The organism is Bacillus salacetis (genome assembly GCF_049177075.1).
GTDB classification, from domain to species: Bacteria; Bacillota; Bacilli; order Bacillales; family Bacillaceae_B; genus Rossellomorea; species Rossellomorea salacetis_A.
In genome coordinates this window covers 2,222,388-2,280,058 of sequence record NZ_CP185377.1, presented here as the reverse complement: position 1 = coordinate 2,280,058, position 57,671 = coordinate 2,222,388, and the positions used below count along the sequence as shown (strand labels likewise).

The following is a 57,671-nucleotide window of genomic DNA, read 5'->3' as shown; positions in this document are numbered from 1 at the left end:
GGTAAAAGACTTAAAGGATGAAAATTGGAAGCAAGTGGCGTTTCCAAAAGTTCATAAGTTTCATGAAGATTATAAAAAGCTAAATAAAAAGAAAAAAGTTGAATTAGAATCAATCAAAGTCAGCGACAAACTGATCAATTGGAACAGACCATTTAAAGAGACAGCCGCCGGTAACAGAAAAAGACATATCATTGTTTTTAATCCCGAAAACAAAGAAAGCATTAACCTTCAGATCAGTTTTCAATTAAGCGGTAGTATTACAAGTTTATCGGAAGAATTTCTAACAGTTCCTAAAGAGTTTAAAGATTCATCAACTGTTGAAGTGAAAAAATCGAATATCTTTGCAAATATAATAACCAAACATGAAAAAGCGTCTTATCTTAAGCTGGCATATAAACATGACAGGAAGTCTACCCTTGGTGCAGAGCTATATATAGCTGTTTTGCCAATCGATCCGATTTATTTAGATAAATACAAATCAACATATTCTGTAGACCCTATATTAAGAACAATAGGATTACAATATGAGGAAGAAGTATTGACCTTTGGTCAAGGGATGGAAAAGAAAAAGCTTCAAATAGAATCAGAAATGCAAACAGTTGTGGTTACACAAGATCAGCAGCTTACAATTGAACCTCTTCCCGAATCCTTTAATGATGAAGATGAATTAATTATAAAAGCTCAATTTGATAATACTATTGTGTTACTTAAGTTAAAGAATGAGCTTCCGGAATCAATGCCAATTACCGGCCAGCGTTTGTGGAAGTTAATTCGTGAAACAGGTCAAGATGTAAAGTGGATTAGAGACAATAATAGACTTATTTTGGAAAACAGGGAGTTTTATTTTCACTCCGAATATAAACAGTATTTTGAATGGGAAGATGAATGGGTCGAACAAGGGATCAAGCATGCGATCTTTGAGTCCGATCAGTTAATTGAAAAAGATATTGTATTAAACGATGAACTGAGAGAAGCTTTCAGCCGTTTTATTAATTACTTTAAAAGGTTGGAAAGCATTCCAAGTTTAACTTCTGTTTCCGACGAATTAAGAGAGAGGTCTATCACATATATCAATGCATATCTAAAGGAAGTTAAAGGTTTTGTAACGGGAACACCTGCTGGAAAAAAAGGCATGGATTTGTTCAAATTAGGAACTATTCATTCTTCTAACATGGTTTACTTTACACCTTTTCATCCCTTGATGGTTGCATATAAGTTAAAAGTGTATAACCTGCTGGGAAATGAAGAAATAGAAAATAGTATCTTAAATCGTTTAAGTCCGGATGCGCTTGTTCCATTCATATATGATGAAGATGAGACGTTATATAAACCAGATTACCAGCAGGCCGCTTTGGATTGGTTGACATTTAAACCTGTTAATCAAGTATCCGTTTCTGATGCGAACCAATACCTTGCTAAAGTAGTAAGTGATAAAATATCACAATTCAAAGAACATTTCTCATACTTATTTATAGAGAGTTCCCTGGCTCCATTGCAGATTAATGTCATTAATATCGTCAATGACAGTGAAGTATTAAAAGGGATAATACATTGGATGCTGAAGGTAATCGACCGAGAAGGAATTGATTACTTAAAACCTGTGGAAGTTACTCTATATAATGATGAAGAGATCGAGAGTGCATTTGATTTATATGCACGTACAGAATCAGTTGAAAAAATGGAAGAGCTATTTGATATTAAATTAAAGTTGAAGGATTTAGATGAAGAGGATGTCCTAAGAAGAATAAGACAAAATTTATTTTTCTATAAACAAGCAATTGGCGATGAATATAAATATGCACATATCTCTTTTTATAAGATGAAAGCTCAAGAAAAATATGCAGTCCAGCCAATGAAAGATATGACATCCGGTATTTCGCTTGATGGGCTATACTCAAGTGTTCCTTCAATGAAAGATCAAGAGAATTACAAGAGTGGATTTGGGACAAAATCTTATTCCATTGGTCAGGAAAACTTACTGACATCCACTTCTTATTATGTCAATGAACTGGCAGCAAATTTACGAAATAGCGGGAATGATAGTTATCGTAAAGAAGAAGCCATATTCTCAAGAACGACAACAACCGATGAAGAAAACCTAGAAAAAATCTTTAAATCTTCTTATTGGGTTACTTTTGTAGATCCTTCTATTGATTTGGATTTCTTCAATCAATATGATGGCAACCTTGTGGTCATTCATTACAGTGATCAATATTCTTCATCAAGCCGCTTCGATGCAATAACAGTAACCGATAAGTCACAACAATATTATGCCGTAATTAAAGAATTTCTTGCTCAGAAGAATGTCGAAGGAACAGATGAAAATGTTCTCAACACTATCAAGGCTTTTAATACCTTTAATGGTGAATGGCTGCTGAGAATCATAGGAAGTAAAGGACATTATGACCGTGAAAAGCTAAGCATCATCTCCGCTATCAAATTCTCGGTGTCCTACTTCGACCACCCTGATATTACTTGGGTACCTATTTCATTAGAAGAAGTGCTGAGGGTAGCAGGTGCCGTCAGTCTAAGTAAATCGGATGGGATTTTTACAGCAAAGAATTTAGGAGTCAAGGGAAGCCATAGTGACGATCTATTATTAATCGGACTTGAACAAAAAGACAAAAGTATTTCTCTTCATTTTTATCCTGTAGAAGTGAAGATTGGTTTAAATAAAGGAACAGTGCTTGATAAAGCAAGAAAACAGGTAAAACAAACCAAACAGCTATTCGAAGATACACTAACAGGAGAGACTGGAGAAACTTTTACTGGTAAATTCTATCGTAACTTCTTTGCTCAACTTCTTATATCGAATGCACAAAAGCTGCAGCAAAGTGACTTCTGGACAGAAAAAGGCTATGACTTACCGGAGTCAGTTATTGAGAAGTTGTTAAAAGATGACTACACAGTATCAAATACATTATCCAGTTATATTGGAGATGGAGCAATCCTGTCATTTCAGAAAGATGCCCATCATCGGAGTGCAACGGTTGACTCAGAAGTTCTTCTGTTGAATCTTACAGAAAGTGATGGATATGAAGGGCTTGTAAGGCCTATCAAGGAATTACGTGATTGGATTCAGGAAGAGGAAAATGATTTCGTAAAAGAAGATATGTTATCTTACAGCTACAATTTGGAGGCTCTTCCAGGGGAGAAAGATACCCCAGACCAGCCGCAATCTACATCAGAGGTATCTGCCGATTATGAAGCGGTGGATGTAACTATTCCTGAAGAGACCAATACAGACAGTGAGCCTGCAGGTGAAATGTCACCATTAGAATCTGAACCTTCTCGAGGAGATCAAGAGGTGGATCAAGATCAAATAGATGAGAGTAAGCATGAAACAAGCACTACAGGCAGTGAGCTAGGCGAAAATAATATACCATCAGACTCAGAAAATACTCAAGCAGACCAAATGGCGGAAGAGTCACCAACAGGCAGTGACACAATTATCAATCTGGAAGATACCAGGATCCTTATTGGTAAGGCAGAGAACTCAAACCGCGATATCTATTGGGAGTTCGGAAATAAGGGACTTGCTAATAGACATTTACTGATATCAGGAAAATCAGGGCAAGGTAAAACCTACTTTATGCAATGTCTGCTACTCGAAAAGTCAAAGATGGGCATTCCAAGTATCATTATTGATTATACAGAAGGGTTTTTGCCAAACCAGCTGGAAGAGGAGTTTGTTACAACCTTAGGGCCAAAGCTAAAGCAAAAGATCGTATACAGTGAGAAGCTTCCTATTAATCCATTTGAAAAGAATGTCCGGGATATAGGAGGAATTCAACTTCCTGAATCTAATACAGACATTGCTGAGAGAGTGAAGAGTGTTTTTGCTTCCGTTTATAAATCACTCGGGATTCAGCAACAAAATGCTATTTATGAAGCTATACTGAATGGACTTGAGCGGTATGATGATCAAATGAGTCTATTGAAGTTAAAAGAAATGCTCGAGGAAGATGGAAGCAATTATTCCAAGACAGCACTATCGCAAATCAGGCCCTTAATTGACCGGGACCCTTTCAGTACAGAAAATACAGTAAACTGGAAGGACATAGTGAGTAGCAATGGAGAGGTTTATATTATTCAGTTAACCGGCTTCCCGCGTGATGTTCAGTTAATGATCACGGAGTTTATCTTATGGGATCTGTGGAATTATTCGGTGAAGCATGGATCTAAAAATCATCCAATGCCAGTAATAATGGATGAAGCGCAAAACTTGGATCATACTGAAAAATCTCCTTCTGCGAGAATACTTACGGAAGGAAGAAAGTTTGGCTGGTCAGGGTGGTACGCTACTCAGTTCTTGAAGTCTCAATTGGATTCAGACGAGTTAGCCAGGCTGCAGAATTCGTCTCAAAAAGTGTACTTTTCTCCACCAGAGCAGGAAATATCCAGTATAGCGGGCAGTTTATCTAAAGATAATAATGAGAAAAAACAATGGGAAAATAAATTAGCTTCATTGAAAAAAGGGCAGTGTATTGTACATGGACCGGTCCTAAAAGATAACGGAGAACTATCCAATCCAACTATTACGGTAGTTGATATTACTTCACTTTCAGAGAGAATATAAAAGAAACACCCTCGCCAAATCAGCGGGGGTGTTTTGTTATAGAATCATTAATCGAAAATCTTCCATGGATGTTTTGTTTTCATGTAGCTTATCAACTAAGCGCAGTCCATGCTCTATGAAGGTAAGCATAGCATTATGAAGTTCTTCATCAGTTAATGGTTTATTAAGCTCATTGATAATCAGATGTTTAAAAAGAACAAACTCTCTATCTTTAATAATGTTATCAGGAATTGTCCATTTATTTTTACCAGTAGAATAATCTGCATTAAATGCATCACTGGATTCTGCAATACCTTTGGCTAAAGCAATCTTTAACGCCTGAGGTCGGTCAACTTCCAATAAATCAACCATATTATCTAAGATACTTTTTCCTTTTTCAGAAAGGGACATTTTTCTGTTTGCCATCTTCTCACTCCCTCACAAAGTCAAAATATCCGTCTCTAATAACAGTATATTTTTCCTTTTCATTATAATCCAGCATGTATTGTTTATAAGAGGAGTTTTTCATTAAATCTACATATTCTTCCGTGATCTCTGTATCAGTCGATAAAATAATTACTTGTTCGCTTAATTCTTTATAATAGTGGTTGATCAAATGATTTCGGTGATAGCTGTCCAACCTTCCTAATGGAGTATCAATTACCATAGGAAGCGACAAGTCCGATGCTTTAGTAAGAGCCCAGATTAAAGCTGAGGAGATCATTTGCATCTCACCAGCTGACCTTTCTTGGATGCTAATTTCTTGCATGCGATCACTGTATAGTCGGATAGAATATGTCTCTATATCAAACTCGATTTTTCCGAACTCATCTTGTTTTCTGAAAAGAACTTTCAGCATCTTGGAGAATTCTTCTTTGATGAATTCTGCTTTCATTTTGGTCACTTCTGAAATGTACTCTTCCATAGCAGCAAGAGTTCTTTCAACATTCCTTAATTGCTCCTGCAGTTCCTCACTATTCCCATCTTTGTCACTTAAGCGGGTAAACTTATTTTTCAGGTTTGTTCTTTCATCAATATGTTTATTTAGTTTATTTACTACAACCCTGAATTTTGTATCAATTTCACCTAATGCTCTAACTAACATATCAATTTTTTCATTTTCATTATCTAAGTTAACTGCTTCTGGTGCATTACGTATTTCAGTTTCTAATGTTTCATACTCTTGTGAAAGTTTCTCAATTTTGTTTATATAGTGTGTTACTTGATGTTTGTCTTTAGTAGACAAGGAGATTAAATAGTTATAGTCTTTATTAGAAATATCATGGATCTCCTGAAAGTCTTTATCCACGTAATTTCTAATGTCATTTTCCTTGATCCATATTTCCTCTCCAAGTTCTTTAATTTGCATTAACTGTTCAGGTGAGAGGGGAGGATTGATTGATTTATTTAGTAATTGGTTAATGAAGTTCCTGTAAGGAGACAGAGAAGCATTTTGTAAAATTCTTTTATGACTAGCCTCGTTTTCTTTCTTGAGTCGAGTTTTTAATTTACTGATCTTATCTCCTAATATGATATTAAGGACATTATCTGAATAAAAAGAACTGTATTCCTTTTTAGCTAGATCCATTTCGGTTGCAACCCGGGTTTGTTTCTTAACAATCACTTCTCTGGACTTGGAATTTTGGGTCAGCTTTTCATTTCTTTCTTTTTTGGCCGCATCAATAAGCTTGAGTTGGTGTTGTCGTTTTGACTGTAATTTCTCTTTCTTTTCTTCATATTTAGCAATCACATCATTTAATTCAATAAGTTCTTTTTCTGCATTCTTCAAGCTTGAATGACTAACAGAGCGAGCCAGTTGCTTTTCCATCGACTGTTTTAACACAACCAGATCCTTTAAAAGCTGCTTATAAGATTCCATTCCAGTAATTTTATGAATTGCTTCTTTCATTTCCTGGCTATTTTGTCTGAGGATAATATCCTTAATTTCCTCGCCATCAAAAATGAAGAAAGGGGCAGCATGATAGGGGATAATCTTATCAATTAACCTATTAAAAACTTCAATATTTTCTATACGAGCATGCTTGGAACGAGTAGATCCAGGACGCTTAATTTCCAAAGCTCTCTCTTCAAGGGACAGTCTCTTTAATTGGTCAAAGTGCCATTTTACTTTTAAATGCCACTCTTCTCCAGAATCAAGCTCTATAACCAGTTTAACAGCACACTTACGTCCACCCTCATTGAAGTAAGTGTTATTAATGATATTGGCAAATAACCGTTTGTATTCAGTTTGAGACATTCCTCTTTCACCAAATAGAACGTACAAGATTGCTTTGAGAATAGTTGTTTTACCTGCTCCATTTAATCCTCCAAGGAGGATTATATTCTTACCCTCTTTTCTTTCGAATTCGGGAATATATAAATTCACTTCCTGAACTCCATAATAAGTTTTATAATTATCAAATTCCAATTTCTTTAATAACATAGTGACTCACCTCAGTTCTTTTCCTTAAAGTGAAATTCTATTAGGTTCTGGTACTCCTTAACTCTGGCAGCTTGTGAGTTATTTTCATAAGCCTCATCTTTTGCCATTTTCATTAGTGCTTTTCCAAGTTTAGTTGGAATACCATTTCGTGCACATACTTTTGACATCAATTCTATTTCTCTTATTTTCATTTTATTCAATGTAATTACACCTGCTTTATTTATCGATAAAAGTCATAAATTGTCTATTTTACTATTTTACTATATTTACAAGTGGAATAGTACCTATGAAAATAAGTAACATTAATTTACAATCAACTTGTATACAGTTTAATAAAATATTGAGTGATAAAAACTTCAATTGCAAAAGTGGATATAAAGGCAGGGATATAAATGAAAGCAATTTTAGATGAATTTTTAATACAGATTGACTTAATAAATGTAAATATAAATGGTGGTAAACCAGCGCTAAAAAAACCACTTTGTTTATTATTGTTAATATCAAAGTTTGAGCATCAGTTGATTAAAGAAAATAAGATCAGGTTTACCGATATAGAAAAGGAGTTAGGGGAGTTAATTATAACCTTTGGAGGAAGACCGAATAAAAGTGGTCCTAAAGCCAATCAGCCATTTCAATATATGAACAGTTCAAAATTTTGGAAACTTATTTTACCTTCTGGTGTTGAAATGACTCATAAAAGAGATTTATCAATAAAAATATTACGCGATCAAGAGACATTTGTTCAATTAGACGGTGAGATATTTGAAATGCTGAAGACATCTAAAGAATTTAGAGCAATAGCTGCAGATTTTATTGTGAAAAAATGGTGGCCAGAAACGATTCAAGAGGAAATCATTTCAACTCTATCATTGCCTATATATATGCCATTCTCATTTAAACCACAAAGAAACAAGGAATTTGCCGAAATTGTCTTATCAAATTTCCGCTACAGATGTGCAATTTGTGGTTTTAATGCAACCTTCAATAAACACCACTTCGGATTAGATGGAGCACATATTAAATGGTTTTCACAAAACGGACCAGATCACATTAAAAATGGATTGGCCTTATGTAAAATTCACCATTGGGCCTTTGATAAAGGAGCCATGTCAATTTCTCCTGACAAATTTACAATAGAAGTTTCGCCGCTTTTTATTGGAAGAGATAGTAAGAGCATAGAAATTATTGAATCATTTAACGGGAGAGAAATATTTCCTTTTAAAGAAGAAACACCTGATGAAAAATATTTAAAGTGGCATCAAGATTTTATTTTTCTCCAACAGAATTAAACTTAGTTAAAAGCGCATAGGGACAACCTCAGTTCCACAGAGACTTCATATTAAAAGGAAAAAACCTCCTATTGAGTTGAATTCCTAGAATAGGAGATTTTTTCTGTGCGTTGTAAAAAATTTATCTTTGAAGACAACCATTTTGAACAGGAACTCCAAAGCCAAGGATTGTGGCAATTCTTGCTTTGGAAACAAAAGAAAGTAAAAGACTTGACTCTAATTCTTTTATATCAATTTCATGAAGTAACAATTGCTGACATCCATCCAGGAAGTCAGCATTTTTTATGAAAATCTTTAAAAGGGGTGTCTTTATTACACAAAACCTCCTATATACAAACTAGAAACGTATATAGGGAGGAATAGAAATGACAGTAATGACAGGCTGGATTCCATTCAAGCGCAAGAACATCGAAAGTGAGATTTGGAGTGAACCATTTACGTTGAGGCTCTTTATTTTGCTGTGCTGCAGGGCTGTTGTGAAGGAATATGTATTGGTAAATGAAGTGAAGGTGCAGAAGGGGCAGTATTTGCGATCATTCTCATTGCTAGCCGAGGATATGATGTATGTCCAAAATGGCAATATGAAGATTCCTGCCAAGAGTACGATTAAGCGGAGTGTGGACCGCCTTGTGAAGTTTGGTTACATAACGACAGAGGAAACCCGTTTGGGAACATTGTTTACGATATTGGATGCTGATGATGAGCACCAGGACTTTTTTTGCGATGAAAACGGCGCTACGGGTGAAATACTTCCTGAAAACAGAGAAAAAACGGCTGAGCTACAACAAGAAGAACTTAAAAAAGAAAAGAAAGATAAAAAAGATCTTAAAGAGATTGTTAAAGAACCTAAAAAAGACTACTCAGGAAAAACAGTAGAAAAAGAGAGCAGCAAGAGTGAAGTGGTAACCAGGAAGTTTATTAGTCTTCGTAATTCAGGATTCCGTATTTCAGCTAAAGAGCAGTGTGCGATTGAGAGGGTATGCGAAGGGAACGTTGATTCTCAGCAGTTGGTGAAGTGGATGGAGGAGGTACATGCTGCTTATAAAAAGAGGAACAGGCATGGCAGCATAAAATCTTTTCTTTACTACGAAAAAGCTTTGATGCAAAAGATGAAAAATGTTAAGCAGTCCTCCAACATACCTGCTGCTGTCAGTGTCCTCCTGAATGAAACCAATGACCTTCTTTCACAAATGGAAGAGTGGAAAAGAGAGGGGGAGAAGCGCCTTGCTAAAGGATCAGACTGGAAACCTATATTTTCAAAGACCGTATGTGGATGAGGAACTTTCCCGTCAACAGGAGCTCTATGAAGCGGAAAGTATGTTGCTTGGGGCTGTTTTTCTGGAGCCGACTGCCATCAATGACATTATTCTGAAACCTGAATATTTTTCACAGGTGAGAAACAGAATTATTTTTAAAGCAATGAAGAGTTTGCAAAAGGATGGGGTGGAGATCAACCCAGTTACCATTGTGGACCGGCTCGGTGATCAGATAGAAAATGTCGGCAGTGTTTCGTATATCACCGATATTGCCTGCTGCTGCCCATCCATCAGCGGCCTCGATGATTATCAGAAGATCGTACTGGAACGGTATAGAATCCGAACTCTGCAGGAGTCGGCCTCCCACTTCCTGAATGATCCCTCCATCGTTAAGGCAGAAGCTTTTTATCAAATGTTTGTAGATACTCAGGAGATTGTATTGCAGCAGCATGAAGCCAAAGGAGACCCGCTGTTTGAGATTGTCGAGTCATTTTACTCCGAGCCGGAACATCACGGAGTTCCTTCCGGATTTCAGCGTCTTGACAACATGACTGGAGGGTTTAAACCGGGGGAATTGATCATAGCTGCTGGAAGGCCGTCTATGGGTAAAACAGCCTTGGTGCTCAACATGGCTTACAATGCGGCGCTAAATGGCGCGGTCGTTGACTTCTTTTCACTGGAAATGAGTGAGAAGCAGCTGTATCAACGATTGCTCAGCAGAATGGCTCAGATAAATGCACTGAAGTGGCAGAATCCAAAAAAGTTCTGTACCGAGGAGGAACAAAAACGAGCGAATGAAGCACTGGATATCTGCTTTAATCTCCCATTGCAAATCCATGATAAGGGAAGGCAAACCCTTGATTCCATTAGAGCAAGAATTCAAAAGACGCGGAGGGAAAACGAGAGTGCTCCCTATCTTGTCGTCATTGATTATCTTCAACTGATTCCCGTCGAAGGAAAATTCGAACGCCATGATCTAGCAATCGGCGCAATCACCAGGGAATTGAAACAAATGGCAAAGCAATACCAGGTTCCAATCATCCTGCTTTCCCAGCTTTCAAGAGCGGTGGAACAGCGAGGGGATAAGCGGCCGATGATGTCCGATCTGAGGGATTCAGGCAGCATCGAACAGGATGCGGATATTGTCATGCTTTTGTACCGTGACGAGTACTACAACCGAAAAACAGAGGAACGGACAACGGAGGTCAACCTGGCCAAGCATCGTAATGGTCCGGTAGGGTTGGTGAAGTTGAATTTTATTAAGGAATACAGTTGGTTTTGCTCGATTTAGGATTTTAGATAAGTTGAAGGAGTGAAGGGGGATTAAGTTCAAGGTGAGTGTATATATTGTTTGCTTGTCTCTGTTTCTGAGCCGGACCTGTGCTGAGAAAGGAAAAAGGGGGGCATTCCCCCCTGAATCCTTATGTTCGTGACTTTACATCTTCTTTATAAAGGGAAAAGATTTCTTCCTCAATCTCTTTTGTTAGGAGACTGGGACTCTTGTTAAGTCCTGCGGCAATTTTAAAGAAAATATGCTGACTCATCATAGACTTTCCTAACTCTATCTTATTTAGATGCGTATGATGAAAACCTGCACGGTGTGCAAGTTCCTCCGAAGTGATGCCCATGTGTTTACGGTGAGCTCTGATTATTCTTCCCATATTAATTTTAAATAGCTCTTCTATTTCCATCTCTCCAACCCTTTTTCCTCTATTATTAAAGTGAGAGAAAAAAGGTTACACAGACTATAGAGTGTGAAAAGGTAATAAAAGTAAAATAATGTTGTATATTAAAAGTTTTTTTATAAAAACAGCTTTTAAGCAGTTGAAAAACTATGATTCTCTTTGAATCTCACACACTGTCGGCAAAATACATCATGGAGAAATAAGCAGTCCTCTGCATCTGCTTCTTAAGGACAGCGGATGATTCACTCATATATATTGTTTTACCGTTCTTAAGTGTGACTAGAGATTGTATGGTCATATCTTCTGACTTTGCTGGTGAAATGGATTTTATGTGAGCGGGAAACAGCCAGCTGCATTCGAATGCATCAGGGGAAAGGGACGGGAAGGCGAAGATGTTTTGCTTCGGGTTGATGGGGATCGGCACTTTCCGTTGATAGCCTGTATAATATTTGACGGATTCCAGTCTGCCTTCATAGCTGGAATACCCTTGCAAACAGCCTTCTTTGATGAGAGTGAGCGGAGACTTGGTTACATAGAACATGGTGTCAATTTCAATGACTAGAGTAAGAGAGTCTGGATGTTTGACAGGAACAAGGGCGGCAGTACGTTTGGAAATGGTGTAGCTCGACAAAATTTCTTTCATGAAACACTCTCCTTGAATGGTTTGACAGGTGGTAGTACTTAAGTCCTGTATTTTTGTATTCCAATTAATTCCATTTAATTATTGTCGATAATTTTTGTAAAATACACAGACTATAGGCTGTGTTTCTGAAAAATCAGACAATTTTTTATTATAATCGACAAAAACCTCACTTATCAGAGGGAAAACCTGGTTGGTGAGAGGGAGAAAGCATAAAATGCAAGGTGATTCGCGGTCATTTCACATAGCTTTTTGTATCGCCTTTTTTTGGGAAGCATCAATAGGTTCCTGTAAGGAGTGTTCCATTAAAGGGAGAGGTTTATTGAATAGCCGAAACTTTCTTAATTGGGTATCCGTCTAATAACTAAATCGATATCGTAAGTAATTCGGTGAACTAAGAATATAAATTTCCAAAGCACAGTGATCAACCAAAGAAGGGGAGGACTCTATGACTTTTTGGACTTGGCTTGCAATAGCTATTGTTGTGATTGGTGGTGCAATTGCTGCTAATGCTGGAAAGAAAAAGACTGAAAGAAAGTATATTATTGCATTAGTGTGGTTTATAGTAGCAGTAATTTTCTTTTTTATTTGGTGGTTTGCACGATAATTTAGAACAAAAGGGGCAGTACCTGTAGAACTGCAAATCGGTCTAGTTATTGCCCTTCTTTGTTTGGGTTAATTGAATAAATAAGATGGCCTTTTTCAAAGCATTTAGTGAGGAGCCTTCGTCTAAAGGTGGGATATGAGAAAGGGGATAGTATTTTTAACACATTAACAGCCAGACTTGCTGCTGTGGTCCTGTTGGTTTTTGTCATTGAATTTATTGTGTTTTTGGTATCTTTATTTTCTAACAATGGCTTCGGAGCAATTGTGAATTTTATTCGGTTTGCTCCTATAACTGCGATTATAGGTTTGGGAGCTGGTTTGTTAGGGGCTAAAAGAGAAACAGGCTTAGGTAAAAGAGTGTCAATAATCACCTTGATTACAAGTATCATTTTTATAGTTTTTTCATTGTTCATTTTGTTCAGTTATTCATTTGGGGGATAAAAGGAAGGCTCATCCTCCAAAGGGTAAGTAAACTGAACGGGGTTACAAAGGGACTTTTGAAAAACAGTAACTTATGTCCAATGAGGAGGACTGCTGATGAATGTTGTGTTTCTATTATCAATTTTATTTGTATCAGGATGTGCTATTGTTGCAACCATCTTTTTAGCTAATAAAGCATTGAATAACTTTTTGAGAAATAACAAGGGTCTTCATCAAAACTCCAATATAGTTCTATGCCCACAATGCGGTAATAAGAATAAACGTCAAGTTAACGGACAGCAATGTAGAAAGTGTTATATATCATTTTAACCCAAGGGGCCTGATCCCCGACATGTTAATGCGTTAACGTACTGGGGGTCAGGCCATGTTTTCACATGCCAGGTGATTAGCTGTCATTTTCCAATAGCTTTTTGTATCGCCTTTTTTATTATGCACCAATAGTTCCATTAAAGGTTTAATGGAATAACCCCAATCTGTTTCAATAGGGTAGTTTAAATTCATTGAAACTATTTATTCGTCAAACCGTAAGTGAATTTTAAGGAGGTTAGATTATCAAAAATATTATCTTTATAATGATTGCAGCATCGTTTCTTCTGATAGGCTGCAACAGTAACGCCAATGAAGCTAGTTTAACTCCTTACAATAACAGCCAGCTTGCAAGTGATTTAGAAGAAGAGAGAGGTCTCCAACCTAAATTACCGACTGAATTTCCGATAGCTATCACCAAATATGAGATATTTGAACAGCCTCACGAGTCGTCTAGACACGAGGTGAGACTAATGGGTGAAAATGGAGAAATATTCACTCTGCTCATCCATACAGCTCCAGTGATTTACAACGACGGAGCGTTACAAAACCAAAAAGAAGTTACCATAAACGGAAACGAAGGCTTCTACGCTGAAAACGATGTAACTGGTCCATCTATCCATTGGACAGATGGGGATTATCATTACGTTGTTGATTACCAATCGATTGAATTAGAAACAGAAGTTAACAAAGATACAATGATGGCGATAGCGGAATCATTTGAATAGAGTGAATCTAAGAGGTCAACTAGGTTGTTGACCTTTTAATTCTTAGGGGGATATTTGTTAACACTCTTCCGTTAAAGGGAGGGGCAATAACTGAAGGTCAGCTATTTGATCCAGCTATTGCCTTTCTTTACTTGTTGGGCAGAATACTTCAAGAGCTAAAGGGGGAAAGCGATGATTTTTATACAAATCGGTACAACTCTAATTTTCATAATACTCATTACACTGATCGTTTGGAGAGCTTATAAGAAGCTAAATGCAAAGGATAAAGTAACTTTTAAAAGAGAGTTACTATTTGATGGAACAGGCATGCTATTTGTGGGTCCTACATTATTAGTTATATCAGTTATTTTTCAAAATCAAATTCTTATGAATTTAAGTATAATCCTGATACTTATAGGCTGGCTTTATCAAGGTCTTTTAAGATGGAAAGAAAACAGAACCAGAAGTATTCTTTTATTTATTTTAGTCCTGATAGCAGTTTATATATCTTTTATTCTATTGAACTAACAGGACCTTGACTGAACAAGCAGCCGTCTTCTGTTCAAGTGAAAATAAAGGCAGAAGGGGCGACAATGGTGATTAGGAAATTCGCAACAATAATGATAATGATATCGGTTTTAACAGCTTGTACCTCATCAACATTGAGTTTTAGTGAAATTGAAAATGTACCAAGTTCTGTGCAAGACAGAGTGTACTCAAATTTAAAACTTCAAATGATTGAAGATGGAGAGAAGGGTTTTTATATCATTTTTCAATCTGGTGGAGTTGTGGAAACCGATGTAAAAACAGAGGGAGATACAGTAACTGTCATACTCGATACACCTAGTTCTCAAAAGGATGTCAAAAAACAAAATACATATTATTTAACCACAGATCCAATACACAAGGAAATAAGTGTCCTGGTGAATGGGGAACCAGTGCCATTTGATAGCATCACAGGTTTGTAAGAAGAATTTTCTAGTGCAGAACAGGTCTAGCCCTTCTTTAATTATTCGGAGGTTACCGGAATTGTAAGAAACCTAATTATATGGAGTTTCGTCTAATTCTAAATGACTGCTAAATACGGGTTTAGAGGGGGATATGAATGAAAAAAACTTCTGTTCATTCGTTGCTTCTGGTTCTGGCTTTAGTTTTTATGACAGGTTGTGCTACCGAGAAATGGGAAGAAAGCGGTATCTTTGAATCAGGAAACTTCAAAATGATTGGAGTTGAAGATAAGCTGGGATTTATTTATGATGGTTCTGAAGTGACTCGATTCTATCCTGCTAAAGAAAACAAGTATATGTGGCATTTATGGGGGAATTCAGAACAGTTAAAGGGAGATTTGAAAGTTACTGCTACTCATAATAAATCTAATGAAGAGGTTACCGTTATAGAAGGATTACCATTAGCAGGAGCTCACAATGGGGCTGATGCCCATACTCCTTCAACGATGTCTTTACCTAAAAGCGGGATGTGGAAATTGGATGCTTACGTTAATGACCAACTACACGGTTCGATATTTGTAAGAGTTTATGAAGAGTAAAATTCTTCTTCCCACTATTGAAATTATAGGGGCCGATTTTTAACATGAAGCATTGTAAGCAGTTAGGGGATGTGTACTATTGAAAGGTAAAATCACAATTGTTATTTTTATAGCGATATTGTTGTACGGGTGTGCCAAAGAAACTTCTTTTAATTTCCCTCAAAATCTGGATGTTCCGGATAAAGGTAAATATACTGTTTTCTATATCGACGATAAAAAAAAATAGATGAGGAAATTTTTCCTGAATTTCTTAAACCAGAACTTGAACCCCCTCATAATATGCAAACTCTGTACCCTTATGAAATAGAAGAATTTAACCAACTATATGACAACATGAAAATACAGGATTCACCTTACTACATCTTTTTGGATTCTGAAGAAAAAATATTTAAAACGGTCCATATAGATGAAGCTACTAAATTCTTCAACGAGAAGATCTTAAAATAGTTTTCCCAATTGAGAATTTTGATGGTTAATGCAAAGCCCTAGTCTATCTCGAGTAATAGCCTGCATAATGTATATGGATATTTATGGTATAATTCTATAGAGAAATAGATAAGGAGGATTATAATGAACAACAATAAGTTAACTGGAGTCACCTTGGTTTTAACAGGTTTAATACTTTTAATGTTATCTATTACTTTGCAATCACAAACTTCTTTTTGGGGAGTTTTACTGGCAGCAAGTATTGTTTTAAATATTTCAGGTGCATCCCTTCTTTTCAAGTTCATAAGGGATTCTGCTAAGACAACGAACTAAGTACAAAGTGACCAACAAAAAGGTCACTTTGTTTTTTTAAAATGAGGAATTCAAGCAAAAACAGGAGAAAAAAGAGAAAAGGAGATTTGATCATCTTCTTTTAACGGAGCAGGTTAAATGGTATACGACGGTAAAAAAATGTAAAGGGTGTTTTTAATGAGCGAGCAAAAATTTTTCCCTGACTTAGAGACTAGCAGATTAAAATTAAGAAATGTCAACGAGGCTGATACTGAGTTTATCTTTAAGCTTTTCAGTAATGAAAAGGTATGTGAATTTCTATATGATGAAGAGATATTTACTGAAAAAGAGGATGCAAGTGAATTTATTGGGTGGAATACAAATCCAGAAGAGAAGGGATATAATAGGTGGGTTATTGAGAAAAAAGACAGCAATGAAAAGATTGGTACCTGTGGATTTGATTTATGGGACAGGACCAATAATATAGCTGAAATAGGATACGATTTATTGCATGAATTTTGGGGATACGGATATATGAAAGAAGCATTGATTGCAGCAATTGAGAGTGGGTTTAGTAATATGAAACTAAATAGGATAAATGCATATGTAGCTTTAGAAAACAAAAAGTCATTAAATACATTAGAAAGCCTAGGTTTCAAAAATGAAGGGATTTATCGAGACAAACATTTGTTTAGAGGGAAATACTATGATCATTATTCGTATTCATTACTAAATAATGAATGGAAATAAGCCTTCAATTATAGGGGGTGATAGCTGAAGAAGCAGCGGCCATTTGTTCAAGTAAAGTGGTGACTGCTAAACAAAGTGTCGTCGCTTGGCTGCTTCTGGAACATTAATATGAAGGAGTAGAATTATGAAAAAGATTTTTTTTGGAACTTTGATGTTATTAATTTTATCAATGCTATTAGCGTGCACAAATGAAAAAGACAATTTCGCTAGAGTTCACCCGAATCTTTTACCCAGCGAAGGTCACCAGTATTCTCTACATGCTGTTGGGAAAGAAATTTCCATTGACTTACTACAGGAGAACAACATAACCAATGTTGGACCTATTACAAATACATCCACAGTTGAGTCATTGAATGAGCAGTATCCAAAACTAGAATTAAAAAAAGAACCAGCATTTATTGTATTTGATGAAAATGGTTTGGTTTTAATAACTTATAATTATGAAGAAATGATTGAATATCTACAGAATCCAGATAAATGATTCTAATTTTCAACAATCGTAGTCGTTTGCTGAAGAGGCCAAAGGAGCAGTTTAGTGAAGAACTACTTATTTATATATAGTAGGAAGGCTGGAATAAACCATGGTGAAAAAAGAAGCACCGGAAATTCAAACAGAACGATTGATTTTACGTCCGAGAGCGGAAAAAGACATTCCCAATATGCTTAAAATGTTTAACAATGATGAAGTAAGAGAATTTCTTGGAAAGAATCCGCCTCGTGATGAACAGTCAATGTTAGAAATGGTTAGGAACCGTAATGAAACAAAATGGACGGTCGCATTAAAAGACACGGATGAATTCATCGGTGATGTAATGATTCCAGAAATAGCAGAAAGTTATCTTGGCGAAATTGGTTATCGCTTCATGAGGGAGCATTGGGGAGGCGGTTATGCGTATGAAGCGGTTTCCGCGGTCATTGAGCATTCTAAAAGCACATTAAATCTTAAACGCCTATCTGCTACCATAGATGATAAAAATATGAAGTCAAAAAAGTTAATTGAAAAACTCGGATTTACCTTGGTAGCGGTGTTGCCTGAATCGAATTTAAGAGGCAGAGTTGCCGATATAGCCTACTATTCTCGTATACTATAAGCATCCTTTATCAGTGGCGTTTGCTGAAAAGCATCCTCCCTCTATTCAAGTAAAGAAGCAGACTAGTTGAAGATGTAATGACATTACTACTATAAATTTGAATTTGTGAGGAGGACAAGCAGTGCCAATCAAGAAAGCAGTAGAAATTATAGAAGCTAATCTAGGGGAAGCTGATTTTGTGGCTCTGGAAGATTAATTGCTGCAATGATGGACATTTGCATATCAACGTAAAGGGCAATTCCATTAAAAAATCTCAGACTGAGAAATAGTCTGAGATTTTTAGTAATGGCATCTTGCAGCACTTCATAGATTGCTTCTAATTACTTTGCGGATCGTGAGTCAAGGAAACGGACTCCTTTGTTTTTCGCCTTCTATATACGCTTAGAATCAGTCCTGCAGATATCATCTCCAGCAATATATGGGAACCTCCATAACTCATGAACGGGACGGAAACCCCAGTAAGTGGAGATAAACCTAGATTCGTCAGTAGGCTTAGTATGAACTGAGCTGATAAGACTGCTGCCAATCCAGTAAGAAGCAATTTTCCATGAGGTGAATTCACACTTTTGGCGGTAATCGATATTCTATAGATAAAAAATACAACCAGTGATAAAGCCGTGATTGCCGCTAACCACCCAAACGAATAGATGATGAATGCCAAGATGAAATCTGTATGGACCTCGGAAATGATTCCTGGTGTCACCTTAAGGGCACTTCCTATAAAATAAGCCTCTCCTATTTTATGATCTGCATAGGAGCTAACCATGGAATATTTCTGAGAAAAAGCCACCAGATTCCAGAGCGGCCAGATAGAAGCAGCAAGGGTAAACGCTATAGTTTGCTTAAGGCTGGATCTTGACGTATGCATGATTGCTGCGCAGACAATGATGCTCATAATAGTAGCTGTGAAGGCTCCTGTAGTCGACAATAAGACGATAGGTGTTGCCATCAGCCCTGCTCCAAACCAAGACTTTCGATTATCATTCCAATCCCAGGAATGAAAGATTCCTGCAAGAGCAATGACCAGTAGGAATGGAGTGATCTCAGTGAAATTAATAGTGGCAAAACCTACATTTAAAAATGGTACATCATCTACTCTAACTCCAATCAGAACGGTCAATAAGAGTATGAGGATTGTTGCCGCATAGAAGTGCTTGGAGTATTTCATCAATCTTCTGTAATCAAGCATAAATAGGCTCAGCATGAGCACGACACCCAACACGTAGAAGCCAAGACTTTTATTGAAAACTTTCAGTTCTTGGAGCTCTGTAAAAGCTGAATGGAATTGCAAATAATACATAACCAACAGCCCGAATAGAGAAGCTGTCAGCACGGGCAGCAAGGTTTTCACATCCAATGGGGCTTTGTGTGTTTTGTTAAGCTGCTTTCCCAAAACTCCTGCATCTCCCATACGTGCTAATGCTTGATCTATAGCCTCTTCTTCTGAAAGACCTGAATTCATGGCCTCCTCTTTGAGTGTATGAAGGTGATCGTTAATTTCCAGTTCAATATGGGAATGGACATCCTTATTTTTTATCCGTTTACACAACTCTCTAATATACATTTCGAACTTATGATCTATTCCCATACGATTTTCTCCCCGCTTAAAACTTCGTCAACAGCATTCTTGAAGACGGACCACTCTTCTTTTTTTTCTTGAATAAATTCTTTGCCCTGGTTATTAATCTTGTAATATTTCCTCTTTCTCTTTCCGATGCCTTCACCCCAGTAAGATACAATTAATTCTTTTTCCTCAAGGCTGTGAAGGATGGGATAGATTGTGCCTTCTTTAAAACTAAAAATTCCATTAGACCTCGATTCCAGTTCTTTGATAATTTCATAGCCGTACATTGGTTGAGAATCAAGCAAACTTAAAATAAGAGTAGTGGTGCTCCCCTTTAGCAATTCTTTGCTGATCTTCATAAACAGTCCACCTTTCGCATGCATAGTAAATCTATGCATATTTAATATATGTATAATTTATGATATAAATTAATTCCTGTCAATATTTCTAGCAAAAAAAAGGCATGTTTTAAATTAGGTTGTGGACGGACAAGTGAGATTTAAAGAATCAGGTAACACTAGAGCCGATAAAAAAAACAAAATGAAACCATAATCCCCACTCAACCGTATATATCCTATGCAAGATTAATTTGTGGATGGTGAAGCATATGGGAAGCATTATATTATTTTCAATTATCGTCGGCTTGGTGATGGCGGTACTGCTGGTGCCGCTTCAGAGCGGAAAGACCGGAAAAAAGGAGAAACGCTTTAACGCAGGCGGTATGGCAGCGGTGCTGGTCATCACGATTGCAGCAGCGTTCGGTTTATATTATCTAACCAATCTGGACCGCAACTTTTCATCGATGTGGCTGGTGTTGATTTTGGCTTCCGGTGGGGGAGCGTTATTGGCGGTGGGGAAGGAGCGGCTGATCAAGGGGGCTGTGTTTTTAATAGCCCTGCTGGTTGGCGCATACCTGCTGACTGCTTTCCTTTTTAATGCAGATGAGAAGTTCCAGTCTGCTAAAATGGATGTCAAAACCGAGCTTGAGGCATTTGATGAAGGGCAGACACCGGCCAGCGTGCCGCCGAAATTTGCCCGGAATAAAATGAAGAAGGCCTTTGGGCAGGTGCCGGACACAAGTTATTATGAGCTCGGCAACCTGCAGATCCAAAAAGTGAACGGCGACTATGTGTACATTGCGCCAGTGGAATTCTCTGGTTTTTTCAAGTGGGTGAAGGGAGACCAGACACCGGGTTATTTCACCATCAGTGCGACGGATTCATCCGCCAATCCTAAATTTGTGAAGGAAGAAATGACCTACACCCCTTCGTCCTTTTTCAATAAGAATATCGAGCGCCATATCCGAATGAACTTTCCGAAGATGATTTTCAATGGAGATGTACAGCTTGAAGTAGATGAAAACGGTAAGCCGTATTATGTTCGTACCTATGGTGAATTCATCTCGGCGAGGAACGGCTTTGAAGCAAAGGGCATCGTGGTCGTTGATCCGCAAAACGGTAACGTGAAATCCTATAAACTGGCAGATGCCCCGGATTTCATCGATGGGGCTGTATCTCCGGAAACCGTCAGCCTGCAGAACAGCTACTACGGAAACTATGTGCAAGGCTTCTGGAACAGCGTGTTCGGGAAGTCTGAAGTAAAGCTTCCTTCAGATGAAGGGACAGAAGCAAATGTGAGCCCGATCTTCGATGAGAATGGAGATATGTATTACTTTACGGATTTCACTTCGCCAAAAGAAGGAGTGGACAGCATGCTCGGCTACTCCTTGACCAATTCGAGAACGGGTGAGGCAACCTTCTACACTGGCAATCTGGAAAAATCATATATGGACTCACAAGGAAACCTCCAGATCATCGAGAAGAAATTCATTGAGAAAAAATGGAGCGGGGAAATGCCGATCCTGTATAACTTCTACGGTGAAGCGAGCTGGCTGACACCGGTGCTTGATCCAAACGGCTTCCTGCAGAATTATTTCATCGTATCAGCTGCCAACCCGGAAATCTCCGTCTATGCGAACACGCCAAACCAGGCGCTCAAATTGTATAAAACAGCCCTGCAGCGTGGAGTCGGAAGTGTCGACGGCAGCGGCAAGGCAGAAGAAAAGCAGGTAACCGGCAACGTCTTAAGGGTCTATAAAGAAAAAACCGGCGACTACACAACTGTTTACTTCCTGCTGGAAGGCGGAAAAAGCTACACCGTTTCCTCGGAAAACAACCCGATGAGCATCTATCTTAAAGAGAATGACAAGGTAACCGTCACTTATCTCGATACAGGGGAAAGTTCCCTGCCTGTTCGAGAAATAGAGATAGAAGGGCTGCAGTAATAGTAAAGCTGATATCCAGGTTCTTTTAAATATAATCTTATTTACAAACCCTCATTTTTTGCCTTGTTTCCGGAAGGCAGTTTTGAGGGTTTTTCTTTTGCTCAGGGATCCACTGTGCTATCGTTAGCATACAATCTAAACCCAATCCTGTTAGTTCTTTTTAGAAGAGTTAGCTGATATGATTAAGCTTGACCGAACAATATCATCACGCGCTGTTTCTTTTACAAAAAAATAGAGGTGAAACTTAATGAGCTGGAATTTAAAGAAATTCGATGAGCTGACAAATACGGAATTATATAATCTTTTAAAAGAAAGAACCCAGGTTTTTGTGGTTGAACAAAATTGCCCTTACCTCGAAGTGGATGGAAAAGATCCGTTTTCCTATCATCTTTATAAAGAAGACAATGAAGAAATCATTGCTTATTTAAGGATCTTACCAGCAGGTGTTTCGTATCAAGAAGTTTCTATTGGAAGAGTTTTTGTAAAGAAAGAATACAGAGGGCAGGGACTTGCAGAGGAACTTATGAGTAAAGGGCTGGAGTTTATTCAGAAAGAGTTAAATGAAACAACGGTCAAAATTCAAGCACAAGATTATCTGAGGAGATTCTATAATTCTTTTGGCTTTCAGGCCATCTCTGAAACCTATCTAGAAGATAATATCCCTCACGTCGATATGCTGCTGCAAAAATAACATAACTCTGCCCAGTACAAGAATTTTTGGTTTTACCCGCGATCACTTTATTAGTGGTCGTTTTGTATTGGACTCACACATACATACAAGAAAGTAGTTTCCCCGGCCACCCCTTCAATAAAGTTAGTTGGAGGGTGATAGTTTTAAGGCATATTTTTTTTCCGGAACCAAGTACACAGAAAGCTTGAAGGGTTTTCCCAGCTCTAAAGTTTTTTCATTAATATAAGGTGTGTTATTCAATTAAAGGGCCATTTAATGGAACAAGAGTATTGCTCAATAACACAAAATTTGAAATAATTGGTATTAAGTGATGGATAGCGAAAGGATTAAGAGTTATTAATCAACTTATCAGCATCAATGACATCATAATCTAAGGTTATAAACATAGTTATCCACCTGAAAATTGTAAGGGGGATTTGTATGATAGAAGAAATAAAATTAACTAATTTTAAAAGGTTTAAGGATACTACTATTTCTTTTAATAGTGGTAGGAATATGTTAATTGGAGAAAATGGTGTAGGGAAGTCGTCAATATTAATGGCCATATCTTGCGTGTTAAGTGGGAGCTATTCATTTATAGAGAAATTGGGTGTACATACTCTTTTTAACGTAGAAGTTATTCAAGAGTTTATGAGCGGTGAAAAAAAGTATGGTGATTTGCCAATAGTTGAGGTTGAATTATTCATAACCAACGATGAGGTTAATCATGAAATAAACGGAAAGAAAAACTCTACAGGTACTGAGAAGAATGGTTTGAAAATGAGGATTTGTCCCAATGAGGACCTTTCAGAGCTAATTGCAGATTCACTTGAAAAAACAAATATATTTCCATTTGAATATTATAATGTAGAATTTAATACTTTTTCTGATCGATCGTATAGTAGTTTCCGCAAATATCCAAATTTCATTAGATATTCATATATGGATAACACTAAAATAAATTCAAAACATGCCATGAAAGAATTTGTAAATCGGATATATGAAAGTAAAACAGACCGATCCTTGAGATATAGAATCAACAATGAATACAGAAATTTAACTCATCAATTTTCAGATAATCTTTACACGGAATTTGCTTTAGAGAGCTCAGATGACTTAAAAATCAAACTAAATACACAATCAGAAAACAGTTTTCAAGACAATATTTCAGTAGAAAAATCAGGGATATTTATAGAAAATTTAGGCCAAGGTGAAAAGACTTTTATTAATACCGATTTTATGCTTGCTAATTCTAACGAAGATACAAATGTCATAATAATTGAGGAACCAGAAAACCATTTAAGTTATCTGAATATGCATAAATTAATAGATAGGATAATAGCTGCAGAGGATGAAAAACAAACTTTTATTGCAACTCATAGCAATATGATTGCTTCTAGGTTGGATCTGAAAAATGCTGTGTTTTTTAGTGAATCGGGTATTACAAAGCTAGACAATTTGACATTAGAAACAGCGAAGTTTTTTGAAAAAGCTCCGGACAATAATGTCCTTAATTTTATCCTTTCAGATCGGGCGCTCTTAGTAGAGGGTGATGCCGAATATATTCTTCTTAATGAATTTTATAAATGGATTCATGGGAACGAACCTTATAACGATTCAGTGACAATATTATCATGCGGAGGAAAGACATTTAAAAGATATTTAGAATTAGCTAAAATATTGAACAAAAAAGTAGCTGTTATTACAGATAATGACCATGATTATAATACAAATATTCATAAAAGTTATTCTAGTTATGAAACAGAAAAAATAAAAATCTTTGCAGAGGAAGATAATAAATTAAATACTTTTGAAGTCAGTTTATATGAAAGCAATCTCTCCTTTATTGATGAGCATATGGCAAATGGGAATATGACTAATGGTGTTCAAAGCTATATGTTAAATAATAAAGCGGAGTCAGCATTTCGACTATTAAGCCTTTTTACAAATGATAACCCTGACACCGGTATTGATAAATTTTCAATCCCTACGTATATTGAGGATGCGATAAAATGGATAGCGCATTAAAAAACATAAAAGTACTTAATGCAGTAGCTGGCTCAGGCAAAACAACCTTTATTATTAATCAATTATCAAATGACAATAAGCGGATCCTGATCATCACATATACGACAGCAAACCAAGAGAATTTGAAGGAAAAAGTAATTGGGAAATTCGGACATATACCAAACAATTTATTTATCTATGGATATTTTGAGTTCTTATTAAAATTTATTGTTAAACCCCTATGCCCATACACAGTAAAAGAGATATGTTTCGAGGTTCCTCACTTTAGAAACCGAAATCCATTTACCCAGGATAAAAAAATGATTTACGCAAATAAAGTGGCCAGATATATCCTTGAAAATATCCCTGATTTTAAACAAAGAATTAATACTTATTTTGATGAAGTTTTTATTGACGAAATGCAAGATTTGGCTTCGGATGACTTCTTGTGGATGTTGTCTTTAGCAAATTTACAAATTCCAGTCACATTGGTTGGTGATTTTTTTCAAGCTACATTTTCTTCTAGTAGACGTGGCAATCATTTAAGTAACTTATATAACAACTTAAATTTATATCAGCGCAAAATTGAAGAGTCGGGCTTTCATTTCGATAGTACTACATTGGTTTATAGTCATAGATGTACACCAACCGTTTGTGAGTTCGTCAAGGATAAAATAGGGATAAGTATTGAGTCAGCAATCGCCAGCCCTTCTGAAATAGGCTTAATTTCGAATCAGGAAGAGATGAGGAATATTCTGGAGGATAAAAGAATAAAAAAACTTTTCTATCAAAATTCAAAACGATATACAGTAAATAGTGAAAATTGGGGAAACTCAAAAGGAATTTCTTATGAACATGTATGTGTGGTGTTGAATGAAACTACCTATAAGTTATTCGAGAAGAATAAGTTAATGGATTTGGCAGCAATAACAAAAAGTAAACTTTATGTAGCCTGCACAAGAACGAAAGGAGACCTACGCTTCATAAGGGAGAAGGACATACCAGCTGATTATAAGTTATAACCCCTTTGGTTATCACAATCCAACTGTTTCACAAAACCGCGGCAATAACAGAAGGTCAGCTATCGGTACCGCCATTACCTTTGTTCAATTATTGGGGCAGGATTGTTTAATAAATAAAAGTTTCTTCGGTATGGATTTTTTTACCATAGTTAAATTTTTTTCTTAAGTATCAATTCATCTAAATTTTCTAAATTTATTACTTCCACTGCTAGTAAAATAGTCATAAAATTAAAAGGGGGTGACAAAACTGTTTGATTTGGAAGAATATGAAATACTCATGTCAGGGTTTATGGAGTTTGCTACTGAAAAGGCACAGTATCAACCAAGTACACTTTCACGTTATAAAGTGATTCTCGACGATTATTTTAACAGTAACGTAATTGATAAAGTCGAAAGAAATAACTATGGTGAAATTTTTAGTCAGAAAAGACTTTCCTTATTAAGAAGGAAATCTAATAACGTGCGTCCCAGTTTGCTTCGATTTTTGTATTTTTTGTATGAGGAAAAATTCATTGAAGAACTTGACTATTTTCAGCTACAGAACAATGTAAAATCGGTTTTTGTTTCTGAAGAACAAGAGAGAGAAGATAGTGTTGAGTTTTTGACACCTAACGAGATACGTACTTTGTTTAGTGATCAATTACATTTTAGATATGAATATGAAGAAAAAATGTTACCTTTGGTTTGTTCTCTCTCTTTTTTTTATATGTTTAAACAAGAAGATGTAATTAAACTTAGACTATCGGATATAGACTTAGAAAAACAGCGACTAAGAAATGTTAGGCGAACAGAAGAAAACTCCGATTTAGTTGAATGGCTCTCATTAAACGATGTAACGGTTAAGCATTTAAAAACATATTTGACTTATCGTCAAACTCTTCATTATCCAAATGATTCCTTATTGGTATTGGAAAATGCACCGTTGGATAATACCAAGATAAATAAATTGTTTAATTGCTTTGAGCGACGAGATAACAAAGTGCTTTTTGGGAACAAGAAGTTACATCAAAGTTTACTTACTCGCAGTATGATGCTTTACATACTTATCTCTACTAATGGAAAGGGTCTTTATAAAATCTTATTAGAACAAGATATGAATACTGCCTTAGATTATGCGCTTAACGAATATTTAACAATTATTCGTACTGAAAACAAGAACCAATTGTACGAGCGTTATAACATTCAGGAAATCTTACCTCAGAAAAAAAGAGCAATAGATGTTGGCTCCTATTTAGAATTGAATGACGTTAACCAAAGTGATATAGGAGATTACGACATGAATAACAATAGAAACCTTGAAAATAATAAAGTAACAATTCAACGAATGGTTCGAGATAGTAAGATTAGTCGGAATTTACGGAAACAGTATGACAATGAATGTCAATTGTGTGGTTATAGATTACGGAAATCTAACGGTGAGTATTATTCTGAGGCTCATCATATTCAACCATACAACAAGGTTCATCGAGGAGATGATAATAGCCATAATTTAATTGTGTTGTGTCCAAATTGCCATACTCAATTCGATGATTTATATTATGCGATTCACCCTATAACTCTAAAGATACATTGTATATTTGGAGAAGACGATCAGTACCATTTAGAGATGTTGGCAATGAAAGAAGAGCATACTTTAAATAGTAAATACTTAGAATATACATGGAAGTTGTTTAAAGAAAAGCAAAAGACCTTAGTAAGTAAGGTTGTTCTATAATGGGAATAAATTAACTTCACTTTTTTACTTTGGGAATATTTGTGCTAGAACATGCGGTGCGTTGATCTAAGAAGGATTAACGCTTTTTTTGTTGAAGTTATTGGATTAACGGGCAGCATTCCTGTTATGAAGAAAAATGGGGTTTGAACAAAAAAAGAACCTCTTGGTATGATATGAGTGTCCTGAGCTGGCCGGCAAAAAGGACAAAATCATATCACCAGGAGGCCTTCAATATGAATTATAACCAAAATGAAAAGATTGCTCAAATTACTTCTCAAACACTAATTATAGGGGTAGACATTGCGAAATTCAAGCATGTCGCGCGTGCTCAAGACTTCAGGGGATTGGAGTTTGGAGCCCCTTGTCACTTTAAAAACTCACACGCTCACTTCGATCTATTCTTAACCTGGATCAAGGAGCTGATGGACCAAAACAAGATGGACAAGTTGATTATAGGCATGGAACCAACAGGACATTATTGGCTAAACTTAGCTCACTACCTTAAGGAGAAAGAGATTAAGTTTGTGGCGGTGAATCCCATGCATGTAAAGAAGTCCAAAGAGTTGGATGACAATTCACCAACTAAAAATGACGTTAAAGATGCGAAAGTGATAGCTCAGTTAGTCAAAGACGGAAGGTATGCTGAACCACAAATTCCGCAAGGAGTTTATGCAGAACTTCGTGTGGCCAGAAAAATTCGCGACCTTTTGTCTGTTGATCTACAAATGCTTCAAGGGCAGATTCATAACTGGTTGGATCGCTATTTTCCTGAATTTCTAACCGTTTTTAAGGATTGGGAAGGGAAAGCAGCACTACAGTTATTGAAGTTGAATGTACTACCACATGAGTTGGGATTTTTATCGGATCAAGACATTCTGACTCACCTTAGAAAGGCTGTAAAACGTGCGGTTGGACTCCGTAAAATTCAAGAGCTGAAACGAGCTGCCAAAGACTCAATTGGAATTCGGGAAGGCTCAAAAATGGCTAAATTAGAGCTCCGCACTTTACTGGAAAAGTATGAGTTGGTAATCGAGAGGTTCGAAGAGTTAGATTCTGAAATAGAAGAAATTCTTGAAAAGATTCCTGGTGTTCCACAGATGTTAGCGATCACGGGAATTGGTAAGGATACAGTGGCAGGGTTCTTTGCGGAAGTAGGCGACATAAGGAACTACTCCCATCCCCGCCAGATCATCAAATTGGCTGGACTTAGCCTGAAGGAGAACACTTCAGGAAAGCATAAGGGACTAACGAAAATCACGAAACGAGGAAGGAAGGCACTCAGGGCTCTCCTCTTCCGAGTAGCTATGCCGTTGGTTGCCAAGAATGCCGCCTTTAAAGCTTTACATCACTATTATACTACTCGTCAGAGTAACCCTTTGAAGAAGATGCAGTCCATGATTGCCATATGTAACAAGCGCATACGCATCTTATTTGCGATTGGCACAAAGCAATGTGATTTTAGTGAAGAAAGAATGTTAAAAGACATTCCTCATCTGGCTTCATTACAGGCCGCAGCTTAAATTTCATCGTTGTTTTTCGGTATTTCTCTAAGGATGATAGTCATAGACATTTGAAGCACGGATTAGTCAGTAAAACAATTAAAGTGCGGGCATAGACCCTGTCGGGCAGCATCACTGACATCCACCTCATGGAAAGGTTGGACGAAGGAATTTTAGAGCATAGACTCTGTGAGAATTGGGAGGGTTGACCTCCATGAGAAATGTGGAGATCCATCAGTGCGACCATACTTTTACTAGTTATCCACTTTTTGGATTGAAGTGGCTAGGTAGACTAGCTTTCTTTTTCTCTTTATGCCCAAATTTACCCTTACTTTCAACATCTATCCATACTTCAAATGTCTTAGCTATATAAATCTCTTAGGAATATTGAGAATACGCGAGAAAACAAGAGTTATCTCTTTCTATATAGAGGGAGGTTAATGGAATAACCATACAAAATTCTATATGGATGTTATTATAAAATGAGTAAGGGGACCTTTAAAGACAGAGGTTCCCATTTTTTAATTCGTAAACAAATTAAAAAAGTTTTTTGTGTGAAAGTAACCAACAAAAATCACGTCTAATATATATAAAGGTTTTTCGGGGGAGAAGGAATGGCAGAAGACTATGAAGTAAAAGGTTGGTTCAGTGAATATTATAATGACATATTCAATTTCCTTATCTATTATACGGGCACTAAAGATGTAGAAGATTTAGTTCAGGAAACATTTGTGAAAGCTGTAAGAAACATTGATAAATTCAAGAGGGATTCCAATCCAAAGACTTGGTTGATAAGCATTGCTAGAAATGTCGCAATAGATGAAAGTAGAAAAAGAAGGAAAGAAGAGACAAAACGAAATCGTCTTAAAAGTTTTAATGGGTTAAAAGTGACTCCCCGTTCACCAGAAATCATCGTTGAATTAAACGAGATGAAATTTGAGCTGTATACTGCAATAAGGCTGCTAAAGCAATCCTATTATGATGTAGTGATGCTTCGAGGGATTAACGAGTTGTCCGTCCAAGAGACTGCTCAAACTCTTAAATGGAGTGAAGCAAAGGTAAATCTCACTTACCACAGGGCTTTAAAAGCACTTGCGAAAAAAATAGGGGGCAAAGCTTATGAATAAATCTGAACTTCACAATAAATTGAGTTCTTTTCCCAAAAACCATCGCCTTAGTGATAAACGTATCGAGAATATCTCCAAGAGAATAGATAGGGAAATAGAGGTTAGGCGGAGGAAATCCAACAATAATTTCTTATTAAATAGGAAAGCGATAGCAGCAGGATTGCTAAGTATGACCTTATCAATCATTTTATTTTGGGGTTTAGACGGACAGGAACCTGAAATGATACAGGAGCACGCAGGGCATCAAATATATACAGGATTTAAAAATGCAGAAGAGAGTAAAATGTTCCAACAAAAAAAGGATATCTATGGGACAATTGAAAGTGAAAATAGCTGGGTTTCTGACCCCAGAGAGCCTGAAAACCTCTTTAGAGCATCTGGATCTGTTGTGCAAATAAAGGTTCTTTCTATTGGCGAGGCAAAAATATTGCCCAAGACAGAAAATTCCTATACCGATAGACCCTATACGCCTATAGAGGTTACGATGCAGAAAACCATTGATGGTAGCCCTTTGTCTGGAAAGAAGACAATTTATGTTCAGGGAGGAGACCTAAGGATCTCCAATTTAATTGAAGCTTGGGATGAAAATAGAGTGTCTTTATTGGGCTTAAATAAATTAACTAAAGAAGAACAAGAGTCCAAGTTTATGTCCTTTACATCCGAATATGATTATGTAATGGAACCTGGGAAGGAATATGCAGTAATCCTAGCTAAGCAACAAACTGAGGGAGAAATCTATACTGTAATGGCTTGTGGATATGGAATTTTTAAAATAGAAGAAAATAAAAATGGTGAAAAATTATATAGAAATGTTATAACTGGTAGATATTATCATAGTTTGGTCTTTTCTGATGAGGAATGAGGAATTGGTCGATATTGGTTCTACTTCCATAACGGGGGCGTTGCTGAATAAGCAGCCGCACTATTTTCAAGTAAGGGGAAGGATTAATGAATAACTAAAACTTTGCAATATGTATAATTGAAAAGCTGGATTATTATCGTATTTGCATCTCTTTCTCTTATCTTAGGTGGATGTAATCCAACATCAAATAGTGTAGATGAGTCGCTGGATGATATAAAAGAAGTTAAGGAACTTAATTATAATTTTGTGGGAGAAAGTGAAAACTGGGAAGCTGAACTGGTTTTCAAGGGTGAAGAAATTTTCATCAAAGACCCCGGAGGAGATATAAACGATTACAACACAAGGACTCAAAGCGATTTTAAATTAGAATATAAGGGCGAATTAAGTGAAATTGCTGGAAGCTCTTTATCCTATTCTTATGATACGGGGTCTGAAGGTAGTGAAGGGACAAGAGAGGACTTAGATAAAAAAGTAATTGAGTCTCACGGGGGTTCTAAGAACGGCAGCATTATCCCGCAGGATAGCATTATTGAAGTAACCGTTGAATGGAATGGCGAAAAGGAAAGTTTTATACTGGAAAATACAGACTCTCAGTAAGGTACTTGTATTGAAAAATAGAATTATTACTCGTGCTATTATTGTGCAAAGTGGTCGCCCTTTGCTTGTTCAGCTAAAGGGGGCGTTTGCTGAACAAGCAGCCGTCCTCTGTTCAAGTAAAGTGCAGGTTAACGGAATATTTGAAACTTAATCAATTTGAAACTCGTCCAATTCTTAACCTGTTTTCTAAAAAATTTTGGATTTAAATATAAACAAAAGGGTTATGGGATGTTATGTTATTATCTGGATAAAGGAATTGTTCAATTAACGGGCAGAGGTAATGAAATAAGATGATATGTTAAAAATAATTAAAATAAGGGGGGAGTTTGTATGAACCTATCTGAACATAATATATAACAACTTTTTAATTACTGTCGGGGTCCTCCCTAATTGTTTGAAATTCAAAATAAAAACACGGGAGGAAATTATGATTAAAGATAGCCAATTTTTAAATTTAATTAAAGATGTTGATAGAAGTTTTAAAGGGTGGGATTTCTCATTTATTGCAGGCACTGGACGTATGAGTAGTGACCTACTTTCTTGGTCATATGGTAGCCAAGCAATTCCGTTAATCCAAGGCACAAATATTATGCTGGATATGGGCACTGGTGGCGGAGAGTTTTTATCGATGCTTAGACCCTTTCCTCAAAATGTTTTTGCAACTGAAGGATACAAACCGAATATAGCCATTGCAAAGGAACGACTTGAACCTTTGGGTGTAACGGTAGTTCCTATTGATGAAGATACCAAACTTCCCTTCAAAGATGAACAATTTGACTTAATCTTAAACCAACACGAGTCCTATTCTCCTAAAGAATTAAGAAGAATAATTAAAGAAAATGGTTCATTTTTAACACAGCAGGTAGGTGGCTTAGATTGTGTTGGAATTAATGAAGCCCTTGGTGTTTCTGTGAATAATGAATTTTTATATTGGAACCTAAAGTCTGCTAAAAATGAACTTGAAAAAAATTCATTTCAGGTTTTGTATAGCCAAGAGGAATTCCCTTTTCAACGTTTTTATGATGTGGGAGCATTAGTTTATTATCTAAAAGCCATACCTTGGCAAGTACCCGGTTTTAGTGTGAAAAGATTTGAAAATAAATTGTATGATATTCATAACATTATTCAAGAAAAAGGATTTTTTGAAGTGAAACAGCATCGCTTTATGATTAAGGCTAAAGCGCTATAGTTTAACTTAGGTCTTTTATTAGAGATTTCAGTAACTGTTAACGGGGCAATAACCGAAGATCAGCTAGATGATCCGGCTATTGCCCTTAATCAGTTATTGGGCAGCATTCCTGTTATGAAGAAAAATGGGGTTTGAACAAAAAAAGAACCTCTTGGTATGATATGAGTGTCCTGAGCCGGCAAGCAAAACGGACAAAATCATATCTACCAGGAGGCTTTCAACATGAATTATAACCAAAATGAAAAGATTGCTCAAATTACTTCTCAAACACTAATTATAGGAGTAGACATTGCGAAATTCAAGCATGTCGCGCGTGCTCAAGATTACAGGGGATTGGAGTTTGGAACCCCGTGTCATTTTGATAACTCACATGCTCACTTCGATCTGTTCTTAAGCTGGATCAAGCAGCTGATGGACCAAAACAAGATGGACAAGTTAATTATAGGCATGGAAACAACAGGACATTACTGGCTAAACTTAGCTCACTACCTTAAGGAAAAAGAGATTAAGTTTGTGGTGGTGAATCCCATGCATGTAAAGAAGTCCAAAGAATTGGATGATAATTCACCAACTAAAAATGATGTCAAAGATGCCAAAGTGATTGCCCAGTTAGTCAAAGACGGAAGGTACGCTGAGCCACAAATTCCGCAAGGAGTTTATGCAGAACTTCGTGTGGCTAGAAAAATTCGCGACCTTTTGTCTGTTGATTTACAAATGCTTCAAGGGCAAATTCACAACTGGTTAGATCGTTATTTCCCTGAATTTCTCACCGTTTTTAAGGACTGGGAAGGGAAAGCAGCACTACAATTATTGAGGTTGAATGTATTACCACATGAGTTGGAACTCTTATCGGACCAAGACATCCTTACTCACCTTAGAAAGACTGTAAAACGTGCGGTTGGACTCCGTAAAATTCAAGAGCTGAAACGAGCTGCCAAGGACTCAATTGGCATTCGGGAAGGCTCAAAGATGTCTAAATTAGAGCTTCGCACTTTACTGGAAAAGTATGAATTGGTAGTCGAAAGGTTCGAAGAATTGGATTCTGATATAGAAGAACTCCTCGAACAGATCCCTGGTGTTCCTCAGATGTTAGCAATCACGGGAATTGGCAAGGATACAGTGGCAGGGTTCTTTGCGGAAGTAGGCGACATAAGGAACTATTCCCATCCCCGCCAGATCATCAAATTGGCTGGACTTAGCCTGAAGGAGAATACTTCAGGAAAGCATAAGGGACTAACGAAAATCACGAAACGAGGAAGGAAGGCACTCAGGGCTCTCCTCTTCCGAGTAGCTATGCCGTTGGTTGCCAAGAATGCCGCCTTTAAAGCCTTACATCACTATTATATTACTCGTCAGAGTAACCCTTTGAAGAAGATGCAGTCCATGATTGCCATCTGTAACAAGGTATCTTATTTGCGATTGGCACAAAGCAATGTGAATTTAGTGAAGAAAGAATGTTGAAAGACATTCCTCATCTGGCTTCATTACAGGCCGCGGCTTAAGTTTCATCGTTGTTTTTCGGTATTTCTCTAAGGATTATAGTCATAGACATTTGAAGCACGGATTAGTCAGTAAAACAATTAAAGTGCGGGCATAGACCCTGTTGGGCAGCATCACTGACATCCACCTCATGGAAAGGTTGGACGAAGGAATTTTAGAGCATAGACTCTGTGAGAAATGGGAGGGTTAACCTCCGTGAGAAATGTGGAGATCCACCAGTGCGACCATACTTTTACTAGTTAACCACTTTTTGGATTAAAGTGGCTTGGTAGTCTAGCTTTCTTTTTCTCTTTATGCCCAAAATTACCCTTACTTTCAACATCTATCCATACTTCAAATGTCTCAGCTATATAAAACTCTTAGGAATATTGAGGATAAACGAGAAAACAAGAGTTATCTCTTTCTTTATAGAGGGAGTTTAGTGGAATAAGGAAATTAATAAAAAAAGTCACTGATTAACCTCCAGTGACTTAACTTTAAGAGTATTGCTATCCGGTTTAAGATGTAATAGGTTTGTCCTGTTGCTTAACTAATTGATCATTTATAAGAAAATTGTGGCACTTTAGGAGGGCTTCCCCAAATTCTTTACTAATCCTTTCTGAATCGTAGGCACAAACAGAAAGAAGTTTTGTTTCGGTGACAATTTTATCCGCTTCATTTTCAGAATCCAATAATTTTTTATTTATTGTCCGCTCATCCCGCCATTCTACATGAGCCCAGCTTCGGACAACACAATTTAGTTCTGAAAATCCTGTTATTAATTTGGGGAGATAATCCCATATAGAATTAATATTAAAGTCTCCCTTGGCATAATAGAAGTCATAATTATTGACAAACGCCACTTTTTCTAAGCTACTTTTATTCGATAACATTGTAAGTTTTTTTTTAATCAACGGAGTAATCCGGTCATTTTCTATAATGATAGAATATTCATTGTGTTCTAAACCTGAAATAATAAAGTCGACTACATTTGAAATATACTGATTCTGTTTCTCTGAAAAATATAATACATGTCCCTTGGTAAGGTTTTTAATTTCATCAACTTCTATTAAATGCGTATTTTCCAAATGTGCACCCCTTTTACTGACATATAATGCCTGTCATTAAAGTGTAACATACATTGATGTTGAAATGGGTCTCGCCAGAAAAAATACCAGCAGCATTCCACTGTAAATATTAAAATTGAAATTGTATTAAAAGCTAAAATTCTGAAGAAATGTACTTAAATTAACGAGGGCTTTAATTGGATAACAAATGAAAAGTTTTTTATGTGCTAAAACAACTGCAAATATGCTATTTCTGTGTCTCAATTGAAAGGGTTATCATCATTGGTTAGTGGGAGTTTCATATCTAACTAGAATTATGACTTCATACAGATTTCTTTTTGAAAATTCTATAATTTGCTATGATGTACTTTGAAAGCAGAATAATTTGAGTATAAAGAGGGAGTGCTTAAAAATATGGAATACATAACACTTAATAATGGGTTGAAAATGCCAATTCTCGGTACTGGTACAAATACGTATGGTAAAGAAAATAATGACTATAACGCGGCGGTAACAAATGAAATTCCTGAACTCTTATCAGCACTTGAGTTGGGGTATCGTTCAATAGACGCAGCGATCATGTATCGAAACGAAGAACTTGTCGGAAGGGTTTTAGCAGAAAGCCCAGTGCCTCGAGAAGAGTTATTTATAACGACAAAAGTTCCTGCCGATGAAGAATATATTTCTTCAAAGGATGCTACTCGGGCGGCTATCGATAACAGTCTGAAAAACTTTCAAACAGATTACCTCGATCTGCTTCTTATTCACTTTCCTATCGAAGACAAAGGACAACTTAAAAACACTTGGGAAGTCTTTGAAGAATATTACGAAGCGGGGAAGCTGAAAGCAATCGGCGTTTCAAACTTTGGAAAAGATCATCTGGAAGAATTGAAAGAATTCGCTAAAGTGAAGCCAGCGGTTAATCAAATACAAATCAATCTAAAAGAACCGAACAAAGATCTCCTTGCTGTAGTAAAAGAAGAGGGCATTACACCAGTTGCATGGGGACCTATGAAAGCCGAAGCCCATCAAAAAGAAGTGTTGGATGAAATCGGTGAAGCCTACAAAAAATCTGGGGCACAGGTCTTACTAAAATACCAAATCCAACGTGGTGTGGTCGTTATTCCTAAATCTCACAATCGTGAAAACCAAGCATCCAATCTGGATCTTTTCGATTTTGAATTATCGGCAGAAGATATGAAAAGAATTGAAAACCTATAATAGTTCTCCCTTCATCCCAGTGGTATAGATAGTACCGCTGGGATTTTATTTTTTTCAAAACCTTAAGCGGAGGGACAAAGGGATGTGTTTGTACTATCTACAAGGTCCTTTAAATGGTAAACTAATGAATCAGTGTTATTACATTTAGAGCAGGACACGTGCAAAATAACAGGAGGTTTACCAATGAATATAAATAATAACGATATATTAATTCGCTTACGTTATGCACTGGATCTTAAAAATACAGAGATGGTGGAGATTTTCAAGCTTGGCGGCATCGATTTGTCTAAAGAAGAAGTGATGAAGGTACTTACAAAATCAGAGGAAGATCTTGCTATAACCGAAAATCATATAGCATGTGATGATGAAATGTTCGAGTCTTTCTTAAATGGTTTCATAACTTTTAAAAGAGGTAAGCAGGAACCAAAGCCGGGGCAGCCTGAACGACCGGAAATCACCTATGAACATGTGAATAATCTTCTGTTAAAGAAAGTGAAAATCGCTCTCTCTTTGACAAGTGAAGATATGATTGAGATCTTGCATGATGCAGGTGTGAAGATCACCAAAGGGGAATTGGGTGCTATTTTACGGAGGGAAGGCCATAAGAATTACCAGATATGCGGTGATCGATATGCCAGGAATTTCTTAAAAGGATTAACGATCAGATACAGGGGATAAATCATGAATCATACTTTCTCAGGTGAGACGATACGCTTTGATATCAAGTATAAGAACCGGAAATCCATCGGCATCTATCTGGACAGCTATGGCCATGTTGAGGTGCATGCACCTAAGGGCACCCCAGATGAATCTATCCTTCGAGTAGTAGAGGACAAATGGGATGTGCTTCTTGAGAACATGAAAGAAAGACAGGACCGGCTGAGAGGACAGCAGGAAAAGGTCTATGCTCAGGGGGAACGCTTCCTGTATTTAGGAAAGGCTTATCCTATAAAAGTCCATCATGATCCTTCCATCAATCAAGATTATGTCAAGGTAGATGAAGAGGCCATTCATATTTTTGTTAAAGAGCTGGAGGATGAACGGAGCAGACAGGCTTTGAAACGTTTTTATTACCAGCAGTGCAAGGCATTAGTAGAGAAGAGTATCTCCATTCACCAACATCATTTTAAATCTAAACCAAATTCCATCAAGATTTCTGACAGCAAAACCACATGGGGAACCTGTGATGCAAAAAGGAAGCTGACCTTCAATTGGAAGCTTGCCATGGCTCCCCGGGAAGTGATCGATTATGTGGTCGTGCACGAAATGTGCCACATGGTCCACCTCAATCATGACCGGTCCTTCTGGCGTCTCGTAGGGAAGATTGTGCCGGACTATAAAGAGAAAGAAGCGTGGCTGGCAGCATCGAGTTGGAAGATGACGGTGTAGTGAAACTAGGAGTGAAGTGTAATCCCGGTTGGGGAGGCCATGAAAGCATAACATAAGGGAAAAATTTTCCTTTATATGAGAAATATTGAAATAAATAAGTCAAATAGGGGAAAAATTTTCTGCTATTCACTTAAAAAACTTGAAAAATGGGTTGCTTAGCATGCTTAACGGAAAATCCTTCCCTTATTTACCTCTCCCCAGCTAAATTCTGCAGTTTAACGGAAAAATTTTCCCTTATTTTAAGTCCCCTTGCTTATTACGATTCCATAGTAAAAAAGCAGTCCGTTTTGAACTGCTTTTTTTAGTTTTGCACTCCAATACTGAACTACATACATCAGTCGGATTGCGTCATTGCGGAAAAGGGACAGTGCTCATCACTGTCCCTTTTCTGCTTATTGATAATTAACAAAAGCCGGCGCCGGATCCAATTCCAGCACATCTTTCGGCATCATCAAAGGCTCATCCTTCTTATAAAACACCTTAAATCCGCCATATTGAATGGGCTCCTTCTGCACATGTTCGTTGTATCCTGCTCTTTTTATTGCATCCAATCCATGGCCGTCAAAGTTCAGCGCCACTTCCACGTTTTCCGTAGGTTGGATGGCATCTTTATTGATAAGGACATGTTTTGAGAATTGATGGACGATGACAAGTTTGTCAGGAAGGTTGTTTTCCTTCACTATATTTGATACATATTCAATCGCTTCTTGAATTTTTTTACCATCAACTGTACCTAGATCCACTCCGGGAATTTCTCCTTCCTGGACATGGAATTCCGTATCGATGGCTAAATGGACGTAAGGTCGTTTCAGGTATTTTTCAATGGATTTCACTTGATTCATGACGGTATCACGGGACAGTTGGATATCCAGGATCAGCAGTGCATTGTTTTCTTCTGCCAGCTTTGCATATTTTTCAATAGCTTCATCTGATGTAGGGTGTATATAAAGACCTTTTTCTCCCGGACTTCTTTGAGCTACGGTTGCGATCAATTCAATCGCAGGGATAGCAGGCCTTTCAGGATCCAGTTCAGAATACTCCTTTGTCTGAGCAATCAATTTATCCATGTAGACTTCAGGCTCGTACTCTCCCAAAATCCCCATGTTGACCGAATTGGGGTGCCCATAATAGGAAACGATCCTATGTTCCTTAAGCGGTCCGTCCGTTAGATCTTCTGCACCTTTAAGGGTTTGACCTAAAGGAACGCTTCTTGCTGTGTCGCCTCCATGCGCCTGTGTTCTTGGCATTTCCGCCAACTGTTTTTCTGTATAGTTGGTTTGCAGCGGCTGCGCACTTTCAGAAGGCTCGATTGCCTGATAGGACGCCGGGAGGTCGAATCTTGGTGATTTGGCTGCCACCTCATTAGCTTGAAGCTTCTCATTAAGAGACAGCATTGATTTTTCATGCAGCATAGCCTCTTGGTTCTGGCTTGCTCCGGTTACTGTTTGCGAACATCCTGTTAACATTAAATACGGGAGTGCTGCCAGGCACGCCCCCGTTCTGAATAACTTTTTCATTTTATCCCACCTGTTTTTTAATATATGAAAATATGTCCACGTTGAAGGTGGCTTTCACCAACCAATGAAACATTCATTCTATAAATCTAGTATAAAGGAAAAATCTCTTCTATTAAAATCAAAAGCTATCATTACACTTCCCCAGTGAATGCCTGTATAAACCTTTGATTCCGTCTTTTCAAAGCTTAGGGGGATTCTTCACTTTCATTATAAAATTTGCATAAGGATGTTTATTTTCAGTTTTGGAGGGAACAATACATTGATTAATCGTTTTTATGTAATATGGACAATTCTACAGAGTTAACATTCATCCGCGGCGATCGCTTTAGAAATTTCGATGAGGCTGCTGAAAGCATTCTCCGTATGATCAGTAAGTTGATGGATATTAACACTTTATTTATAGCGAAAAATGATAAGAACACGAATGAAATTGTAAAAGTGGTCAACAAGGAGCAGGAATTATTGAAGGAAGGGGGTACCCTGCCTTTTGACGAAACGTACTGCAAGGTAAGTGTGGATCATGGGGGAAGAGTATTAATCATTCCCGATATTACGACCGATGAAAAAACTAAGTCACTCAGTGTAACCGGAAACTTAGGGAGCGGGAGTTTTGTCGGCATTCCGATTAACTATGAGGATGGACGGAATTATGGCACCATTTGCGGACTTGATACCAATCCGTTTAAAATCTCGGAGGAACATATCGAATTATTCGAGACGATGAGTTCATTGCTTTCCTATGTCCTGGAACTGGATAACGCCAATAAACAAATCGAGACACTGTCAGCACCATTAGTGCCCATTACCAATGGGGTCGCGGTCCTGCCGATTGTCGGAGTCATCAATAACGAAAGAGCTGAAATCATCATCGAACTGACTTTGGCGAAAAGCCAGGAGATGGAGCTTCAATACTTAGTAGTGGACCTATCAGGGATCACGCACATTGATGATGAAGTGGTCTCATCCTTGCTGCGCATCGTCAATTTGATGAAGCTGGTTGGCGTGGAACCGATCTTGACCGGGATACGCCCTGAAATTGCCATGCAGGCTGTAAGGTCGCATGTGGATTTGGCCTCTATCACTATCGAGTCAAACCTGGCTAACGCCTTAAGCTATATTGGATTTTCTCTTCAGAAAAACACATAATATTTGGCCGGATTGATGCTCTTATTTTTCACAATAAAGAGGGGGAAATGCACTCCGTTCCTCCGGCATGTAAAATGAAGGGCGAAATAAGGGAAGAAATTTCCCTTATGGAAGAAATATTTAGGATTAGAGGTCAATTAGGGGAAAAATCTTCCGCTATTCACTTAAAAAACATCAAAGTCGTATGAATAAGCATGATTAACGGAAAATCCTTCCTTTATTTACTTCTCCCGAGCTGAATTCTGCAGGATAACGGAAAAATTTTCTCTTATTTTAGTACCCATCTTTTTCACAGGTGATTACCAAATCATAGTAAAAAAGCAGTCCGCATTGGACTGCTTTTTCTAATTTTGCACTACACAACTGAACTACTTACCAGCTTGATTTTCCATGTGTTTTTACCTTGATATCAATTATTGACCAAAAGGAGATTTCATTTCTACAGCTGATTCTGTAACTTCAGCAGGAACCTCGATGGATTCGATTTCATTGAATTTCGAGAAGACACTCGTCATCGTTTGATCGAGTTTTACCACTTCGCCATTTTGCTTCATTTCAATCGTTTGCTGTACTTCCATCTTGACGGTATGAAAGCTTTCTTTGTCGATCCACATTTTCAAATCCATACTTGAAATCGACATATCCTCCATCGCTCCTTCAAAAGTGGATTGAAGCTCGTCGTTCATCATCCCCATTCCTTCTTTAAGGATTTTGTCCGCTTGATCTCCATCGAGTGTAAGTTGGAGGATGAACGTCTCATCATCCTGTTTGAAGGTGAATTGATCAAGGTAAGGCTCGAATTGTTTTAGTTGATTTTCAGGAAGAGAGGATTCCTGTAGGGCTGATTGCTTCATTAAGTCAGCCATCTCATTTGGAAGTGTGGTCCATTGATTCTGCATGTTGTCTTTGAGATAAATTTCTTCCTCTGTTACATACATTTCAACTTGTGCGACCGGTAATTCATTCCCTTCCATTTCATCCATTTTCATGTTCACGGATGAAGTCTGGTGCATGGCCATCGGGTCCATGACAAGGTCGGTAGAAGAGGTCGTGCTCATATCCATGGAACCTTCTCCGCTTTCCTCATTATGGGTGGTTTGCTTCAACTCCATATCCATATGTACGCTGGATAATTCAGAGTCCGCTTGCTGAGTATTCTTGAAGACCTGTTCCAGTGTCAGGTCACTTTTATTTTTTACATCAGCTTCTGGCGAGGCGGTCGTTGAACAGGCACCAAGTGATAGAGCAAGGGCGGCGGCTGTCAGTACTTTTGTGATTCTTTTCATTATTCCACTCCTTTTTTCCTTATAGTATCTATACGATTGCCATTGCCAGAAAGTTTCAATTTTTAGGAAATAGAGTATATTTTGTCTGGCGGATTTTCATAAATAAATAGTGAGCAGCTTGGAGGTATAAAAATCCAAGATGGAAAAAATACTAGAAATTGGACATTTAACTTCTATATCACTACATATAAAGGGGAAAAGCGAATGATATCTGTGCAAGTTACTGGTTACGGCGGTGTTGATAAGTTAGAAGTTGTAAATACGCCTGTACCGGAACCACAAGAACATGAAGTGCTGATCAAAGTAAAAGCTTGTGCGATTAATAATACGGAAATTTGGATGAGGGAAGGTGCTTACGGCAAAGGTACAAAGTCCGGATGGCGGCCGGAAGGAGTGCAATTTCCCCGTACGCCGGGCTCTGATATAACAGGTACCATTGTAAAGGTCGGGAAAGCGGTGGATGAAAGCATGAAGGGAAAAGATGTGGTCCTTTTCCCGTTCACCTCAAGTGGAGAGCCAGGATCCGAACATATCTCAGAAGATATGTCTTTCATCGGTTCGGAATATGACGGCGGATATGCGGAATATGTGGTATGGCCGGCAGAACTCTGTTATGACATGCCCCTTTCCAACTATATTGAAAGTGCAGTATTCTCCGTTAGTGGTTTAACAGCATGGCATATGGTGGAACAGATCAACATTCACCCAGGAGAGACGATTATGGTAACGGGAGCAAATGGCGGCGTGGGGTCATTGAATGTCCAGATTGCTGCAAGAGTCTTTGGAGCGAAAGTCATTGCGATTGTAGGAGATCTTGAGTTGGAAGAAAAGATGAAAGACCTTGGGGCAGCTCATGTGTTGTCCTATAAATCCTCTGTCCTTGCCCAAGAGATACTCCATGTGAATGGAGGACCCATCGATTCGGTGTTGGATGTCGTAGGTGATGCTCTATTTTCGACTTCCCTTGAAGTGTTGAAAAAAGGAGGCAAGTTCTGTATATCCGGTTCTGCCGGGGGCCAGAAGGCAGAACTCGATTTTAGGACATTATATTTAAAACATATAACGTTTTACGGCTCTGTATTGGGGACAAGAGAAGAATTTCATCGAATGTTATCCTCTATTTCAGAAGGGAAAATCAAACCGGTGATTGATAGAACGTTTCCTTTAAAAGAGGCAAGAGAAGCTCAAGAGTATTTTAAGAAATCGGGGAAATTAGGAAAAGTGGTTCTGCTGCCGGAACAATGAAAGGAAGCCTCTCTAATGCAGAGAGGCTTCCTTTCATTAGTTCGCTTTCCGTATTACCAGTTTTGCTTTGGCTCCCTGACGCCACTTTTTCACAGCAGACACTGAAACCTGTTCCCGTTCGGCTATTTCTGTGATTTTCATCATCCCGATGAAGGTGTAAAGTACCCATTTCTTCTGCGTGTCTGTCAACGGTTCGAAATGAGCCAGCAGGTTTTCTGCTTCAAACATGCTTTCTTTAGACTTGTCAGGAATCAAGGCTAAAAACTCTTCATTATCGGGGTAAGTGAAGCGTTCCGTTAACTTTACTTCTCGTTTCAACACATCCAGCATCCTTCCACGAATCGTAGAGTAGGCAAAACCGGTAAAGCTGCCTTTCTCTTCCTCATACTTTTCCCATGCTTCCCAAAGGGCTGTCATGCCGATCTGGAAGTAATCGTCCTTATCTTTATATATATGAAGGGTCTTGATGATTTTATGGATCATTGGCTCATACTGTTCATGCACCTCATTAAAATCTTTCAAACTGCTATCCTTCCAAAAGGCGCGCACTTTTCTTTTATTCCCGGGTGAGTACAGCATAATGTAGGAGCTGAGGTATGGACAAAGTGAGTTGGAGAGACTTTGGGGAGTGATAGAGTGAGTTTTGCTAGGGGAAACTGCTGGTTATTGGCGGGAAAGGGAAAGTTTTATCGTTTTTTACCGAAATATCAACAATTTTGTCGATTTGATCTATTAGAAGGGGAACGCCATTATCCGGGCGTTCCTATTTTATGCAGAAAAAACCCTGGAATAAGAATATCCAAGGTTGAGAGTAATGCTGTTTTTACTTCATTACTGAAGGGTATTTAATGCCAACGAGATTAATAGTCCAGATATAGAAGCTAAACCGATCAATGGATTGGCTTTCTCATATGCTTCAGGAAGCATTGTAACTGAAACCATGGCAATTATCGCACCAGCAGAAAAAGAACTGATAAAAGACTCTATTTGTTCAGGAACCATGGGCAGAAAATAATTACCGGCCGCTCCGCTTAATGTTGTAATGAAAACGACAGCTGTCCAAGTGAGAAGGATTTTTTTCTTGGAATATCCAGCTTGTCTAAATCCATCTGTACTTGAAAGGCCTTCGGGAAAGTTACTGATCACGACGGCAACTAAAAGGGTCCAGCTTACTCCGCCCATTGCTGTACTGTAACCGACCATCATAGCTTCAGGAATGGCGTCGAGCATTGAACCTACAAATAAAGCAAGCCCGGCTGTCCCGGCACTTGAACTACTATTGCTGCTCGTATCACTGTTTTTCAATTTCCTGGATCTGTGGCCTTTTCTCCATAGAAACCAATCATAAGCAGTAAAAACGAGTCCCCCTAGTATAAAACCTATACTGACTGATAACAGGCTGCTTTTTTGGACTCCTTCTTCCAGTAACAAATCAAACGTAGTTGCTGCAATCAAGGCTCCGGCACCAAATGCCATAATAAAGCCGAGGATTTTCTTAGAAACTGGTTTATAGGTACTTATCAGGCCGCCGATCAACATCGGAAGTCCGGAAACAAAGCCCCACGTTACAGCCATCCACATAATAAACACTCTCCTATCTAATTATTCCTGTATAATATTTTCCCTTCTCATTTGTTGTTAAACGAAGGGAGGGATAGGGAGGTGAGGCGTTTGGCCCGTATTTGTTACATTATGCCAGGTTCCAGCCGGGATGAAAATGGCTGAATCATCAAACACATTTCTTTGAAAGTTTAAATTATTTTTGGTTTTACCCATTTGAACAATCCCTTGTCCTTGTTCAATCCGTAGGAATTGATCCACATCAGGATGTATTTCCAAACCGATATCATCGCCCACATCGATACTCATTAGTGTGGTTTGCAAATGTTCCCCAGTCCAAATGGCCGTACGATAAGTATTGTTTTGCTTCGTTGCCTCATTGATGTTGATGACAAATGGTTCTCTGCCATAATCTCGTAACGAATTATTTCTGTGGCCGCTATAATAATGGGAAGGATAATAACTGCTTTCATTCTGACAAGTGCAGTAACCAGGCTGTCTGCTGTAGGTATACCCTGGTGGATTAGCGTAATAAGGATTTTGATACGGATACATATATGGATGATTGTACATTTTACCTCAATCCTTTCCTCATTGATGAGATTATCGTATGCACGTTTTTAGAAAGTGTACTTTATGAAGGTGACGGGACAAAAGTGGGCGAGTGGATGGGGATCATAAGCGGAGAAATTTCTCTTATTAAGAAAATAGCATTGCAAATAGCTCAAATAGACGGAACAATTCCGTCTATCGACTCGACAAATGGGGGAAAGGGTCATTTTTACATGTTTAAAGTGGAAATACTCCGCTTAATTCGTCTAAACCGAGCACTTTTCTGCAAAATAACCGGAAGATATCCACTTATTTTTAAGGGTATTGGATGGAGAACGAGAGGGGAGTAGTTGACCCGCTTCCCAACATGAATTTTACTTTTCTTTTGCAAGTTTCTTTCTATTTGGAGCAAGCGGCGGTTGTTCCAACCAATTATATTTAACCATGATATTAAACCATTTTTTTGTAACGGATAAATTTTTTAATATGATCTTTTCGTACTCGAATGCAAGATCTGTTCGCATTGCAGTTGCTAAACCAGCACCTTGGAAAGTTTGGGCAGTCTGATATAAAAAGCCCATATGATACATCATCAACTTATCTGAAAAGGGAGCTTCTGTTGAATTCGTTACTTCTGTTTCCCAAGACATAGGTACAGGTAAGTTATCTTTACGTAATATAGCAGCCAGCGATTGGATTTGCTTATCTGCAACTTTGGCTGAGTATTCTAAGAATTCTCTAGTATCTTGTGTCTGTGTAACTTGACTGAATGAAATGGATAAAGCTTTTGACATTATCGCTTTTTTTAAATTTAAAGACAGACTAATGATCTCAGTAGCAGCTAAGCGTCTGTCCTTCCCCAAGATCCCTTCAGAAAAACTCTTAGAGGTAATGAATTCTGGATTTTCTTCTGGATAGAAATAGGGATCTCTTTGGAAATGTCCCATTTCTAACAGTAATTCAGTACACTTATGATAAATATTTTTTGCTTCATTATCACATGAATCGTAAAAATGGCGCAATTCCTTATTGACTGAAGAGGATAAAGCGGTAACATGACCGATTAACCCATGCATAGTCATGATATGTAAGTAGTGTAAGCAAAATATATCAGTAAACAGCCTTTTTGCTCCTTTTTTTAAATCATAATCTGTAAAGCCTTTTGGCAAAGGAAATCCATCTTTTTGAATGAACGAAACAACCTGTTCTTTTTGTTTTGCATATATTTGGATAGCTTCCTCTAATATGGCTTTTATTTTTTCATTTTCTACTATCGATGCCATATATTTATTAACAGTATCTATCGCAGTCCCATTCACATAAGCTCCCCAAAGAGTCCCGATTTCCGCTGAAGTAAGCTTAATGTTTTCTTTTTCCAAAGCAATGCACCCCTTATTTTTCACTTCTGTTATTATGTGATTTTATTTATGCAATATTCTTTTTGCCTATATAGAAAAGGGGAAAGGTCTTCTCTTCCACGGATATCCGCGCCTTATAAACTATACAAGTTGTATATATATTCTTTTATAAAAAAGAATAAGCACATAAAGAATCAATTGGAGGAACAGAATGAATTCTAATCTTCTGCTTTGGCTCTCATTTTCAACAATCATCATTGGGATTCTTTCTTGGTTGATTGCTATTCCGAATGCCTATAATTCCCTTGGAACCCTTTGGATGCTTACATGGGTAGTCAATCCAATAGGAGTCGTTCTAGGATTGTTATCCATTAAAAATAACATCCTGCTTTCCTGGATAGCCGTTATTCTGAATTTCCTACTAACCATCAGTGTAGGTCCTATGTGGTTTTTGGGAGACCTGTTTGGTTTTTAATCGAGTTCATTTTGTGAAAGCTGAATCATATTCCATTTCCACTTGTGGAATACTCTTCTTATGTAAATAGTCGTTTGCTTAGGAGGAGATTGTGATGAAGGATCCGAAGAAAGAAAGTCAGGAACTGGAGAAAATCAGCCCGTTTGAATTAAAAGACAAACTAATAGACCTGGCCACAGGTAAAAAGCGAATGACCCGGTCCATGCTGGATGCCGGCCGGGGAAATCCCAATTGGATTGCAGCTACACCTCGCGAAGCATTCTTTGCTCTTGGACAATTTGCCGTTACCGAATCCAGGAGGGTATGGGATGAAGGTGATTTGGCGGGGATGCCGAGCCGGACGGGAATGGCTGACAGGTTCAATCAGTACGTAGAGGAAAACCAGCAGATTCCCGGCATTCAATTGTTAAAAGAAATCATTGATTACGGAATCCATAAAAAAGAGTTTGACCCGGATGCCTGGCTCTATGAATTAGTCGATGGAATCATCGGGGATAACTATCCGAACCCTGACCGGATGCTTGTCCGCACAGAAAAAGTTGTGCATGATTTTTTATCAAAAGAAATGTGTGGAAGCGATTCGACCTGCGGCACGTTTGATCTGTTTGCGGTTGAAGGCGCAACGGCAGCAATGTGCTACATATTTGAAACTCTATATAAAAATTACCTGCTCCCTGCAGGGTCGAAGATTGCTTTAATGGTTCCGATCTTTCCGCCATACATAGAGATTCCGGAACTCCCGAGCAACAGGTATGACATTGTCAAAATCAGGGCGACCGAAATCGATGAGGAAGGTCATCATACCTGGCAGTATCCCGCTGAGGAGCTGGATAAAATAAGGGATAAGGACATTAAGGCACTCTTCGTCGTGAATCCGAGCAATCCGCCGTCTGTTGCTTTAAACAAAGAATCCGTGGAGAAAATCATTAACATTGTGAAACAGGATAATCCAGACTTGATGATCATTTCCGATGACGTGTACGGTACGTTTGTTGAAGGTTTCCGCTCACTCATGGTTGATCTACCGTACAATACCATCGGTGTGTATTCTTTTTCAAAGTACTTTGGCGTAACTGGCTGGCGGTTAGGAACGATCGCGATCAATCAAAACAGTGTATTTGATAAGCTGATTAAAGAGCTGCCTGAAGACAAGAGAAATGAATTGAATACGAGGTACTCGTCCCTGTCCCCAAATCCTGAAGAACTGAAGTTCATTGACCGAATGGTTGCCGACAGCCGGGACGTGGCGCTGAATCATACTGCTGGATTATCGACACCGCAGCAAATCCAAATGGCCATCTTTTCAATTTTTGCGATGCTTGATACCGAAAATAAGTACAAGCAAAAAACGAACGATATTCTAACTCGGAGAATGGTTTTGTTATACGAGGGACTGGAACTGCCGAAGAAACATCTACCAAATGATGCGGACTATTATACAGAAATCGATCTGGAAATCTGGTGCAAACACCATTATGAAGAAGGGTTCCTGGATCATCTGAAAAGTCAATACAAACCGGTCGATATTTTATATCGTCTGGCCGAGAAGTCATCGATTGTATTGATGAGCGGGGAAGGATTCATGGCGCCGGAATGGTCGATTCGCGTGTCCCTTGCCAACCTGGAGGATGAAGCGTATTCACAGATAGGGCAGGAGTTGAAGAAAGTGTTGGATGATTATTTGGCGGAGTGGAAGAAGGCATAGCGAAGCATAAGGGTTGTAGGTTATTGTAATATTATTATGTAAACTAAATAACTTTTATACAAGAGTTAGATAAGCTGAAGGATCTCTTCCTTATCTAACTTTTTTGTATTTTTGACTCAGAAAATATAATTAAGAGGCGGTTTATGGGAGACACATAATTAGTTTTCACCAGGAAAGAGAACGGCCAGAATAAGGACATCTTGTTCAATTAATCTGTAATAAACCCTGAACTTTTTTATAACCACTCTCGAAACACCTTTATACTTACCGAATTCTTCAGTATATGATTTGCTAATAACAAAATTCTCTAAAAAAGCTTCTGTGTGTAAGATGAATTGTGAAATATAATCGAAGGATTCTTCTGGGGAAACCTTTCACTCCTGAATTGAGTGGGTTTTTGTTTGACAGCAGGGGACCAGATGACATTCCGCTTATACATTACTTAAAATCCTCGGTAGAAAGGGATTTTAGTAACTCTTGAGTAGACAGTCCAAGCCCTTGTTCGTACTGCTCCTGACTTTCCCTTAACATACGCTTAAGTTCAGCGTTCTCTTCAGTTTCAGTTTTTATAGTTTTTTTGTCTTCTTCTTGGAGAACGAGTGTGAACTTCCCCTTACCAGGAATGGAAAATTGAATTACTGAGTTTTCACTATTCATCTCTGAAATATTTTTCATAAGATCTTCTAATGAATGAACTTTTACCATTACTTTCACCACCATTTACTCCTTTTTTCTATTTTATCATATTTAGTTGCTCAACCACTATTTACAAAGAAACCTAACAAGCCTCTTAAGATAATAAGTCATCTCAAGAGGCAGTAAACATCACCAAAACTCTACGAACTCGTCGACTGCCCTCCATCTACATGCAGTACCTGGGCATTGACATAACGGGAGTCATCGGAGGCAAGGTAAACGAAGGTCGGCGCGACTTCAAATGGCTGGGCCGGCCTGTTCATGGGATTGGTGGCTCCAAATGTCGCAACTCGGTCGGCCGTAAAACTGGACGGGATCAGCGGTGTCCAGATGGGACCCGGTGCAATCCCGTTGACACGAATGCCGTCCTTAATCACGTTTTTGGCGAGCGCCCGGATGAACCCAACCTGTGCCGCTTTCGTTGACGTGTAATCAATCATTTCCGGGAAACCGTTATAGGCGACAACCGATGTGGTCTCAATGATGGAGCTGCCTGGTTTCATATAGGGAAGGGCAGCACGTGTTGTGTAAAAATGAGAGTAGATATTCACTTTGAATGTGTCATCGAACTGTTCATCCGTAATGTCGGTTATTTTATTCTGTTGGAACTGGATGCCGACATGGTTGCAAAGAACATCCAGCTTTCCAAATGTTCTTATCGTTTCTTCGACAATATATCTGCAGTGTTCCTTGTTTCGTAAATCCCCTGGCAATAGGAGACAGTGTTGTCCGAGCTGTTCGATTCGTAACTTTGTTCGTTGTGCATCTTCATGTTCATTCAAATAGGCTATCGCCAAATCAGCGCCTTCCTTTGCAAAGGCGATGGCTGCCGCAGCCCCCATCCCGCTGTCACCGCCCGTGATGAGTGCCACTTTCCCTTTTAGTTTCTCGCTTCCCTTGTAGTTGGGATCCTCGATGATCGGCAGGGGAACCATCAAACGCTCATGTCCAGGATGGTTAAACTGGCGCTGCTCGGGGACGGTCATCGGCACATCCTGATATTGTGTTATCTGTCCGTATCGAGGATAAAGTGGGTAAGGATCATTCACACGCTGCGTTTGGAAGAGAAGCTGCATCCGCTGAATCTCTTGCAGTTGTTGTTGTTGTGGCTGCCCGCCGTGTTGTTGGTAAGGGTAATGGTTCATAAGGACCTCCTGTTGTAAGACTAAGATTTGTTAATACAGTATTCGCCCAGAATCTGAATGTTCCTAAAACCATATGGGAGTAGCAGCGATCTGGTACTCGAATATGCTGTAAAAACTTTTACTTTAAGGGAGGTATCTCAGTGTTTTATTTCAGTCCCGAAGCTTACTATTTACTAAAAACCGAATCAACCAAGAAGGTTCAAATGCATTATGACGGCCATCAGTGGCCAGCCCCGCAACTTCAACCAAGGCCCCCTTATTTCACGAATCCTAGATATGGGTTTACTTTTTCGGAGATATAAATAGTGCGAAATGGGCAATCACTGCTTGCAGGCAGTGATTGTCCTTTTCTTTTTTTCTAAAAGGACCTAACAGGAGTCTTGAATACACAAGGTATAATGTTTAGTGAGAAATTTTTTTTATTTCTAAAACTATTGCTGCTTGAATTCCGAATATAAGAATAGACGAACAAGTTGAGATACCTAATGGATGTGATAGAAGAGATATGACTCAAGAGGAGAAATGGATCAAGGCGATACAAAAGAGATCAAACGAACAAGCAGCCAATCAATTAATACATAAATATTATAGTGAAATATATGGCTTTGTTTATAAACAAACGATGGACCAAGAATTGACAAAGGATTTAACCCAGGAGATCTTTATCAGTATGTTAAGGAGTCTGCACAACTTCAACGGCAGGGCTGCTTTTCGTACATGGCTCTATAAAATAGCCAATTCCAGGATGATCGACCATTACCGGTCAAAATATTATCAACAACAGCGGAAAACGGTATGGATTGATGAATCGCATCATTCAATGGCATCTACCGAATTTACATTTGACCTGGAAGCCAAGGAAGAAGTAGAAATTGTTCTTAAGCTGCTTTCACAGTTCAAGAGAGAGCTTCAACAGATAGTCTCTCTGAAGATATATGGAGACTGTACTTTTTCAGAAATTGCAGCAAGCTTGGAGATGCCAGAGTCCACTGTAAAAACGAAATATTATGCGGTGATCCGGAAACTTAAGTACCTTGTAAAGGAGAATGAGGATGAGTAAGAAACGTAATGAGGGGCCATTACCAGATGAAGGATTCATTCAAGAAGAGATTAAAAAGATACTTTCCAAAGGCATGGATTCGAAAGCATCCTTCTGGTCCTACCTAGGCCAAATGTACAAGCAGGTTGGGTTTAGGTTCATTTTCAGGGATTTTGCTGAAATCTTTTTCACTTTAGTTATAGCAATCATCGCAGGAATTTCATTCCTAGCCGGGGCTTCCGAAACTATTTTCATAAGGGAAGTAAACTTATACACTATGATATTCAGTTGGTCGCCAATAACATACTTGATGATGGCGTATCTGTTCTTCCTGATCCAAAAGAAAAAACCGACCTATGAAGTTGAGATGACGTGCAAATACAATCTTCATCAGCTGGCAGCCTTTCGAATGCTCATGTTCAGCGTCATCAGTTTGATTATGAATGGGGTTATTATTTTTTTATTGATGTTACAGGCTGAATTGAACTTTTTTTATGCAATGCTGCTGTCAAGTTCATCTCTATTCTTATTCTCTCTGTTGTTTCTTTTTGTGATCCTTCGGGCCAGGAACAAATTTTCAAAAATAGGATTGTTTCTAGTATGGGTTACAGGCAATATTGTCGCGTCTTATTTTAGCGGAGAATATTATCTACATGTCTTGAAGCAGATTCCGTTTTATATTTACGCTCTACTAGCAACTGTCGGGATTGTCTTATATGTGAAAAACCTTAAGAGATTGCTTTATTCCAGAAACCTGAAGGGATTGATGTAGATGCTGGTATTAAATAATGTAAGTAAACAGTATGGAAATTTCACTGCTCTGAAGAATATAGATCTCGAATTTACCAACGGTGTTTATGGATTATTGGCACCGAATGGGGCGGGAAAAACCACCTTGATCAAAATGATTGTCACTCTGTTATTTCCAACAAGTGGCGAGATTTTGTATAACGGAACGGATATCACATCGCTTGATGAACAATACCGCGATGTCCTTGGATACCTTCCACAGGAGTTTGGCTATTATAAAAATTACACGCCTGAAAAGTACCTCATGTACCTATCTGCTTTAAAAGGGATGAAAAAGAAGGAGTCCGAGGAGAGGATCCGGGAGTTGCTGCGGCTTGTCGGGTTGGAAGAAGTCGCTCGCAAGAAAATGAAGAAATTCTCGGGAGGCATGATTCAGCGGGTGGGAATCGCCCAAGCTATGCTGAACAATCCGAAAATCCTGGTCCTAGATGAACCGACAGCAGGATTGGATCCTAAAGAACGTGCCAGGTTCCGGAAAATTCTTACTGAATTGGCACGTGACCGTATAATCATTCTTTCAACCCACATTGTCTCAGATGTAGAATCCATTGCCAATGAAATCATTATGATAAAGGATAAGGCTATTTTATATAAAGATACAGTCCCTGCTATCTGCCGGACTCTGGATGGATCTGTTTTTGAGGCAGAAGTCAATTATTCTGAGGCAGAAGTCTTTAGGAACAGATATCAAACTTTATCAGAAAGACAGGAGGGTGACCATATGACCATCCGGTTTATTTCTGAAGGGGAAAGCCTGCCGGGCTGGAGAAAAGTAACACCCATTTTGGAAGATGTATTTTTACATGTCTATGAAGATGATGCCACATTGGCGGGCAGTATGTGATGATTCTCAAACAGGAACTGATCAAGATCATCAAGAATCCCGTTATTCCTTTGCTGCTTCTTTTTTTCCTGGTTGTCAACTTCTTGATTGTTATCAGTCATTCTTATTTTAAAGAAGAAATGTCTGTGTTGACTGACCTGGTAGATGTTTATGGACATGAAATAAATGAAGAGATGGAAACACGAATACATGATGATTATGAGGAGATAGTGTCTTGGGTCAATGAAATTGCTCCAAATCAAAAAGGGACATATAATCATCCATCAGAATTGCTAACCGATATTTCTATACTGAAAGAAAATCCTTTGAATCATGAAGATTACCAGCAGCTGTTGAGATTCACCACCATCGAACAATACATACGTGATATCGAGGAAATCGATACAGTTTACAAGGAGTTAAATCTGTCTGACTATGGTAAGTCATTGATTGACATGTATGGCCTATCAGGATCCGCAGCAGAAGAGGTCAGGATTGAGTCTCAAAAATTGGAGGAAAGAGCAAATGAGCTGCTCGACATGGGCGAACATAAACATTTATTCTTCAATGGGAAATTGTATGAAATGCATTCTCTCTTGTTCAAAAATATTGGCCGTGCCCTGATCTTCGAGTTAATGATCATTGTGGTTCTCATTACTGCAGCCTTAACAAATTACGAATTTGAACATCGTACTTCTCAAGTTGTATTCGCAACGAAAAGGGGTCGTAAACTTGTATTCGATAAATTAGGTGCATCTATCTTAGGAAGTTTGATAGCTATGATGATCCTGATTGCTATCACCTTGACCACGTTCTTTATTACCTATGATTACTCTGGCCTTTGGGATGTACCAATCAGCTCCTATTTTAATGCAGAAGGAAAGCTCCCCTTCATCACTTGGTGGAATCTTTCATTCCTGGAATACCTGATGTTATTTGCCGTTCTCATTATCCTCATTCAGCTATTATTCTCAGGCATTTCCTTTCTTTTATCAATCTTGATGAAAAATACTTATCTTGTATTTTTCGCCTTTGCTATTTTGTTGGGAATTGGTTTTCTGCTTCCTGGATACATGCCAAGAGATACGAGATTTCTATTCTTGGTGAATTATAACCCGTCAGGTTTGATATTGAACCCGCATGAATGGTTAATGGGAAACGGGCCTTTTACAATGGGACCATATTATGAGCTTATAACGTTAGGACTATGGAGCTTAGTACTAGTTGTGCTAACTGTTGGAAGTATTCTCCGATTTAAAAGTAAATCGCTGTAAGGGGGCAAATAATGAGAATCATTGGCTATGAAATCAAAAAGCTGTTACATTGGAAAATCCTATTTCTATTGCTCTTTATCAGTCTTGTATTCTTTAAACTGTTCCTTGAGTTTGAATTCCTGTATTTTCCGAATGGGCAACCAATGACTGACCATGTAGAAATAAGCAAACAAATGATTGAAAAATACGGCAATGAAATGGATGAAACGGAATTCCAAGATTTTAAGAATATGTATAAAAAGGCATCAGAAAAAGAAGATGGCTCCTACGAGAAGGGGATAGTTACAGGAGGTTTCCTGGAAAGCGATTCACCTTGGAAGTTACAGGCCTGGGAGGGAATCATAGAGAGTTATGAACGAAAAAAGATATCCTTTACTAACAAAACGAATAAGGAGGCAGTTTTACCTGGAATCAATTTAAACTCCATCCTTCCGTACATTGTATATGAAAACTATAACAATTTAATTCGAATGGTTACGGTGCTGGTTATTATAAGCGTCATGATTGTGACAGGACGGGTTTTTATAACCGACATGCAAAACAATGCCATGAGCTTGCAATATTCTACGCTTACAGGCCGGCGGCTCTTTATATATAAAACCATTGCCTCCATGATAACGTCGTTTTTCATCACCGCAGTATATATTGGGATTCTCCTAGTAGCTTATGCTGGAAATGATACCTCGGTATTTTTTCAATCCAGCCTGCAATCCTTTGATATGATATGGCCCGGTTTTTTGATAGATCTCAGTTTCCTGCAGTATATTATCCTGACCATCACGGGAGTATTCCTGCTGGCACTTGTCTCGGCAGCAATCACCACATTTGTGTCTCGTACAGTATCGAGTTATATGTCGCTCATCGGCGCACAAGTGCCTGTTGCGGCGATCCTCATTCTGCTCATATTAAAATATTTGATATCAGATCTGCTGAGTGTCCGATACCCGATGTTCCTTACAATCGGAACATATATCGTCTTGCTCTTCATTGGCGCAATGGTACTTTTTAAAAGGTGGGAGAAAGAAGAGATGCTTGATATTGGATAATGAGAAAAAACGGACGAAAGGAAAACAAGGTTATTGTAATAATGTTATGTAAAAAGAAGAAGCGAAACAAGCAAATGCGTTGGCGCATATTTTCTTGAAGTCTTCAATAATCCGATTACATCTTCAGTCTTTGAAACTTCAATTCTGTATAAGGTACTCTCAATGTATTAGCCATATGGATAGTATAGGGGCGTACTTGGATATTCACAAATACGCACGGTTCATTTAATGGAATTGCATGAATTTTGAAACTTATCATGGCCCTTTCTCGTATATAGGGTATGAGTATAATTGAAAGGGTGGTACTAAATGAGCAATATCAAGAAATACTTTCAGCCCTTTATATTATTGGGCGTTCTACTTTTAGCTTCTGGTTGCACAAACTCCGAAACAGCAGGGAGCAATTCAGAAGAGACCGGAACCTCAGGTGATGCTGAAAAAAACATTGAAGCTTTCTTAGAAAATGTGTTTACTGGACCTAACGAGGAGAACGAGTTTCTTTTCAATTTTGAAGATTTGGAAGGACGAGGCGAAAAGGTTTCTGATTACTATCAAGATCATTTCCAGCCTTATATGAGCGAAAGTCTTTTAGAGGATTTTATCAATTCTAACGGTGCTGTTCAATTCTTAATGGTTGCTCAGCCTGATTATGTCTTAGCAACAGAAGAAATCACACTTGAAGAAAACGAGGATTATTACACCTTTGCTGCCGAAGTATCCTATACGAATAAGGAAAGTAATGAAAGTGACACTGTTACAATTAACGGTAATATACAAACAGATGAAGAAGGATTGGTCACGGGTATTCAATATCATAGTGGCGAATACGAAGAATTTCGCACAGCTTTAAACTAGGGAGAAGGAATTAGAAACCTCAACACTAAATATTAAAAATTAGGCTCAGTTCAATTTGGGACTGAGCATTTTTTATGTCAACACGCTTCCTGGAAGTAGATGGAAATTAAGAAGGTTATTTAATTTAAGTTAAAGGTTTCTTTAGGATGTTTTCAGTATGCTTTTGGTAAAAACGTTCTTCTGTTATAGAGTGCCATATAACTAAGCAGCCACCTGATCTCAGGCTATAGTCTTATTCAACTTTTGGGCAGGTTAATTGAATGATTTGAAACTTTGGAAATTAGCTATCCGTCTAATTACTAAAGAATTATTCATACTCGTGAGGACAATTAAACAAGAGACAATTACATAAAAAAGGGGGAAGGGACTTGGGGCGTTATATTAGTATGTTTCTTTTAACTATATTGATAGGTATAACACTCTTCTTGTTCGTTATTCCGATATTATTTGGAATTGATGAATTCGATATTTTCGTAACAATAATAACAATTCTTTTTGGTTCATTTATTATCACTCAATTATTTTACATTGCTGATTTGATTAAGGAGAACAAAAGGTAACATACAATATACAAGTAAAGGGCAGGTTAGTTGAATTATTTGAAATCATTATATTAGAACCTGGGGAGGTATTAGGATTTGAAAAAAATTATATTGGGATTTGTACTCCTAGTGTTCACGATTTCACTGTTTATCTATTATAGGTCTCAGCAACCACCCACCGTTGATAAAGTGTTTAAGATAACTGATGAATGGTCTCCTGCTATCGAAGAAGTTTATGATGTGAAAAAAGTCGGTGATGATTGGTTAGCTTTATTTAGAAACAAACACACTGTATTTGCTGGCAGGTTAAAACAAAACTGGCTGGGTTCGTGGAGACTTATTGATGATAATGGGAAAGAGGGCGTGCTAGCTACTGCTAATTACCCGCCAGGGTCAGAAAATGAAGGCGTTACTTGGGGAGCGTCAGGAGTAAATGATGAAGTGGCTTATTATTTTGGAATGATTTCTAATCCTAATGTAAACAAAGTCATTATCGAGACCCAGGGTAAAGAATATACCGATATCCCTTTTATTGAATCAAATGAAAGACGTTTCTTCCTTATAAAGACTGAAGGAAGTATTGTTCCTTATGATTTTAAAGCTCTCTCAGGAAATGGAGAAATAATTGCTCCACCATTTAAGTATTAAGTACTTTAATCAATTAAAGCAGGCAATAACTGACTGTAGATCAGCTATTGCCTTTATTCTTGGCAGATTAACAAAACTTTATGAAACTGAAATCGATTGGTACTCGTCAAACCATACAAGGGGGAGAGCATATGAAGAAATATCTAGGTCTAATTTCTTTGGTTCTATTTATACTTGCAGCCACCTCATATTTAACTGTATTTATAGGTGTTGATGAATTACT

56 protein-coding genes and 1 pseudogene (2 of these 57 cut by a window edge) are annotated in these 57,671 nt (G+C 38.0%); 40 read left to right on the top strand and 17 right to left on the bottom strand.

The window, feature by feature from the left end; translation table 11 throughout:
* Positions 1–4,579, top strand: partial view of a DNA phosphorothioation-dependent restriction protein DptH gene (gene dptH, locus ACOJQI_RS11815; protein ID WP_421377972.1) — the 3' portion only. The gene continues 755 nt to the left of window position 1, outside the view; 4,579 of the gene's 5,334 nt are visible here — the last part of the coding sequence; the start codon falls outside the window, past its left edge; its stop codon occupies positions 4,577–4,579.
* 36 nt (positions 4,580–4,615) lie between these two features.
* On the opposite strand, the gene ACOJQI_RS11810 is transcribed toward dptH, so the two are convergent.
* Genes ACOJQI_RS11810 through ACOJQI_RS11800 form a run of 3 tightly spaced genes read right to left on the bottom strand, consistent with a single transcriptional unit; the run spans position 4,616 to position 7,192 of the window.
* Positions 4,616–4,984 (bottom strand): hypothetical protein, encoded by a 369-nt coding sequence (locus ACOJQI_RS11810; RefSeq protein WP_421377970.1) that lies wholly within the window; start codon positions 4,982–4,984, stop codon positions 4,616–4,618.
* A 4-nt stretch (positions 4,985–4,988) separates the two neighbouring features.
* Positions 4,989–7,001: a DNA sulfur modification protein DndD gene (dndD, locus tag ACOJQI_RS11805; RefSeq protein ID WP_421377968.1), complete on the bottom strand. Its 2,013-nt coding sequence runs from the start codon at positions 6,999–7,001 to the stop codon at positions 4,989–4,991.
* An 11-nt stretch (positions 7,002–7,012) separates the two neighbouring features.
* Positions 7,013–7,192 (bottom strand): DNA modification system-associated small protein, encoded by a 180-nt coding sequence (locus ACOJQI_RS11800; RefSeq protein WP_421385464.1) that lies wholly within the window; start codon positions 7,190–7,192, stop codon positions 7,013–7,015.
* A gap of 201 nt (positions 7,193–7,393) precedes the next feature.
* Between ACOJQI_RS11800 and ACOJQI_RS11795 the strand changes: the two genes are divergently transcribed.
* The 4 genes from ACOJQI_RS11795 (at position 7,394) to ACOJQI_RS11780 (ending at position 10,837) form a co-directional block, all read left to right on the top strand.
* Positions 7,394–8,290: a phosphorothioated DNA-binding restriction endonuclease gene (locus tag ACOJQI_RS11795; RefSeq protein WP_421377966.1), complete on the top strand. Its 897-nt coding sequence runs from the start codon at positions 7,394–7,396 to the stop codon at positions 8,288–8,290.
* 105 nt (positions 8,291–8,395) lie between these two features.
* Entirely contained in the window at positions 8,396–8,578 is a 183-nt protein-coding gene (locus ACOJQI_RS11790) for a hypothetical protein (protein WP_421377964.1), read from the top strand.
* 77 nt (positions 8,579–8,655) lie between these two features.
* The gene (locus tag ACOJQI_RS11785) at positions 8,656–9,567 is read left to right on the top strand and encodes a DNA helicase (RefSeq protein WP_421377962.1); all 912 of its coding nucleotides are present in this window, start codon (positions 8,656–8,658) and stop codon (positions 9,565–9,567) included.
* A complete protein-coding gene (locus ACOJQI_RS11780) occupies positions 9,515–10,837 on the top strand; it encodes a replicative DNA helicase (protein ID WP_421377960.1) in 1,323 nt (440 codons plus the stop codon). Before ACOJQI_RS11785 ends, ACOJQI_RS11780 begins: the two co-directional genes overlap by 53 nt.
* A 130-nt stretch (positions 10,838–10,967) precedes the next feature.
* Here ACOJQI_RS11780 and ACOJQI_RS11775 read toward each other — a convergent pair whose 3' ends face one another.
* Both ACOJQI_RS11775 and ACOJQI_RS11770 read right to left on the bottom strand, forming a co-directional pair.
* Positions 10,968–11,237: a helix-turn-helix domain-containing protein gene (locus ACOJQI_RS11775; RefSeq protein WP_421377958.1), complete on the bottom strand. Its 270-nt coding sequence runs from the start codon at positions 11,235–11,237 to the stop codon at positions 10,968–10,970.
* A gap of 160 nt (positions 11,238–11,397) precedes the next feature.
* On the bottom strand, positions 11,398–11,874 hold the full coding sequence (locus ACOJQI_RS11770) for a competence protein ComK (protein ID WP_421377956.1): 477 nt from the start codon (positions 11,872–11,874) through the stop codon (positions 11,398–11,400).
* Between the two features lie 445 nt (positions 11,875–12,319).
* Here ACOJQI_RS11770 and ACOJQI_RS11765 point away from each other — a divergent pair, with 445 nt between their 5' ends.
* A complete protein-coding gene (locus ACOJQI_RS11765; protein ID WP_421377954.1) occupies positions 12,320–12,478 on the top strand; it encodes a hypothetical protein in 159 nt (52 codons plus the stop codon).
* 46 nt (positions 12,479–12,524) lie between these two features.
* Here ACOJQI_RS11765 and ACOJQI_RS11760 read toward each other — a convergent pair whose 3' ends face one another.
* A complete protein-coding gene (locus ACOJQI_RS11760; protein WP_421377952.1) occupies positions 12,525–12,890 on the bottom strand; it encodes a hypothetical protein in 366 nt (121 codons plus the stop codon).
* An 807-nt stretch (positions 12,891–13,697) separates the two neighbouring features.
* Between ACOJQI_RS11760 and ACOJQI_RS11755 the strand changes: the two genes are divergently transcribed.
* From ACOJQI_RS11755 to ACOJQI_RS11720, 8 genes are all read left to right on the top strand, one after another.
* Positions 13,698–13,952, top strand: coding sequence for a hypothetical protein (locus ACOJQI_RS11755; protein WP_421377950.1), 255 nt, complete (start codon positions 13,698–13,700; stop codon positions 13,950–13,952).
* Between the two features lie 171 nt (positions 13,953–14,123).
* Complete coding sequence (locus ACOJQI_RS11750) at positions 14,124–14,459, top strand: hypothetical protein (protein WP_421377948.1); 336 nt, start codon at positions 14,124–14,126, stop codon at positions 14,457–14,459.
* A gap of 65 nt (positions 14,460–14,524) precedes the next feature.
* On the top strand, positions 14,525–14,899 hold the full coding sequence (locus tag ACOJQI_RS11745) for a peptidylprolyl isomerase (RefSeq protein WP_421377946.1): 375 nt from the start codon (positions 14,525–14,527) through the stop codon (positions 14,897–14,899).
* Positions 14,900–15,036: 137 nt separating this feature from the next.
* Entirely contained in the window at positions 15,037–15,477 is a 441-nt protein-coding gene (locus ACOJQI_RS11740; protein WP_421377944.1) for a DUF4871 domain-containing protein, read from the top strand.
* A gap of 570 nt (positions 15,478–16,047) precedes the next feature.
* A complete protein-coding gene (locus ACOJQI_RS11735) occupies positions 16,048–16,236 on the top strand; it encodes a hypothetical protein (protein ID WP_421377942.1) in 189 nt (62 codons plus the stop codon).
* Between the two features lie 156 nt (positions 16,237–16,392).
* On the top strand, positions 16,393–16,944 hold the full coding sequence (locus tag ACOJQI_RS11730) for a GNAT family N-acetyltransferase (RefSeq protein WP_421377940.1): 552 nt from the start codon (positions 16,393–16,395) through the stop codon (positions 16,942–16,944).
* Between the two features lie 124 nt (positions 16,945–17,068).
* A complete protein-coding gene (locus ACOJQI_RS11725; protein WP_421377937.1) occupies positions 17,069–17,425 on the top strand; it encodes a hypothetical protein in 357 nt (118 codons plus the stop codon).
* 100 nt (positions 17,426–17,525) lie between these two features.
* Complete coding sequence (locus ACOJQI_RS11720) at positions 17,526–18,035, top strand: GNAT family N-acetyltransferase (protein ID WP_421377935.1); 510 nt, start codon at positions 17,526–17,528, stop codon at positions 18,033–18,035.
* 316 nt (positions 18,036–18,351) lie between these two features.
* Here the strand turns inward: ACOJQI_RS11720 and ACOJQI_RS11715 are convergent, their stop codons facing one another.
* Together ACOJQI_RS11715 and ACOJQI_RS11710 are read right to left on the bottom strand one after the other, a co-directional pair.
* Positions 18,352–19,623 (bottom strand): FtsW/RodA/SpoVE family cell cycle protein, encoded by a 1,272-nt coding sequence (locus tag ACOJQI_RS11715; RefSeq protein WP_421377933.1) that lies wholly within the window; start codon positions 19,621–19,623, stop codon positions 18,352–18,354.
* Positions 19,614–19,958 (bottom strand): PadR family transcriptional regulator, encoded by a 345-nt coding sequence (locus ACOJQI_RS11710; protein WP_421377931.1) that lies wholly within the window; start codon positions 19,956–19,958, stop codon positions 19,614–19,616. The genes ACOJQI_RS11715 and ACOJQI_RS11710 overlap by 10 nt, the downstream gene beginning before the upstream one ends.
* A gap of 248 nt (positions 19,959–20,206) precedes the next feature.
* On the opposite strand from ACOJQI_RS11710, the gene ACOJQI_RS11705 reads away from it, so the two are divergent.
* The 11 genes and pseudogenes from ACOJQI_RS11705 to ACOJQI_RS11655 all read left to right on the top strand — a co-directional run bounded on the left by ACOJQI_RS11705 (position 20,207) and on the right by ACOJQI_RS11655 (position 34,072).
* Complete coding sequence (locus ACOJQI_RS11705) at positions 20,207–21,883, top strand: hypothetical protein (protein WP_421377929.1); 1,677 nt, start codon at positions 20,207–20,209, stop codon at positions 21,881–21,883.
* A 247-nt stretch (positions 21,884–22,130) separates the two neighbouring features.
* Positions 22,131–22,574: a GNAT family N-acetyltransferase gene (locus ACOJQI_RS11700; RefSeq protein WP_421377927.1), complete on the top strand. Its 444-nt coding sequence runs from the start codon at positions 22,131–22,133 to the stop codon at positions 22,572–22,574.
* Positions 22,575–22,994: 420 nt separating this feature from the next.
* Positions 22,995–24,581 carry an ATP-dependent nuclease gene (locus tag ACOJQI_RS11695; protein ID WP_421377925.1) on the top strand — a complete coding sequence of 529 codons (1,587 nt, stop codon included), beginning with the start codon at positions 22,995–22,997 and terminating at the stop codon, positions 24,579–24,581.
* The gene (locus tag ACOJQI_RS11690) at positions 24,566–25,582 is read left to right on the top strand and encodes a hypothetical protein (protein ID WP_421377923.1); all 1,017 of its coding nucleotides are present in this window, start codon (positions 24,566–24,568) and stop codon (positions 25,580–25,582) included. Before ACOJQI_RS11695 ends, ACOJQI_RS11690 begins: the two co-directional genes overlap by 16 nt.
* A 238-nt stretch (positions 25,583–25,820) precedes the next feature.
* Positions 25,821–27,296 (top strand): HNH endonuclease, encoded by a 1,476-nt coding sequence (locus tag ACOJQI_RS11685; protein ID WP_421377921.1) that lies wholly within the window; start codon positions 25,821–25,823, stop codon positions 27,294–27,296.
* Between the two features lie 233 nt (positions 27,297–27,529).
* Complete coding sequence (locus ACOJQI_RS11680; RefSeq protein ID WP_421377919.1) at positions 27,530–28,816, top strand: IS110 family transposase; 1,287 nt, start codon at positions 27,530–27,532, stop codon at positions 28,814–28,816.
* Between the two features lie 593 nt (positions 28,817–29,409).
* Positions 29,410–29,922 (top strand): RNA polymerase sigma factor, encoded by a 513-nt coding sequence (locus ACOJQI_RS11675; protein ID WP_421377916.1) that lies wholly within the window; start codon positions 29,410–29,412, stop codon positions 29,920–29,922.
* Entirely contained in the window at positions 29,915–30,784 is an 870-nt protein-coding gene (locus ACOJQI_RS11670; RefSeq protein ID WP_421377914.1) for a hypothetical protein, read from the top strand. Before ACOJQI_RS11675 ends, ACOJQI_RS11670 begins: the two co-directional genes overlap by 8 nt.
* 117 nt (positions 30,785–30,901) lie before the next feature.
* Positions 30,902–31,381 carry a hypothetical protein gene (locus tag ACOJQI_RS11665; RefSeq protein WP_421377912.1) on the top strand — a complete coding sequence of 160 codons (480 nt, stop codon included), beginning with the start codon at positions 30,902–30,904 and terminating at the stop codon, positions 31,379–31,381.
* 427 nt (positions 31,382–31,808) lie between these two features.
* A complete protein-coding gene (locus ACOJQI_RS11660; RefSeq protein ID WP_421377910.1) occupies positions 31,809–32,570 on the top strand; it encodes a class I SAM-dependent methyltransferase in 762 nt (253 codons plus the stop codon).
* Between the two features lie 222 nt (positions 32,571–32,792).
* A pseudogene (locus tag ACOJQI_RS11655) lies at positions 32,793–34,072 on the top strand (IS110 family transposase).
* 495 nt (positions 34,073–34,567) lie between these two features.
* Here ACOJQI_RS11655 and ACOJQI_RS11650 read toward each other — a convergent pair.
* On the bottom strand, positions 34,568–35,137 hold the full coding sequence (locus tag ACOJQI_RS11650) for an MEDS domain-containing protein (protein ID WP_421377908.1): 570 nt from the start codon (positions 35,135–35,137) through the stop codon (positions 34,568–34,570).
* Positions 35,138–35,530: 393 nt separating this feature from the next.
* On the opposite strand from ACOJQI_RS11650, the gene ACOJQI_RS11645 reads away from it, so the two are divergent.
* From ACOJQI_RS11645 to ACOJQI_RS11635, 3 genes are all read left to right on the top strand, one after another.
* Complete coding sequence (locus ACOJQI_RS11645; RefSeq protein WP_421377906.1) at positions 35,531–36,337, top strand: aldo/keto reductase; 807 nt, start codon at positions 35,531–35,533, stop codon at positions 36,335–36,337.
* A gap of 183 nt (positions 36,338–36,520) precedes the next feature.
* Complete coding sequence (locus tag ACOJQI_RS11640) at positions 36,521–37,015, top strand: DUF1456 family protein (protein WP_421377904.1); 495 nt, start codon at positions 36,521–36,523, stop codon at positions 37,013–37,015.
* Between the two features lie 3 nt (positions 37,016–37,018).
* Positions 37,019–37,726, top strand: a complete 708-nt coding sequence (locus ACOJQI_RS11635; protein WP_421377902.1) for a M48 family metallopeptidase — start codon at positions 37,019–37,021, stop codon at positions 37,724–37,726.
* A gap of 392 nt (positions 37,727–38,118) precedes the next feature.
* Here the strand turns inward: ACOJQI_RS11635 and ACOJQI_RS11630 are convergent, their stop codons facing one another.
* Positions 38,119–39,243 (bottom strand): hypothetical protein, encoded by a 1,125-nt coding sequence (locus tag ACOJQI_RS11630; RefSeq protein WP_421377900.1) that lies wholly within the window; start codon positions 39,241–39,243, stop codon positions 38,119–38,121.
* Positions 39,244–39,525: 282 nt separating this feature from the next.
* Here ACOJQI_RS11630 and ACOJQI_RS11625 point away from each other — a divergent pair, with 282 nt between their 5' ends.
* Entirely contained in the window at positions 39,526–40,389 is an 864-nt protein-coding gene (locus ACOJQI_RS11625) for an STAS domain-containing protein (RefSeq protein ID WP_421377898.1), read from the top strand.
* Between the two features lie 413 nt (positions 40,390–40,802).
* Here the strand turns inward: ACOJQI_RS11625 and ACOJQI_RS11620 are convergent, their stop codons facing one another.
* Positions 40,803–41,675, bottom strand: coding sequence for a DUF6612 family protein (locus ACOJQI_RS11620; protein WP_421377896.1), 873 nt, complete (start codon positions 41,673–41,675; stop codon positions 40,803–40,805).
* 204 nt (positions 41,676–41,879) lie between these two features.
* Here ACOJQI_RS11620 and ACOJQI_RS11615 point away from each other — a divergent pair, with 204 nt between their 5' ends.
* Positions 41,880–42,920: a zinc-binding dehydrogenase gene (locus ACOJQI_RS11615; RefSeq protein WP_421377894.1), complete on the top strand. Its 1,041-nt coding sequence runs from the start codon at positions 41,880–41,882 to the stop codon at positions 42,918–42,920.
* 36 nt (positions 42,921–42,956) lie between these two features.
* On the opposite strand, the gene ACOJQI_RS11610 is transcribed toward ACOJQI_RS11615, so the two are convergent.
* The 4 genes from ACOJQI_RS11610 to ACOJQI_RS11595 form a co-directional block, all read right to left on the bottom strand.
* Positions 42,957–43,442, bottom strand: coding sequence for a sigma-70 family RNA polymerase sigma factor (locus ACOJQI_RS11610; RefSeq protein ID WP_421377892.1), 486 nt, complete (start codon positions 43,440–43,442; stop codon positions 42,957–42,959).
* 309 nt (positions 43,443–43,751) lie between these two features.
* Positions 43,752–44,501, bottom strand: coding sequence for a ZIP family metal transporter (locus ACOJQI_RS11605; protein WP_421377890.1), 750 nt, complete (start codon positions 44,499–44,501; stop codon positions 43,752–43,754).
* 57 nt (positions 44,502–44,558) lie between these two features.
* On the bottom strand, positions 44,559–45,053 hold the full coding sequence (locus tag ACOJQI_RS11600) for a cupin domain-containing protein (protein ID WP_421377888.1): 495 nt from the start codon (positions 45,051–45,053) through the stop codon (positions 44,559–44,561).
* Between the two features lie 353 nt (positions 45,054–45,406).
* Positions 45,407–46,411, bottom strand: a complete 1,005-nt coding sequence (locus ACOJQI_RS11595) for a DUF3231 family protein (RefSeq protein ID WP_421377886.1) — start codon at positions 46,409–46,411, stop codon at positions 45,407–45,409.
* 190 nt (positions 46,412–46,601) lie between these two features.
* Between ACOJQI_RS11595 and ACOJQI_RS11590 the strand changes: the two genes are divergently transcribed.
* Both ACOJQI_RS11590 and aspD read left to right on the top strand, forming a co-directional pair.
* Positions 46,602–46,865, top strand: coding sequence for a hypothetical protein (locus ACOJQI_RS11590; protein WP_421377884.1), 264 nt, complete (start codon positions 46,602–46,604; stop codon positions 46,863–46,865).
* Positions 46,866–46,959: 94 nt separating this feature from the next.
* Entirely contained in the window at positions 46,960–48,570 is a 1,611-nt protein-coding gene (aspD, locus tag ACOJQI_RS11585; RefSeq protein WP_421377882.1) for an aspartate 4-decarboxylase, read from the top strand.
* Positions 48,571–49,008: 438 nt separating this feature from the next.
* Here the strand turns inward: aspD and ACOJQI_RS11580 are convergent, their stop codons facing one another.
* Together ACOJQI_RS11580 and ACOJQI_RS11575 are read right to left on the bottom strand one after the other, a co-directional pair.
* Entirely contained in the window at positions 49,009–49,275 is a 267-nt protein-coding gene (locus ACOJQI_RS11580) for a hypothetical protein (RefSeq protein ID WP_421385463.1), read from the bottom strand.
* 131 nt (positions 49,276–49,406) lie between these two features.
* Positions 49,407–50,411: an SDR family oxidoreductase gene (locus ACOJQI_RS11575; protein WP_421377880.1), complete on the bottom strand. Its 1,005-nt coding sequence runs from the start codon at positions 50,409–50,411 to the stop codon at positions 49,407–49,409.
* A 505-nt stretch (positions 50,412–50,916) separates the two neighbouring features.
* Here ACOJQI_RS11575 and ACOJQI_RS11570 point away from each other — a divergent pair.
* From ACOJQI_RS11570 to ACOJQI_RS11535, 8 genes are all read left to right on the top strand, one after another.
* Positions 50,917–51,471 carry an RNA polymerase sigma factor gene (locus ACOJQI_RS11570; protein WP_421377878.1) on the top strand — a complete coding sequence of 185 codons (555 nt, stop codon included), beginning with the start codon at positions 50,917–50,919 and terminating at the stop codon, positions 51,469–51,471.
* Positions 51,464–52,222 carry a hypothetical protein gene (locus ACOJQI_RS11565; RefSeq protein WP_421377876.1) on the top strand — a complete coding sequence of 253 codons (759 nt, stop codon included), beginning with the start codon at positions 51,464–51,466 and terminating at the stop codon, positions 52,220–52,222. The genes ACOJQI_RS11570 and ACOJQI_RS11565 overlap by 8 nt, the downstream gene beginning before the upstream one ends.
* On the top strand, positions 52,223–53,104 hold the full coding sequence (locus tag ACOJQI_RS11560; protein WP_421377874.1) for an ABC transporter ATP-binding protein: 882 nt from the start codon (positions 52,223–52,225) through the stop codon (positions 53,102–53,104).
* Entirely contained in the window at positions 53,101–54,357 is a 1,257-nt protein-coding gene (locus tag ACOJQI_RS11555; RefSeq protein WP_421377872.1) for a hypothetical protein, read from the top strand. Before ACOJQI_RS11560 ends, ACOJQI_RS11555 begins: the two co-directional genes overlap by 4 nt.
* Before the next feature lie 11 nt (positions 54,358–54,368).
* Positions 54,369–55,403 carry a hypothetical protein gene (locus ACOJQI_RS11550; protein WP_421377870.1) on the top strand — a complete coding sequence of 345 codons (1,035 nt, stop codon included), beginning with the start codon at positions 54,369–54,371 and terminating at the stop codon, positions 55,401–55,403.
* 309 nt (positions 55,404–55,712) lie between these two features.
* Complete coding sequence (locus ACOJQI_RS11545; RefSeq protein WP_421377868.1) at positions 55,713–56,258, top strand: hypothetical protein; 546 nt, start codon at positions 55,713–55,715, stop codon at positions 56,256–56,258.
* Positions 56,259–56,896: 638 nt separating this feature from the next.
* Complete coding sequence (locus tag ACOJQI_RS11540; RefSeq protein ID WP_421377866.1) at positions 56,897–57,448, top strand: hypothetical protein; 552 nt, start codon at positions 56,897–56,899, stop codon at positions 57,446–57,448.
* Between the two features lie 131 nt (positions 57,449–57,579).
* Positions 57,580–57,671: the start of a hypothetical protein gene (locus ACOJQI_RS11535; RefSeq protein WP_421377864.1), read on the top strand. Its footprint extends 160 nt past the window's final position; the window shows 92 of its 252 coding nt (coding positions 1–92); it begins with the start codon at positions 57,580–57,582; its stop codon lies beyond the right edge, outside the window.

Excerpts from the sequence above, each read along its gene's own strand:
- ACOJQI_RS11640 (WP_421377904.1), top strand. The coding sequence starts at position 36,521 with ATGAATATAAATAATAACGATATATTAATTCGCTTACGTTATGCACTG.
- ACOJQI_RS11775 (WP_421377958.1), bottom strand. The coding sequence starts at position 11,237 with ATGGAAATAGAAGAGCTATTTAAAATTAATATGGGAAGAATAATCAGA.
- ACOJQI_RS11735 (WP_421377942.1), top strand. The coding sequence starts at position 16,048 with ATGAACAACAATAAGTTAACTGGAGTCACCTTGGTTTTAACAGGTTTA.
- ACOJQI_RS11725 (WP_421377937.1), top strand. The coding sequence starts at position 17,069 with ATGAAAAAGATTTTTTTTGGAACTTTGATGTTATTAATTTTATCAATG.
- ACOJQI_RS11545 (WP_421377868.1), top strand. The coding sequence starts at position 55,713 with ATGAGCAATATCAAGAAATACTTTCAGCCCTTTATATTATTGGGCGTT.
- ACOJQI_RS11760 (WP_421377952.1), bottom strand. The coding sequence starts at position 12,890 with ATGAACAATGAAAAAACTATAAAAATGATACTTGTAATCAAGGTGATT.
- ACOJQI_RS11715 (WP_421377933.1), bottom strand. The coding sequence starts at position 19,623 with ATGGGAATAGATCATAAGTTCGAAATGTATATTAGAGAGTTGTGTAAA.
- ACOJQI_RS11745 (WP_421377946.1), top strand. The coding sequence starts at position 14,525 with ATGGTGATTAGGAAATTCGCAACAATAATGATAATGATATCGGTTTTA.
- ACOJQI_RS11645 (WP_421377906.1), top strand. The coding sequence starts at position 35,531 with ATGGAATACATAACACTTAATAATGGGTTGAAAATGCCAATTCTCGGT.
- ACOJQI_RS11710 (WP_421377931.1), bottom strand. The coding sequence starts at position 19,958 with ATGAAGATCAGCAAAGAATTGCTAAAGGGGAGCACCACTACTCTTATT.
- ACOJQI_RS11785 (WP_421377962.1), top strand. The coding sequence starts at position 8,656 with ATGACAGTAATGACAGGCTGGATTCCATTCAAGCGCAAGAACATCGAA.
- ACOJQI_RS11750 (WP_421377948.1), top strand. The coding sequence starts at position 14,124 with ATGATTTTTATACAAATCGGTACAACTCTAATTTTCATAATACTCATT.
- ACOJQI_RS11765 (WP_421377954.1), top strand. The coding sequence starts at position 12,320 with ATGACTTTTTGGACTTGGCTTGCAATAGCTATTGTTGTGATTGGTGGT.
- ACOJQI_RS11670 (WP_421377914.1), top strand. The coding sequence starts at position 29,915 with ATGAATAAATCTGAACTTCACAATAAATTGAGTTCTTTTCCCAAAAAC.
- ACOJQI_RS11795 (WP_421377966.1), top strand. The coding sequence starts at position 7,394 with ATGAAAGCAATTTTAGATGAATTTTTAATACAGATTGACTTAATAAAT.
- ACOJQI_RS11625 (WP_421377898.1), top strand. The coding sequence starts at position 39,526 with ATGGACAATTCTACAGAGTTAACATTCATCCGCGGCGATCGCTTTAGA.
- ACOJQI_RS11590 (WP_421377884.1), top strand. The coding sequence starts at position 46,602 with ATGAATTCTAATCTTCTGCTTTGGCTCTCATTTTCAACAATCATCATT.
- ACOJQI_RS11800 (WP_421385464.1), bottom strand. The coding sequence starts at position 7,192 with ATGAAAATAAGAGAAATAGAATTGATGTCAAAAGTATGTGCACGAAAT.
- ACOJQI_RS11580 (WP_421385463.1), bottom strand. The coding sequence starts at position 49,275 with ATGGTAAAAGTTCATTCATTAGAAGATCTTATGAAAAATATTTCAGAG.
- ACOJQI_RS11615 (WP_421377894.1), top strand. The coding sequence starts at position 41,880 with ATGATATCTGTGCAAGTTACTGGTTACGGCGGTGTTGATAAGTTAGAA.
- ACOJQI_RS11550 (WP_421377870.1), top strand. The coding sequence starts at position 54,369 with ATGAGAATCATTGGCTATGAAATCAAAAAGCTGTTACATTGGAAAATC.
- ACOJQI_RS11620 (WP_421377896.1), bottom strand. The coding sequence starts at position 41,675 with ATGAAAAGAATCACAAAAGTACTGACAGCCGCCGCCCTTGCTCTATCA.
- ACOJQI_RS11770 (WP_421377956.1), bottom strand. The coding sequence starts at position 11,874 with ATGAAAGAAATTTTGTCGAGCTACACCATTTCCAAACGTACTGCCGCC.
- ACOJQI_RS11635 (WP_421377902.1), top strand. The coding sequence starts at position 37,019 with ATGAATCATACTTTCTCAGGTGAGACGATACGCTTTGATATCAAGTAT.
- ACOJQI_RS11660 (WP_421377910.1), top strand. The coding sequence starts at position 31,809 with ATGATTAAAGATAGCCAATTTTTAAATTTAATTAAAGATGTTGATAGA.
- ACOJQI_RS11740 (WP_421377944.1), top strand. The coding sequence starts at position 15,037 with ATGAAAAAAACTTCTGTTCATTCGTTGCTTCTGGTTCTGGCTTTAGTT.
- ACOJQI_RS11700 (WP_421377927.1), top strand. The coding sequence starts at position 22,131 with ATGAGCTGGAATTTAAAGAAATTCGATGAGCTGACAAATACGGAATTA.
- ACOJQI_RS11675 (WP_421377916.1), top strand. The coding sequence starts at position 29,410 with ATGGCAGAAGACTATGAAGTAAAAGGTTGGTTCAGTGAATATTATAAT.
- ACOJQI_RS11575 (WP_421377880.1), bottom strand. The coding sequence starts at position 50,411 with ATGAACCATTACCCTTACCAACAACACGGCGGGCAGCCACAACAACAA.
- ACOJQI_RS11605 (WP_421377890.1), bottom strand. The coding sequence starts at position 44,501 with ATGTGGATGGCTGTAACGTGGGGCTTTGTTTCCGGACTTCCGATGTTG.
- ACOJQI_RS11755 (WP_421377950.1), top strand. The coding sequence starts at position 13,698 with ATGGGTGAAAATGGAGAAATATTCACTCTGCTCATCCATACAGCTCCA.
- ACOJQI_RS11690 (WP_421377923.1), top strand. The coding sequence starts at position 24,566 with ATGGATAGCGCATTAAAAAACATAAAAGTACTTAATGCAGTAGCTGGC.
- ACOJQI_RS11810 (WP_421377970.1), bottom strand. The coding sequence starts at position 4,984 with ATGGCAAACAGAAAAATGTCCCTTTCTGAAAAAGGAAAAAGTATCTTA.
- ACOJQI_RS11705 (WP_421377929.1), top strand. The coding sequence starts at position 20,207 with ATGGGAAGCATTATATTATTTTCAATTATCGTCGGCTTGGTGATGGCG.
- ACOJQI_RS11680 (WP_421377919.1), top strand. The coding sequence starts at position 27,530 with ATGAATTATAACCAAAATGAAAAGATTGCTCAAATTACTTCTCAAACA.
- ACOJQI_RS11570 (WP_421377878.1), top strand. The coding sequence starts at position 50,917 with ATGACTCAAGAGGAGAAATGGATCAAGGCGATACAAAAGAGATCAAAC.
- ACOJQI_RS11630 (WP_421377900.1), bottom strand. The coding sequence starts at position 39,243 with ATGAAAAAGTTATTCAGAACGGGGGCGTGCCTGGCAGCACTCCCGTAT.
- ACOJQI_RS11720 (WP_421377935.1), top strand. The coding sequence starts at position 17,526 with ATGGTGAAAAAAGAAGCACCGGAAATTCAAACAGAACGATTGATTTTA.
- ACOJQI_RS11695 (WP_421377925.1), top strand. The coding sequence starts at position 22,995 with ATGATAGAAGAAATAAAATTAACTAATTTTAAAAGGTTTAAGGATACT.
- ACOJQI_RS11600 (WP_421377888.1), bottom strand. The coding sequence starts at position 45,053 with ATGTACAATCATCCATATATGTATCCGTATCAAAATCCTTATTACGCT.
- ACOJQI_RS11560 (WP_421377874.1), top strand. The coding sequence starts at position 52,223 with ATGCTGGTATTAAATAATGTAAGTAAACAGTATGGAAATTTCACTGCT.
- ACOJQI_RS11730 (WP_421377940.1), top strand. The coding sequence starts at position 16,393 with ATGAGCGAGCAAAAATTTTTCCCTGACTTAGAGACTAGCAGATTAAAA.
- dndD (WP_421377968.1), bottom strand. The coding sequence starts at position 7,001 with ATGTTATTAAAGAAATTGGAATTTGATAATTATAAAACTTATTATGGA.
- ACOJQI_RS11565 (WP_421377876.1), top strand. The coding sequence starts at position 51,464 with ATGAGTAAGAAACGTAATGAGGGGCCATTACCAGATGAAGGATTCATT.
- aspD (WP_421377882.1), top strand. The coding sequence starts at position 46,960 with ATGAAGGATCCGAAGAAAGAAAGTCAGGAACTGGAGAAAATCAGCCCG.